Here is a 41,612-nt window from a genome sequence, read left to right as displayed (position 1 = left end):
GAAGATGCCGCCTATCACCTGGCGGCAAGCAGTGAATCAGTTCGCCATTCTGTTCGGCGAGCGGTTCACCAGCGCCATCAACTGAGATTTCTAACCGGCCTCAGCACACAAGATTTCTGACACGTCCGATACCAGAGCGCCGACCTTTGTCTGCAGACACTGCGGCGCCCCGATGATCATCATCGAGATCCTCCCGCGCACCCATCCGATTCGCGCGCCCCCGACATTCCGAGGCAGCGTATGAGCGCAAATGACCAGGATCTTCATTCGGACCGTCGGCTCTTCGGCAACGAGCGCCAACAGGAGACACTCACGTCTGCCGCTCCAGGCAGCCCCTGGCGCCGCTCGCGGCATCGTCACATCATCCCGGTCGACACCTTCGAAACCGCCTTCGACACCATCCCGACCCAGGTTCGCTTCAGCGTCCGGTGGCAAGGCTGACGGTGAGCCCGCTTTATTCCCCATAGCCGATCAAGGTTTCGGCCGCGTCGGTTCACTCCGCGGTTTCCTCCCTCGAGCCTTGTCCAACGCCTGCCCGCATGCGTCGCCGTGCACTCATGGGCTGCGGACAAGGGCAGGCATCGAACAACGCTTAACGGGCTGCGTCAGTCCGCTCTTCAACCTCATCGCTCGAAAGCGGCCAGTGGAATTCCGCTGCCTAGAAGCGGCCAGTCGGCAGTGCGCACTCACGACCCATAGGCGACCTTTACACGTCCGTCGGCCGAATGTCGGCTATGCGAAGTGAAGCCGCCCACCAATACCGACGTCTGCCTGTCGGGCTGTAAGATTCCCTGACGTATATAGTCATCCGAAGTCGCCGCTAAAGCCGGCGACCGACTCAATGCACGTCATCATCCATGGCTTCCATGCATCGACCAGTTGCTGTAGCGCGGCCCCATTCGCAAGAGCCGAATACCGAAGCGAACCGTACCGGCAACCCGTTCGGTGAGGTAGTGTGCGGGCATATGTGCAAGACGGCTGGGGCGCAGGAGCCTCAGCCACCAGCGACGGCGCGCCGTACCCCTCCCCGGTGGCTTGCGTGGACTTAGCTCATTGCGCAATCGCGCGACCAATCACTATTCGCTGGATGTCGTTTGCGCCTTCGTAGATTTGGCATACTCGAACGTCGCGATAAATGCGCTCGACCGGGAAGTCCGACACATAGCCGCAGCCGCCGTGAATCTGAATTGCATCGGAACAAACCTTCTCAGCCATCTCGGACGCGAACATTTTCGCCATTGACGCCTCAGTCAGACATGCCTTGCCGGCATCCGTTAGAGTCGCGGCCCGCCACACCATCATCCGCGCAGCTTCAATTTGTGTTGCCATGTCGGCCAATCGGAAGGTGACCGACTGATGCTCAATCAACAATTTTCCGAAGGTTTCACGCTCTTTGGCGTGTTCACGGCCGCTTCGAATGCTGCACGTGCCATACCTACCGCTTGCGTTGCGATGCCGATGCGCCCCGCCTCCAAGTTTGAAAGAGCAATCCTGTATCCGTCTCCCTCTTGTCCCATCATCGCGGACAAGTCCTGCAATTCTAGATTTCATATCGCCAGATCGCCCTGCGCATGGCTGTCCCGGAGGCGGCAATCCGTCAGTCGTCATCTCGTGCGCCGGCGCAGTAAGACGCCGTGTAGGCAGGTGCTTCGGCCGACGCTTTACTTTTACTGCGCGATGTGCGGTGTCACCAGATTCAACGCCATGCGTGCAGCCGTGGTACGGGTTTCCACACCCAACTTTTCGAAGACGTGTTCCAGGTGTTTGTTGGCCGTGCGCGGGCTCATACCGAGGATATCGGCGATATCGCGATTTGTCTTGCCCGCAGCGACCCAATACAGCACATCGGCTTCGCGAGGGGTCAGCCGGAACGCCTGCATCAAGGCAGCAGGCTCGGGCGAACCGACCTTGCACTGGATCATCAGCAGTTCCTCGCCGTGAGCGCCACGACGCAGCCGGCTGACGATCAGTTCTTCGCTTGCGGTCAGCAACTCGAACGGTCGGTCCTCGGATGCCCGCAACGCGCCGTGGAGCCAGTCGCACAATGCCGCCGGCAGGCGACCTTCCACATCGAGCGAGCCGCGTAGCCGCGACTGGGCAAGCGGCGTCAGCCACAGCACCTCGCCGTTGGGGGCAACGGCGACTACCGCCTGACCGGCAGCGTCGATCGCCGCACGCGTCTGCACGATCAGGCGTGAATTGCGCAGGTGCGAAGCTATGCGCACTATCACTTCGGCGGGACGGATCGGCTTCGGGATGTAATCGACACCACCGGCTTGGAAGCCCTGCAGAACATGTTCGGTCTCCGCGAGCCCGGTCATGAACAGCACCGGAATGGGACGCGTCCGGAAGTCTTCCTTGAGCCGCCGGCAGGTCTCGAAGCCGTCCATGCCGGGCATCACCGCATCAAGCAAGATTAGATCCGGCGGCAAGCGGTGTGCGCAGTCCAGTGCGCGGGCGCCGTCAGTTGCCACCAGCACCATGTAGCCCGATTTGTCGAGCAGGCTATGCAGGATAGAAAGGTTTTCGGGCGCGTCGTCAACAATCAGAACGACATCGCGAAGCGGATGGGGGCGTAGCATCGGAGTTGGCCTGCAGGGTTCGGTCAAGGTGTCGCAAATATTCAGCCAGATCGAAGCGCTCGACGTGCGTGCGCAACACGCTGGTGAAAACGCCATAGGACGGGTGGAGCAGATCGATTTCGCCAAGCTTGTCGAGGATGCCGCGCACGTACCCCAGGGTGCCCAGCTCATGCAGGCTGCGCAACAGCTCTGGGCCGGGTAGCACTGCCTCTGCCGGCGCCGCGGAGGGCGCGGCGGCGGGTGACGGATCAACCGGCGGTGTCTGCGCCGCAACGGCGGCGATCGCCGGGGTCCATCGCAGATCAAGGCGCTTGCGGATCAATTCGAGCAGTTCAATAACATTGACAGGCTTCACGAGAAAATCCTCAATGTGAATGCCTGCCGCGTTTTCACGGCCCTTGTCGAAGGCGTTGGCCGAGACCACGATGATTGGCGCATCGCTCATCAAGTTGGCGCGAAGCAGGCGTGCGGTTTCCCAGCCATCGAGCAGCGGCATGCCGATATCGAGCAGAATCAGGTCGGGCGCGAACGACGAGACGGCTTTAAGTGCTTCGAGCCCGGAGCTTGCTGCCTGAACCTCGAAGCCTAGCGGTTGGAGCAACTTGACGTGCAGTTCGCGGTCCACCCGTTCGTTGTCTACCACCAGCACCCGGCGCGTGGGACCGCCGTAGCCGCCTATTGGCAGTTTCGGAACGGCTCGAACCGGCTGCGGCTCACGTACTTCGGGTAAGAACAGCTGGACGCGAAACGTACTTCCGCGGCCGATTTCGCTGTCGACAGTGAGGGTGCCTCCCATTACGTCAGCCAGCATCTTGGCTATGGTGAGGCCTAGCCCCGTACCATTTTCTGAACCGCCCGAGACATTGCCGCCGCGCTGGAATGGCAAGAAGATGTGAGTCAGGTCATTCACATCAATGCCTCTGCCGGAATCGATGATTTCGAACACAGCCATCTCCCGGCGGTATTGCAACCGCAGGGTAACGGTGCCGTGATCGGTGAACTTCACCGCGTTGCCCAGAATGTTGATGAGGATCTGGCCCACCCGTCTTTTGTCGGCGCGGACCGCGCAGGGCAAATTAGGGGGAGCCTCGTAATGGAAGGCGATGCCCTTTGCGCTTGCCTGCAAGCTAACCATGTCGGCTAACTGCGCGACGAATTCTGGAAAGCGGACTTCCTCGAAGTCGAGCGTCATTTTGCCAGTCTCGATTTTGGCGATATCGAGCAGCCCATCGATCAACGATACAAGGTGCTCGCCGCTGCGGCGGATCACCGCCAGCGCGAGATGGTGGCGTGGAGCAATGGACGTGTCCTGCTCGAGCATCTGCGCATAGCCGAGAATGCTGTTTAGCGGCGTGCGCAGTTCGTGGCTGATGCCGGTAACGTAGCGGCTCTTCGCCAAATTGGCTTTTTCCGCGGTCTGCTTTGCACGCTGCAACTGCGCATCAGTGCGCTGATGGGCGTCGATTTCCTCAAGCAGCAGATGCGTCTGCCGATTCGATTCCTCTTGCGCAACGCGCCGGCTTTCGGAAGTCAGCACGCTCCACCAGCAACCAATCCCGCCCGCGAGCGCCAGCACCGCGAACAGTTTCAGGAATGCGGTGCGCAGCAGCACATCAACGGCTGGCGAGAGTTCGGCGACAAGCACCGACTCCTGCGTATAGATCAGGCTGAGAATGGCGGCCATGATCATGGTCACGAGCAGGAACAGCAGCAGGTATTGGCCGATGCGAGTATTGAATCGGGTAGACAGGGCCTTAGGCAAAAGCCAGCGTATCGCCGCATTCGTTTGTTCGGATAGCCGGGCACCCGGTTTGCACAGGTCATGACAGCGCGCGTCCACCGTGCAGCATAAAGAGCAGATCGGACCTTCATAAGCCGGGCAGTGCGCCATGTCTTCGGTTTCGTACGCCTTGTCGCAAATGCAGCAACGAATCGACTGATAGCCCTTGCCCAGCGGAATCCCGGCTAACGCGACCGGCTGACGTGCGATGTAGTACTTGCCACTGGTCGCCCAGGCAATGGCCGGCGCGGCGATCAGAGCGGCGGCGAGCGCGATCAGCGCCGAAAACGCGTGGGCGGTGTCCCCCAGGACGTGAATAAACGCCAGCACCGACAGCGACGAGGCAATCAGTGTCGCACCGACGCCGACCGGATTGATATCGTATAAGTGAGCGCGCTTGAATTCGATGCCCTGCGGGCTCAGGCCGAGCGGTTTGTTGATGACCAGATCCGCCACTACCGCACCGACCCAACTGATCGCGATATTCGCATAAAGCCCAAGTACTTGTTCGAGCGCGCGGAATACTCCCAGCTCCATGAGCATGAATGCGATCAGCACATTGAACACAAGCCACACCACGCGACCCGGATGGCTATGTGTCAGCCGCGCGAAGAAGTTCGACCACGCGAGCGATCCCGCATAGGCGTTAGTCACATTGATCTTGAGTTGCGACAGGACAATGAAGAACGTAGTGGCCAGCAGCGCCCATTCCGGCGAACCGAACAGATACTTGTATGCGACCAGGTACATCTGGGTCGGCTCGACCGCGTGGCTGGGCAACACGCCATGCTCAATCGCGAGGACGGCGAGGAAAGAACCCCCGAGCAACTTGGCTACGCCAAGAACGATCCAGCCTGGGCCGGCGCTCAGCATGCTTAAAGTCCAGCGGCGCTTGTTGAGCGCGGTCCGCTCGGGCAGAAAGCGAAGGAAGTCAACCTGTTCTCCTACCTGCGCGATCATGGAAGTGAGCACCGTCGTCGCGGCGCCGAACATCAGCAGGTCGAAGTGTCCATGCCCGCCGGCGTTGCCGGCGAAGTTAGGCAGATCCCGCAGCGAGCCGGGCTCTTTCCAGATCACGGCCGCATAAGGCAGCAGAAGCATCACGAGCCACAGCGGCTGGGTGAGCGCCTGAAGGCGGCTGATCAGCGTAATGCCGTGTGTGACGAGCGGGATCACGATTACGGCGCAGATCAGATAGCTCAATGAAAGGGGAATTCCAAAGTACAACTGCAACGCCATCGCCATGATGGCGGCTTCCAGCGCGAAAAAAATGAAAGTAAACGACGCGTAGATGAGCGACGTGATGGTCGAACCGATGTACCCGAATCCGGCGCCACGGGTCAGCAGGTCCATGTCGACGCCGAACTTCGCGGCGTAATAGCTGATCGGCAGGCTCGTCAAAAAGATGATCGCGCCGACAAGCACGATCGCCCAGAGTGCGTTGGTGAACCCGTAACTGATGGTGATCGAGCCGCCCACTGCTTCGAGCGCCAGGAAGGAGATCGCGCCAAACGCCGTGTTGGCTACCCGAAACTCGGACCACTTGCGAAACGTGCGTGGCGTGAAACGCAGTGCATAGTCCTCGATGGTTTCGTCGGCGACCCATGTGTTGTAGTCGCGCCGCACCTTGATGATGCGTTGCACGGGTATGGCACGGGGGACCGCTGGTTCGGGAGACTGGTTCACCAAAATTGTCCGATTCGGGCTGTGGTTGGAGCGACCCGGCGAATAGAGGCAAGGCGCATGCCACACGTACACAGTACGCATGGCGCAGTCATGAGGGTCCAGAGAACTCAGCCAGCGGGCACGTGCCGCGCTGGCTCAAAGCGGTGCGCGACGCGCCGCAAATGTGGCATTGCCGCACCGTCACGGCGCCAGGCTGATCGATAGGCGATGGCCTGCGCCCCACCGGTCCGCGTGGAGCATAGCGAGGTGCTTCTAACCTGCCGATACGTCATTTGACGTAGACCCGTCACAGCGCAGATAAGTCAAATGACGTATTCCGATCGGGAATTCGGATGCCTATTCTGCGTCAGCCGCTCGACGACAAATGAGCCGCCGTATCGGCGCTATCCACGTTGCCCGGCCCGCCAGCCAGACCTGAAACCTACGCAGACAAGGACCTTGAACATGACACAACGCTTCGACGACAACGGCGGCGACGATGCTTGCGAAGCATCCGCCCGCGCCGCCCAACTTGCCTCTCCTGGCCGGCGGAAAGTCGCACTGACACTTGCTTCGCTGCCGCTCGCGATGATGATCAAGCCATCGTTCGCTGCTGCTCCGCCGACTTCGCAAGTCAACACGACGGGCAGGGCGATCACGGATACCACGGTGACGGTCGGTCAGCTGCACTCGTCAACCGGCACGATGGCAATCAGCGAGACCGGATCGATCCGCGCCGAACGCCTCGCGATCGAACAGATCAACGCGATGGGCGGAGTCCTCGGCCGCCAGATCAAGGTAATCCAGGAAGACGGCGCAAGTGACTGGCCTACCTTTGCGGAAAAGGCGACCAAGCTGCTCGAAAGCGATAAGGTTGCCACGGTATTCGGCTGCTGGACGTCTGCGTCACGTAAAGCCGTGCTGCCGGTCTTTGAAAAAGACAATGGCCTGCTGTACTACCCGACGTTCTATGAAGGCCTGGAACAGTCGAAGAACGTGTTCTATACCGGTCAGGAAGCGACTCAGCAAGTGCTGGCCAGTCTGAGCTGGTTCGCCAAAGAGAAAAAAGCCAAGACTTTCTATCTCGTCGGCTCGGACTATATCTGGCCGCGCACCTCCAACAAGATCGCCCGCAAGCACATTGAAAACGTGCTGCACGGCGAGGTGGTCGGCGAAGAGTACTACCCGCTCGGCAACACCGAGTTCGGTTCGCTCATCAACAAGATGAAGTTCAAGAAGCCGGACGTGATTTTCGCGGACGTGGTGGGCGGCAGCAATGTCGCGTTCTACAAACAACTGAAGGCTGCCGGCGTGACAGGCGACAAGCAGCTGTTGCTGACCATCTCGGTGACCGAAGACGAGTTGCTGGGTATCGGTGGCGAAAACTTCCAGGGCTTCTATTCGTGCATGAAATATTTCCAGAGCCTGGACAACCCTGCCAACAACAAGTTCGTTGCGGCATTCAAAGCGGAATATGGCAAGGACGCGGTGATCGGTGACGTGACCCAGGCCGCATACCTGGGCCCGTGGCTGTGGAAGATGGCCTGCGAGAAAGCGGGCAGTTTCGACGTCAACAAGGTAGTGGCGGCCTCGCCGGGTCTGGAGTTCAAGGACGCGCCGGAAGGCGACGTCAAAGTCCACCCGAATCACCATTTGTGGAGCAACACGTTGATTGGCCAGGGCCAGCGCGATGGTCAATTCAAGGTTGTCTACAAGTCGGACTTGATTGAACCGAATCCGTTTCCGAAGGGCTATCAATAAAAAGCTGAGAGTGATCACCGGCGGTCGCAATGGCTGCTGCCGGCGGGAATCGCAAGTCGCTGTTGCATTTTTCGATTTTTAACACAGCCTGCTCGAACGCAGGCCGCGCAGGGGATTGACCATGGCTTGGTTCTCGCAGTTTGGCGCGATCGTCGCTATGCAGGGCTTCAACGGCCTCTCGGTATTCAGCGTGTTGCTGCTGATGGCGCTCGGTCTGGCCATCATCTTCGGGCAGATGGGCGTGATCAATATGGCGCACGGCGAATTTTTGACGATCGGCGCCTACACCACTTATGTGTTATCCGCCTTGACCCACAAGTATGCGCCGACACTGCAACCTGTCTACTTCTTCGTGGCCATTGTGGTCGCGTTCGCGGTTGCCTTTGCCTTCGGCTACCTGGTGGAATGGCTGCTGATCCGCCATCTATACCGGCGCCCACTCGACACCCTGCTGGCGACCTGGGGCCTGTCTCTTGCCATGCAGCAAACCTTTCGCTCGTTGTTCGGCTCACAGGAAGTCAGTCCGGATCTTCCGCAATGGCTGATGGGTTCACTATCGCCTTATCAGGGTCTCGACATCCCGATCAACGGCCTGATGGTGATGGTTCTTGCCATGGTGCTGACGGCGGTTCTGCTGCTGTTTCTGTACAAATCGCAGTGGGGCGTGAAGGTGCGGGCTACCACCCAGAACCGGATTATGGCCGGCGCCGTCGGAATCAGCACCAGCAAGGTCGACCGCCTGACCTTTGCGCTTGGATGCGGGATTGCCGGTATAGCAGGCGCGGCCTTTACTACCATCGGCTCGACCGGGCCGACGAGCGGTTCGCTTTATATCGTGGATACCTTTCTGACCGTCGTGTTCGGCGGCGCACAAAGCCTGTTCGGCACGATTGCCTCCGCGTTCTCGATCGCCCAGACCCAGTCGACGACAGAGTTTTTTCTGTCTGGCTCGATGGCGAAAGTGCTGACCTTGTCAGCCGTGATCGTCATTCTGATGCTACGTCCGCAAGGCCTGTTCGCAACCAAAGTACGGCGCTAGCTGTTCAATCGCAGGAGAAAGCAATGAATTCTCGATATCTCAAGTGGCTGGGTGGACGCTCCGGTGCGATGGGATTCATCTGGCTGGGTCTTCTGATACTGGTGCTGCTGCCGGTGACGCTGGACATTTTCAGGCTGAACCTGGTGGGCAAATATCTTACTTACGCGTTTGTGGCGATAGGACTGACGCTGTGCTGGGGCTACGGAGGGATCCTCAGCCTGGGGCAGGGCGTGTTCTTCGGTCTGGGCGGCTATTGCATGGCGATGTTCCTGAAGCTGGAAGCATCGGATCCGGTCAGTACAAAGATCCAGTCCACGCCGGGGATTCCAGACTTTATGGACTGGAATCAGATTACGCATCTGCCGCTCATGTGGGAGCCATTCAGGCACCTCTGGTTCGCTATTGTGGCAGTGCTGGTGATACCGGCGTTGCTTGCCTTTGTCATCGGACTCGCCATGTTCAAACGGCGCGTCGGCGATGTCTATTTTGCGATCGTGACTCAGGCGATTGCAGCCATTCTGTCCATCCTCATTATCGGGCAGCAGGGGCTGACCGGTGGTGTGAACGGCATTACCGATTTGCGCACGGTTCTCGGTTGGGACATACGCACCACTTCGGCGCACTACGTCCTCTACTTTGTGAATGCCGGCCTACTGTTTTTGTGCATCGCGTTTGGCAAATTTCTTCTATCGAGCAAGCTCGGCAAGCTGCTGGTAGCGATGCGCGACAAGGAGGAGCGCGTACGTTTCTCAGGCTATGACGTTGCGGCCCTGAAGATTTTCGTGTTCTCGGTCGCAGCCGTGTTCTCCGCCATCGGTGGAGCGATGTTTGCGCTGCAGGTCGGCTTTATGTCGCCGTCGTTCGTGGGTATCGTTCCGTCGATCGAAATGGTGATCTTCTGTGCAGTAGGCGGCCGCACGTCCCTGTTCGGTGCCGTCTACGGCGCCTTGTTGGTCAATTTCGGCGAGTCATATTTTTCGGAATCGCTCCCGCAGCTCTGGCTATTCCTGATGGGGGCACTCTTCATCGGTGTGGTGATGTTCTTCCCGAATGGCCTCGCCGGTCTTTACGAAAGTCACGGCAAGAAGCTGCTTGCACGCTTACCGGTGACTGCCTATCTGCGACGTCGCGCGCTAGTGACGCTGTCGGCGTCCGATCCCGAGGCCTGACGCAGGTCTCTCCGCAAAAACAGAGAACACCATGGCTAAAAGAGATTTCGTACTATCGATCGAGGATCTGACGGTTTCGTTCGACGGTTTCAAGGCTGTGGACGGCCTGAACCTTTATGTGGACCGCAACGAAGTGCGTGTCGTAATCGGACCGAACGGAGCTGGCAAAACCACCGTGCTCGACCTGATAAGCGGGAAGACGCGAGCTACCAGCGGCAGCATCAAGTTCAAAGGACTGGAATTGACGAGGATGAGCGAGCACATGATCGTGCGCGCCGGGATAGGTCGCAAGTTCCAGACGCCTTCCATATATGAAAACCTCACTGCGTACGAAAACCTCGAAGTGTCGTTTCCCCGCGGGCGCAGTGTGTTCGGCGCCATTGCTTTCCGCCGTACCGTTGACGTGGATGAGCGAGTGCGCCAGATTGCCGAGGAAGTGTTCCTGAGTGACATGCTGCAACAAACGGCTGAGCTACTGAGTCACGGGCAGAAACAGTGGCTCGAGATCGGCATGTTGTTGATGCAGGATCCTGAACTGATGCTGCTCGACGAACCGGTTGCGGGCATGAGCGTGTCGGAGCGCGAAAAGACCGCCGAATTGCTGTCGCGGGTTGCTAAAAATCGGTCGGTCGTAGTAATCGAGCATGACATGGAGTTCGTTAAGAACATCGCACACCGCGTCACTGTGCTGCATCAGGGCAAGGTACTGGCCGAAGGAAGCATGGACATGGTGCAGTCCAACCCGAAAGTGATTGAAGTCTACCTCGGGCATTGAAGCGCGGTCGTGCAGCGCCGGAACCTAACTTTGAATTCAAAAGGAACAGTTTATGTTCAACGTTACAGGACTGGTCTCGGGCTACGGTCAGAGTGAAGTGATCCATCAACTCGATTTAAGCGCTGCCACCGGCGAAATCGTCGCCGTCATGGGGCGCAATGGCATGGGTAAAACGACTTTTTTCAAATCGTTGATGGGCATCCTGGCGTGCCGTGCGGGCAAGGTGGAAGTGGCCGGTGTCGACGTCGCAAAACTGCAACCATTCGAGCGGGTCGCGCGAGGGATTGCGTATGTGCCACAAGGCCGGATGATTTTTTCGACGCTCACGGTCCTTGAAAACATCAAGACGGGCTTGCCGAAAGCGGCACAGGGGCGGGTGCCTGCGGAAATATTCGATCTCTTCCCTGTTTTATACGATATGCGCGATCGCCGCGGCGGGAATTTGTCGGGCGGTCAGCAGCAGCAACTTGCCATCGCGCGCGCCCTGGTCACCAATCCCAAAGTACTGCTGCTCGATGAGCCGACGGAAGGAATTCAGCCCTCCATCATCAAGGACATTGCCCGCTCGCTGAAAGAGATTCGGGACCTGAAGCAACTTACCATCATCGTTTCCGAGCAGGTGCTGAGTTTCACGATGGAAGTCGCGGACCGTTTGCTGGTGATCGAGAAGGGCCGCTTCGTTCACGAAGATCGGCGCGAGGAAGTCGATATCGCGAAGATCAGCGGCTATCTCTCTGTTTGACATCCGAAATGGTTAAGGACAACGCGGGCATTTATTGCGCGCAGCTTACTGGAAAGGAGTGCAAACGATGCTCGGTTACATGTGCTACAACCGCTTCGGCCATGCTGGCTTTACTGACAGGCATAAAGGCCGCAGCACTGCCGGCGTTCAGACCTGTGCGGTTTGCCTGCTGCGCTTCGATGCACGCGGCGGCACCTTGCCTGACGGCACAGTGCTGGAAGAAGCCGAATGGATCGCCAGGGTATGCACGCAAATCAAGGACGACACCGCCAACGGCGGCTACCAGGCAGGCTGCGCTGCATGTGTCTTTCCCGCAGCGTAGGCGGAGCCTGCACGCGGTAACTGCAAACACAACCTGATAGCACGGAGAGAATACATGCAACATTTCACGATCAAGCCAGGCGTGCCGCTTGCCGAGCAAGCAGAACTTGGCCATAACCGCTGGCATCCGGATATTCCCTTCCTGTCAACTGTTAAGCCCGGTGAAGAGATCATCATCGAGTCGCTGGACTTTCTGGACGCGCAAATCAAGGACAACGACAGCACTGACGATGTGCGCGATATAGACCTGACCCGCGCACATCCGCTTACCGGTCCTTTCCATATTGAAGGAGCGGAGCCTGGCGACCTGCTGGTTGTCGATCTTCTCGATATCAAACCGATCACGCCAGTGGGCTTTTCGGGCGTGTTCGCGAAGAGCAATGGCGGCGGCTTTCTCGGCGACTATTTTCCAGATGCGGCCAAGGCGATATGGGACCTGAAAGGGCTGTACGCCACTTCGCGCCATATCCCCGGTGTGCGCATCGCCGGGCTAACACACCCGGGCCTGATGGGCTGCCTTCCGTCGACTGAATTGCTGGCCGAGTGGAATCGCCGGGAGGCGCCGCTGGCGGAACTGGGTCTTGCAAAACCGCCGGAGCCGTCGACCGCTGTGCTGCGCGGTGTACGCGGAGCCGCCTTCGACCGGATGGCGAAAGAGGCGGCCCGCACGGTTCCGCCGCGCGAGCATGGCGGCAATACCGACATCAAGGATCTCTCGAGCGGAACCCGGATTTTCTTCCCGGTATATGTCAAGGGCGCGGGCTTTTCGATGGGCGATCTGCACTTCTCTCAAGGCGACGGCGAAATCAGTTTTTGCGGCGCAATCGAAATGGACGGCGCGACCCATGTCGGCTTTGACCTCATTAAAGGTGGCATGGCCAAGTACAACCTCAGTGCACCGGTTTTCATGCCTAGTCCGATCAGGCCGCGTTACGACCAGTGGCTGACCTTTGAGGGAATTAGCGTCGAGAACGGAAAGAACTATTACATGGACGCTACGGTCGCCTATCGGCAAGCCTGCCTGAAGGCCATCGACTACCTGAAGCAGCATGGGTTTACCGGACCGCAAGCATATATGTTGCTTACCGCGGCCCCCGTTGAAGGTCGCATCGGCGGCATCGTCGATATTCCGAACTGCTCGGCCACGGTGTCATTACCGCTCGCAATATTCGAGAAAAACATCGCACCGACGGGGATGCTCAGCGAGCGTGCGTTCTGGGGTCACAGGGACTGACAAGCAGATCTGGACTCAAGCGGCGAGCCATTCGGTCCGCCGCGATACATTGGACTGATGGGAAGTATGCAACATGCCACTTTACGATATGCGTTGTCCCTCGTGCGAGGGAATCTTCGAGAAATTGCTAGCGGTATCCGTGCGCGGCGATGCCGTCGACTGTCCCTATTGTGAGCAAAGCGTTGCGGCGGAAGCAATGATTACGGCACGCAACGTGCAATTCAGCGTCACCGAACGCTGGAAGCCGCAGAGTCGGGCCGAGCAATTGACGGGGGCAGGAGTGACAGGCCCTGGAACACGCGCTGAGGCGGGGCGCTCGAGTGTGTTTCATGTCTGCAAAGGCGGCAATTGCAGCCTATGCGGCTAACGACGTAGCCCGGCGTTGCAGGAGGTTGTGTGGCAGTAAGACGCGGGCGGCGGAATCCGGCTGATAGAACGTCGCCAGTGAATGAGCCGATGAACCTGCCGAACCCGCGATTCGGCCGAGGTGCTGAAGCGCCTGCATTACCCACAGAGGTGATGCAGAGGCGCGCGCGCAGGTACGTTGCCTATCCCCTGCGTCCGCGTCATCTGGAGCAGGACCTTGAAATAGTTGCCGATTGGCATTGCCTGCATCGCACACCTCTGTAGCGACTAGCGCCGCTGCGGGTTAGTGGCGCACCGCTATAGATTTTTCGCGCTATCGCCGCCCGTAACTTCGATTTCGGAGCCGGTGACCATTGCCGCGGCATCCGAAGCGAGAAATACCGCCGCAGGCGAGACGTCTTCGGGCTGCACCCACCCGACGCCAAGCGGCATCGTTGCCGCGCGGCGGTCCCACGCTTCCTGCGGCGTGAGCAGGCCGTTCGGTTTGTGGTAGCCGGTTTCACCCACGCTTTCCGTCAGTCGCTTTTCATACAGCGTCAAAGCGGTGGCGACGAGCCCTGGTACTACGGCGTTGACTGTAATGTTGTAGCGACCGAGTTCGAGTGCCGCCGACTTCATCAGCCCAAAGATGCCCCACTTGGACGCCGCATAACTTGCTGCGTCCTTCGTTCCATGCCGTCCCTGCATCGAAGAAACGACGATGATGCGCCCATAGTTGCGTCTCACCATCATTGGTGCAAATGCACGGATAGTATTTGCGGTACCGTTCAGGTTATTGTCGATGACGTCCGTCCACTCTGTGTCCTGAAGATCCAGAAGTGGCTTCCAGTACTGAATGGCTGCGTTCGCAACGACGATATCGATTTTTCCGTAACGCTGTTCGATGCGAGTCGCAGCGGCGCGCAACGCGGCGGTGTCGCGGATGTCCGCGCGAATACCTTCGGCGCGGCGCCCATACGCCTCGATCATGCTGACTGTCTCAGCAAGCTCTTGCGGCGTGGCGGCCGCTGCATCAGAGGCGGTGCTGACCGGTCCTGAGATGTCGAGCGCAATGACGTCCGCTCCATTTGCTGCGAACTCGACCGCAATGGCGCGACCGATTCCGCGGGCCGCCCCGGTAACGACCGCCACACGCCCCTGCAGCCTGGAATCGCGGCCAGCGACGATTGGCCCCGCGGTCTTGGCCGCCGGCGGCACTGGCACGGGCATCCCGTCCATAGTTGGAGCGCCCCCGTGCGTTTTCTGGGCATGTGCGACGCCTGACAGCAATATGCCTGCGGCGGCGGCACCGCCGCCAACGAGCAACTTGCGTCGCGAGCGGTCCGGCTCAGCCTGGTCGACGTCACATCTTCCGTCATTGATTATCAATTAAATGCTCCTTTCAGATCTCGGGTTCGCTCGCCGCCGCGCATGTGACGGCGGGCGACGAGGCTGTGATATGCCGACCTGATGGGAATTCAACAGGCCGGGCGGGCGTTTGCGACTCACATTCGAAAGACCAGATTTCGAAAGATGCTTTGTCAGAAGGCGCCGCGCCAGCCGGATCAGGAGCTTGCACGGGCATCCTCGCTCCCCTTCGCGGAGGCTTGCGATGCCGACGCGCAATCGGCAACGAACTTTGCATGCAGGCGCTTCTCCGCCCGTGTGAGCTCCTCCGGATAGCGCGGATCATTTCGGGCCGGTTCATATCCAACCGATTCGAGCTCCGACAATTCGCGAATGAGGTCGCCATGTGTTATCCCGGCTTTGGCCGCTACAAAGGGATATGAGTGACATTCCTTTACCGACAGTTTCTCCGCTGCGCTAGCGGATACGCTAAGCATCATCAAGGCGATGACCGAGGTCATCTTGAATCGGCTGTTCATATGAACTCCTGCTTTTCGAGATTTGAAGAAATCACAAACCGCGGTCTCTATTGGCCACGAGAGACCAATGCGCGACGACGTGAGTGCGTGCCATCACGATATCTAGTCGATCGGCGCGTTGACGCATCCCGAACGTGAAGGATAGTTAATCAAGACTGGCTGGATTGAACGGCGTCGCGCCAGCTTTTCTGCCGGACGCAATAAGTGCGGGATATGCGGGCTGTCAAAAACGGGGGGCAGCAGGTACGACAGCTTGTGCAGCGGCAGCGCTAAACGACAGACCGAAGATGCGCGCGGTCATCCTGCCGCAGGCACTCTACAACGTGGTGCCGAGCATGGTCGCGCCTTTCGTTCCGACGATCAAGCAGAGTTCGCTTGATCATGTGATCAACGTCCGCGGAATCTCTTTTCCGCTAACGATCACGCGCGTTTCGCGAGATAGGCGTCGATTAGTTATTGGAAGTCGATCCGCAAGGAAGCAATATGTCCTCCTGAAGGTCGACTTCTCGAGATCTCGAGTATATCCGGCCCGTATCGAAGGAGTGCCGCTCAACGCCAGATGGAGATGCCGACGTTGAGCGGCGGCGCACCCCAGGTTATGTGCAACGTGAACCGGTCTGCAACGGGGCGCGCCGCTTCTGGCCGCTCGGGCACGTGCGCTCAGAAATTGTGGCGAAGACCGACACTGATCTGTGTCTGGTTGTTGCTGCCCGATTCAATGCCTGTGTCCGTTATTTCGGCGTAGGAGAGGCTTAGGCCATTACCCCCGGAGACGTGTTGATAGGCTGCCTCGGTGTACAGCAGCGTCCGCCTGCTCAAGCCGTAGTCGACCTCCATCGTGACCTGCTGATTGTGCAGCGTTGCGCTGGTCGCGCCGGAAAGGTGCTCAGTCGTCAACGTGTAGCCGGCGCCAAGGCTCAGCGCGTGCGTCAGCGGGTATTTGCCGTAAACGCTGTAGTTATCGAAGCGGAGATCATCGCCGGCGCGCACATCGAGCGAATTCCCGCTTGCGAGTGAGAGGTAACTGGAATGCGTATATAGCAAACCGACCGTTCCGGCTCCGATGTCGGCGCGGGCACCGCCGCCCCAGATGGTCTGGTCGCCTGCAGCGATGGTGTACCCCATTCCCGCATTTACGGCACCCAAACTGTTGTTTGCGCTCACCAGATTGTCTGCGTCCATATAAGCCGCCGCAAAGTGGAATGGACCATAGTCATACGCGGTGCCGGCGCTTACAAGACGGTTGTTTTGAAACTGGCCGGCGGCATTGGAAAAGGCGTACATGCTGCCGAAATGCCAACCGGCAACAACCGGACTTTCGTACGTCACCGAGTTGCTGACCGTATAGCTTCCGCCGACTGTGTCGTTGTCGTAGACGTGTGCGGAGGTGTTCCCGCCAAACGTGCAGTAGGCCGATACGGGACACAAGTAATTCGTGACCGGGCTGTACTGCTTGCCGAGTGTCAATGTGCCCCAGCGGTCATCTTTGACGCCAACCCACGACTGCCGTGAAAACATGTCGGCACTATTGGAGCTAGCGCCGTTGCCGAGGTTGAATCCGCTTTCGAGGTCGAAGATGGCATGCATGCCGCCGCCAACATCTTCGCTGCCCCTGATACCAAAAACCGTCGTGTTGTTGGCGGAATTGCCCAGTCCCCACACGGGGCCGGCTTTGCCGCCCGGGGTTTTTCCGCTGTTGGTGAACTGAACGCTTTCGTCCAGCACGCCGTACAGCGTCACGCTGCTCTGCGCATGAGCGACCGATACAAGTGCGCCCGCAACTGCTGCCGCTGCCAAATGCTTTCTTTTGATAAACATGGTTGTTTTCTAAACAGGTAGTAATCCGATATAACTGAGATCGCTGTCGTCTGGTGATTTTCAGATTGTTCGGCCCGCTATTCCACCAGGTTTCTGGTGGCGCGCGGCGTTCCCAGCGCTGGGCTTCAGCGTTCGAGCAGCTCACGTAGTGCCTTGTCGAGCACGCCGATATCGACGGGGCTCGTCCCAGGGCCGCCGGCAAAGTGCCCCCAGATAGAATCGACCACGCGGAGCTCCGCGTTCGGCATATGCCTGACTTCGAATTCGCTGTCTTCCGGCGGGAAATAAAGGTCGGTCTTGCAGGGCATGACAATCGCCTTGGCACGAATCGACGAAAGCGCCTTCACGAAGTCGCCTTGATACATTTCGTTATTGCTGATGTCGCCGTACTGCCAGGTCCACAGCATGCCGAGCAGATTATTGGCGTCCTTCGACAACAGCCAACCCTCCCAGAAACCGACCAGAAAGTCTTCAAGAGAGGAGTAGCCAAGCTTCTCGAGATCGAGCTTTTCCCGATAGAACGTTTGCGACAATCCCCATCCCGCATAAACGCGCGCGGCCGCACGCAAGCCCTTGTCGGGCTGAGCGTCGTACCAGCCGTCACTGAAAGCGGCATCGACGGTGAGCGCCGCCTTGACACCCTCCAGGAACACGAAGTTGTGACGCGAGCACTTCGAGGAGCCTTGGAACGGCAGAATTCGCTCGACCATCTCCGGATACATTGCACCCCAGTGGAATGTCTGCAATGCGCCCATCGACCAGCCCGTAACGAGAGCGATCTTCTGGATACCAAATAACTCCGTGACGAGCCGCCATTGCATGCGCACGTTGTCGTACGCGGTCACATTCGGAAAACGCGCTTTGCCGTACGGAGCAGGCGTGTTGCTCGGCGACGACGAAAGACCGTTGCAGAACATGTTCGGCACGATAATGAAGTACCTGGTGGGATCCAGCGCCTTGTCCTCGCCGATCAGCCATTCATTTTCATAGTGCTGGCCCGAATACCACGTCGGGTAGACAATCACGTTGTCTTTGGCGGCGTTGAGAGTCCCGTAGGTCTTGTAGGCCAGCCTGGCGTCGGGAACCCGCATGCCGCTTTGCAGCACGATGTCGCCGAGAGAAAAGATGTTGTAGTCGGACACGATAAAGCAATCCTCAGTGAAGATACATTGATATGGAGGCGCGGGCACGCGCGGGTGTGAACAGTGTCGGGCGTTGATCGTCAGGCGCCGTCCGCAGCGATGCTTGCTGTCTTCGAGAATTGCGCGATCAATCCATAGACAACGGCGCTGATGACGAATGCCGACACGGCAGTGGAAAATTCGGGAAAGCGTTTTTCGACAACATATGCCGCCACTGATCCGATCGCCCAGGCGGCGAAAGCCTGAGCGCGCCACTGGCGGTCTATGCCCGCGCCGGGGCGCGCGAGATACTGGTCAACCATTACGATGGCGCCGATCGGCGGAACGATAATGCCCAGCAGAGAGAGCCAGGGAATGAACAGTGCCCAAACGTTGGTTCCGGCTACGGCAATGCCGATCGCGGCAAGTATGACCGCGGCAGTGCGCATCTTGACGCCGACGATCCGGGACCAACCGACGGCGGAGTTATACAGACAGTGAGCGCAAACAGAGCCCAGGCTGCAGAAGAGGAATATGACCGCAACCGTGCTCAGCCATGTCTGGTGTTGGCTCAGCATGTAGCCGAACATGTTGTCCATGCCGAACGGTTGCGGAGCTGGCAAGGCGATGGCCGCGGTCATGATGCCGCCCATCAGCATCGCGTAGCAGTTCGCAATCGGAAAGGCGGTGAACGTGGCAATCCACGAATCACGACCGTTCTTCGCCCAGCGATTGAAGTCTGCCGAGACGGTGCCCGCATCGACGAACAGACTGATCACGATCGTCAACCCGACACCGAATGCCATCGACGATGCCGGATCAGTGCCGCTGTACTCGAACACGGTGCCCCATCCCGCGTGCCCGCCGGCATCGATCGCCACCCACGTCCCGAGCACAAGAAAGAGCGGTACAGAAACCATGCCGAGCCAGTGCAGCCCGCGGATTCCGACGAACGTCACTGCGAGATAAAGCAGACCCGCGATGAACGTCATGACGAGATAGCTTGTGCCAGAAGACGAGTGAATGAGATTGCCGGTAATGCCGGTCTGTACCGCGTACCAGCCGAGCAGCAGGCTCGAAAGCAGGCCCGAGGCCAAAGCGTAGCCTTTGCGTCCAAACACGCGGCTCGCCAGCAGCGCGAAGTTGAGACCGTGCTTCGCTCCCAGGCCGCCGAGCAAGCCAACGTAAGCGAACATCAATAGGTTGCCAATCACCATCGCGGTGAGCGCACGGCTAAAACCCATCCCTGCGACGAGAATGGACCCCGTCATTGCACTCGTAATGATCATCGGAAAACTGATCCACACGGTCGCGAGCGACATGACACTGCGTCGCGCCACATTCGGGACTGGTGTGTGTTCGTACTCTTCGCCGAACACGTGTTCAAGCGCCGTTTCGCTGCCGACGCCTGCGTATTGTGGAGGTGACATGACGTTCTTTCCAAGTGAAGCTGAGCTGCCATCAGGCGAGCCCTGGCCTTGACCAAAAAAAAACCCACCAGACGCCTTTTCGGGCTGTCTGGTGGGCTCTATTGCCCCCGCTATATCGTCGCTGTTGACGCATCGCGGATAAGAATGACGTTATTAGATTCTTTCGGAAAAAATAATCTGTCAAGCCCTTTGAGACTCGAAGAAGGCAATCAATGTGACGGCTCGATAGAACTGTTCGCTCACACGCTTGACAAGCGTATGCACGCCAACTAGCATTCGCCCGTACATTTACGGTTTCGCACTCGCCGCCAACATCGCCGGCGAGTCGCAATGGCAATAGAGCCCGACCGGACCTTCGCGTCCGTTCGGGCTTTTTTTTGTTCGTGCGTTTCATATCGAAACAGGAGAGAAGCAATGCGACACGGTGATATTTCCAGCAGCAACGACTGCGTCGGCGTGGCCGTCGTCAACTACAAGATGCCCCGGCTGCATACGAAGGCGGAAGTTCTCGACAACGCGCACAGAATCGCGGAAATGGTCGTCGGAATGAAGCAAGGACTACCGGGGATGGACCTTGTTGTCTTCCCGGAGTATTCGACGCACGGCATCATGTACGACGCGAAGGAAATGTATGAAACGGCATCTACGGTTCCCGGCGCGGAGACGGAAATCTTCAGTGCAGCGTGTCGGAAAGCCAACGTGTGGGGCGTCTTCTCGCTGACTGGCGAGCGACACGAGGAACATCCGAGCAAGGCGCCGTACAACACGCTGATACTGATGAACAACCGCGGCGAGATCGTGCAGAAGTATCGCAAGATCATGCCGTGGACGCCGATCGAAGGCTGGTATCCGGGTGATTGCACGTATGTGTCGGACGGGCCGAAGGGCATGAAGATCAGCCTAATCATTTGCGACGACGGCAACTATCCGGAGATCTGGCGCGATTGCGCAATGCGCGGCGCTGAACTGATCGTGCGCTGCCAGGGCTATATGTATCCGGCCAAGGAGCAACAGGTGATGGTGGCCAAGACCATGGCGTGGATGAACAACGTCTATGTCGCGGTGGCGAATGCGACCGGCTTCGACGGCGTGTACTCGTACTTCGGCCATTCGGCGATCGTTGGTTTCGATGGACGCTCACTCGGCGAATGCGGGACCGAGGAAATGGGCATCCAGTACGCAGAATTGTCGACGAGCTTGCTACGTGACGCCCGCAGGAACATGCAATCGCAGAACCACCTTTATAAGCTGCTGCATCGCGGCTACACGGGCAAGATCAACTCTGGCGAAGACATGCATGGCGTAGCCGCCTGCCCGTTCGAGTTCTATGGCAAATGGGTCAACGATCCGGAGGGCGCACGTCGCCAGGTCGAGCTGCTCACGCGCTCGCTGCCCGGCACGCCGGAATGCCCGATCGAAGGGATTCCGCACAGTGAGCCTGCGCACCGGTAACAGCCTTCGCGCGCCGCCGGTGCCGCACACCGGCTCACGCGCGGTGCGCAAAACTCACGAGGACGATGTCAAATGCACGAAATGCTCGCGCAGTACCGAATCGAACGCGAACCGTTCTACCATCCCGTAGGTCAGGAAATCGAACTGTTCGACGCCGCCTATTCGCAGCGCATGCCGATGATCCTGAAAGGTCCGACCGGATGCGGCAAGACTCGCTTCGTGGAGCATATGGCATGGCGCCAGGGCAAGCCGCTCGTCACCGTTGCCTGCAACGAAGACATGAGCGCCTCGGACCTCACTGGGCGCTATCTGTTGAACGGCAGCGGCACGTCGTGGCAAGACGGCCCGCTGACGATGGCCGCTCGGCATGGCGCGATCTGCTATCTCGATGAGGTTATCGAAGCGCGCTCGGACACGCTCGTCGTCATTCATCCGCTCACCGACGACAGGCGCATTCTGCCGCTGGACAAGCGCGGTGAACTCGTGCACGCCCATCCGGACTTCCAGCTCGTCGTGTCGTATAACCCCGGTTATCAGACCTTCGGGAAAGACATGAAGCCGTCGACACGTCAACGCTTTGGCGCGATCGAATTTCAATACTCCGATCAAGCGGTCGAAACCGAAATCGTCGCCCACGAAGGCAAGGTGGATCGCGAGACCGCGGCGAAGCTGGTACGGATCGCCGGACAGTCGCGCCTGCTGCGCTCGCGGGGCCTCGCCGAAGGCATCTCGACGCGCATGCTCGTCCATGCAGGGGCTCTGATACGCGGCGGTATCGCGGCACGCGCGGCCTGCGAGCTTGCGATGACATGTCCGATTACCGACGATGACGAATTGCGCGCTGCGCTAGACGGATTCGTGACCGCCCAGTTCGGTCCGTGATGACGATGCTGCACGACCTGAACGATGGCAATGGAGCGCAGGCTGCCGCGGCGGAACTGCGCGTGGAAGATCTCGCGTTGTTCGAGCGCGTGCAGCGCATGGTTGGGCATTATGCGACCGGCTTCGGGCATGCCAGCGAGGCCAGTGACGCGGCGAGCGGCTTGAAGATCGAAGTGCTTACACCGGAAGAAGCGGCGTTGCCGGTTCGGGCGTCGATTGGTGCCGGCGTGATCAGATTGCCGCCGGCCGCATTGTCGGCTGACCCCGCTGCCGCGACACGTTTGTATCAGGCGTCGGTCGCTCATGCAGTCGCACACCTGCGCTATTCGCGGCCAGCGTCGCCGGTCGGCAAACGCGGCGCGTTGTGGGTCGCTGTCGCATCGTTGATCGAAGACGCGCGCGTCGAGCGTTTGCTGATGGGCGAGTACCCCGGACTGCACCGGCTGTGGGGCGGCTTTCATACGGTCCTCGCTGACGGGGGTGTGATGAGCTTCGCCTCGCTTGCCGCTCGACTGGCGCGCGCGTTGCACTACCCCGACTTCGACGACACGAATCACTGGGTCATGAAGGGCCGCGATCTCGTCGAAGAACTTGCCGGGTGCCCCGACAACGACGATGCGTACGCGGAAGTCGCAAGCATACTGGCCGTCGATCTCGCGCAGATGCGTGTGCGCTTCGATTTCTCGACGTACTACGTCGAGCCGGCCTACCGGGACGACAACGCCTATCTCTGGCGTCTGGACGAGGACTCGGAACCAGAGAAGCCCGAGCCGACGCAAATGAAACTGGCAGACCAGTCTGCGTTGGAGCACCGGTCGAACGACCAGCCTGCGAAAAACGACGAAGCAACCAGGGAAGCCGAAGAGGTGCGCTGCCATCGATACCCAGAATGGCACGCGCGTGTGGGCGCCGAATTCGCCGAATGGACGAGCGTGTTCGATCGTTCGCCAGCGCAAGCCCCCGGTCATGCCGAGCGTAGTGCGCCGTCGCGGCGGCCACCGCCGCCCTGGTGGCAGGAACCCGTCCAGCGATTGCGCAGGCAGTTCGACGGTGACGACTTCGACTTGAGCGCGTTGATCGACGCCCAGATCGGGCTGCGCGCGCGCATTGCCAGCCACGAGCGGGTGTTCCAACGCCAGCGCCGCAGGCGTGCGACCATGTCGGTGCTCCTGCTGCTCGATTTCTCCGAGTCGACCAACGACCGGGCCAAAGCTGGCGAGCCGTCCATGCTCGACATCGAGAAAGAGGTGGCGACCACGATCGCTACGGCGCGCTCTCCGGCGGCGAATCGACTAGCACTGCACGGCTTTGCGTCGAATGGCCGGCATCAGGTGCACTATAGCCGCATCAAGGATTTCGATGAGCCTTTCGGCGCAGTGGAGCGGCAAAGGCTTCAGGCACAGCGTGGCGCGTTTTCGACACGCATGGGCGCCGCGATGCGTCACGCCGCGACGTGCCTCGAGAGTGAGACGACTGACGCCAAAGTGCTGATTCTCGTCTCGGACGGCGCGCCGTCCGACATCGACGTTCATGACACGTCGCATCTGGTCGAGGACGCGCGTCACGCGGTTGCAGAGCTGTCGTCGCGCGGCATCCTGACTTTCTGCTTTGCGCTCGATCGCGATGCCCGCCATGCGCGGACAATCTTCGGACGGCAGCGTTATATGCTCATGGAACGGGCGACGAATCTGGCCGTTCAGATCAGCCGGTTGCTCGAAAACCTGTTGAGATAGCCCGACCGCGCGGCGCGAGAGAGCTCGCCGCGTTCCGCGTTTTTTGGCGAAGTAAGATGAAGCCTCGGCCTTCAATTTCGCCCAACTCCGACATACCGAACAAGGGCGCATACGACTGTGGCACAGACAGAGCCAATCAAAGTAGGTGTGTTGTATTCTGAGACCGGCGTAACGTCGGCAATTGAAACGTCGCAGCTCTATGCAACCCTGTTCGCGATACGCGAGATTAACGACGCCGGCGGCATTGACGGACGCGAAGTGGTGCCCATCCGCTACGACCCTCAGTCCGATCCTGTGAAGTACCGCCTGCTTGCCGAGCGCCTCATTCTCGAAGACGACGTACCGGTGATCTTCGGCTGCTACATGTCGAGCACACGCAAAGCGGTGTTGCCGATCGTCGAACGCTGGAATCGCCTGCTGTTCTACGCGACGCTCTATGAGGGGTTCGAATTTTCGGAGAACCTCGTCTATACCGGTGCTGCGCCGAACCAGAACAGTGTGCAACTGGCCAACTTCATGACCTCGCATTTCGGCCCGCGTGTGTATATGGTCGGATCGAATTACATCTACCCGTATGAGTCCAACCGCATCATGTCCGACCTTGTCATGCAGCGGCCAGGTGGCGCGAAACTAGGTGAGCGCTACGTTCGTCTGGGCGCGACTGAGGACGATTTTGCCGACATCATCGAAGAGATCGGCAAGACGCGCCCGGATTTCATATTTTCGACGGTTGTCGGCAGCGCGACGCAGCACTTCTATCGGGCTTATGCACGCGCAGGCTTTGACCCGGCGACCATGCCGATCGCGAGCCTGACCACGTCCGAAGTCGAGGTCGGGCAGATGGGAGCGGAAATCGCCTGCGGCCATATTACGGCCGCGCCGTATTTCCGTTCGATCGGATCGGAGACCAATCACGCGTGCGTGGAGAAATTCGCCCGCGCGTTCGGGGCCGACGTGATGCCTAACGCCAGTTGGGAGGCAGCGTACTTTCAGGTTCATCTGATGGCTCGCGCGATGTGCGCAGCGGGCAGCGCCGACATCGAAGCGTTGATGCCCAGATTGCTTGGCAGTGAATTCGACGCGCCACAGGGGCGGGTGCGCGTCGATGCTTCGACGCACCATACGTGGCTGTATCCACGCATTGGCCGGGTCAATGGACGCGGGGAATTCGTCATCGAGCAGGAAGCCGGGACAGCGGTGGGGCCCGATCCTTATCTCGTTGATCACGCACTTGGCGACTGGTCGGCCAAATGATGTCGGGGGGCATTGCATGAGCGACGAAGTCAAGCGCTATGTCGGCGGGCACGAGCGGGTCAGGCCTATTTCTCATCTACTCAGGGATCTTCGCTCGCTGCGGGTTTGCGTTTTTCATCCCAACGATAGCGACGGCGCACAACTGACGCAGCAATTGCAACGCATAGGCTGCCAGGTGCAGGCTTTCTGGCCGCCGTTGCCGGCGCCGCCGGAAGGCAGCGATGTAGTGTTCATCGCTCTTTTTCCCGACATGCTAAATCTCGCCTACGACTGGAGCGCGGCCGAAGATGCCCCGCCGTTGATCGCGGTCATCAATTACGAGAATCCGACTGTCATCGAAGCGGTGTTGCGCATTGGCGCGAAGGCAGTGGTTGCTTCGCCGATCCGTTCGTTTGGCTTGTTGAGCGCGCTTGTTCTGGGGCGCGAAATCGCCGCCCACACGAAAAAGCTCAAGAGGCGCGTCCTGCGGCTCGAGGAAAAGCTTGGCGGTGCCCGCAGGATCGCCGACGCACAGGATATCCTCTGCCGCCAACGGGGCGTGGACAAGGCCGAGGCCTACCGTATCATTCGCGAGCAGGCTATGGCCAAACGCATGACGGTTGAAGAAATTGCGGCGGCGATTACCAATGCGAACGACATCCTGTCTTTTGGCTGTTGAGAGGATTCTGATAGTCACATAGTCGGCGCTGTTCCGCCCGCGGACTCCGATGCGATGTACGGACTCTCTCCCCAAGGCAATACAGCCTATGGCAACAAGAAGGCGTGCAATTGTAGGCAGGCAGTGGCGCCCGTGCCCAAATGCTCCCGTATTCCGCGAAGCTGGAGCCGTGTGCGGTCAACGTGGGAACGTGTTGATCGTCGCACTATCGGGGTGGGGAGATATTGCCGCGTGGGCGTTTCCGCGTTCTGCTTGATCCGGTGTCTTGAGCGATTAGTCCAGGCTAGAGAATTCTGCACGCTTACAATCGTAGAGGTTGCACCATCACCCGCCGCAATCTCCTCAAGAGCAAGCGCGAGACTCAGATAATCCAGCCCGGCGCCACCCCATTTTTCTTCAACGACCATCCCCAACGCGCCTAATTCGCCAAGCTCTTTAAGCGCGGCCGCGGGAAACGTGTGGTTTTTATCCCAGTCGGCTGCATGCGGTGCAAGGCGCTCCGACGCGAACGTCCGGATAGACTCGCGAATCATTTCATGTTCTTGCGTAAGCATCATTGTCGCTTCTCCTGATTCAGATCACCTCGATGGCCACCGCAGTTGCTTCACCGCCGCCAATGCACAAACTCGCGATGCCTCGCTTGCCGCCGGTCTTTAGAAGCGCACCCAACAGCGTCACGAGAATGCGAGCACCTGATGCGCCAATGGGGTGACCCAATGCGCATGCGCCGCCATGGATGTTGACCTTCTCCGGAGCGATGCCCAGTTCTTTGGTGCAGGCCATCGAAACGACGGCGAACGCTTCATTGATTTCCCACGAGTCCACGTCGCCTATCGACCACCCTGTTTTGTCGAGCAGCCTGCGGATTGCGCCTATCGGTGCCGTTGTGAACAAGCGAGGCTCGTCAGCGTATGCGCTATGCCCGACGACTGCAGCTAACGGCTCAAGGCCGAGGGCCTGCGCGGTCGAGCGGCGCATCAAACCAGCGCCGCGGCACCGTCGGAAATGGAGCTCGAGTTGGCTGCTGTGACGGTGCCGTCCTTCCTGAAGGCTGGTTTCAGGTTCTGAATCTTGTCGAGCCGCGCCTTCGGCGGCTGTTCGTCGGTATCTACAGTCTTTTCGCCGGCCTTGCTTGTGACTGTGACGGGTGCAAGCTCCCGATCGAACGCGCCGCTTTCAATCGCTTGCTGAGCCTTGATGGTCGAGGCTATCGCGTATGAATCCTGGTCGCCTCGGGTGAAGCAAAATTGTTCGGCGCAGTCCTCGGCAAATGTGCCCATTAAACGCCCGCGGTCGAAGTAGGCGTCCTCAAGCCCGTCGAAGAACATATGGTCGAGCGCCGGAGCGTGCCCCATGCGTAGCCCAGCGCGCGCTTTCGGCAACAGGTACGGCGCATTGCTCATGGACTCCATCCCGCCGGCGACGATTACGGAAGCACTTCCCGCCACAAGGTCGAACAGTGGACAGACAGAGGAAGTCCTCCTGCAATCGCAGCTTGCCGTGCGGGTGCTTTGCCCTAAACCAGCGGAAAGAACACAGCCGAGCGTCAGTTCGTCCACGTGGCTCCCGCTAACGCCGGCGCGCTCAAGCGCCGCCTTGATTGCTACGGCCACCGAGTTCCGGTGCAGTCAACAGGTTCAAGTCACCTTGAAAACCGCCCATCGGAGTTTGGGCCGCAGATACGATAACAACCGGGTCATTGCTCATTTGTCTCTCTCCATTGTCGGCGCGCTCAGCGCGCAGCCATACGAATAGCGCCGTCGGGGCGGATAACTTCGCCGTTCAAATATGTGTTCAGCAGGATGTGCTCGGCGAGTTGCGCGTACTCCTGTGGTTTGCCGAGACGCGAGGGGAAGGGGACCATCTTTCGGAGGGACTCCTGTACCTCCGCAGGCATTCCCAACAGCATTCGGGTTTCCATGATTCCCGGTGCAATCGTCATCACCCGGATGCCATAGCGAGAAAGCTCTCTAGCGATAGGTAACGTCATGGCCACAACTGCGCCTTTGGACGCGGCATAGCCTGCTTGTCCAACCTGGCCATCGAACGCGGCGACAGAAGCCGTGTTGATGATGACGCCACGCTCACCCATCTCATCCGGTTCGTTTTCCGACATTGCCGCCGCGCAAAGGCGCACGACGTTGAACGTGCCGATGAGATTGATATTGATTGTTCGAGCGAATGTGTCCAGTCGATGCGGACCCTCTCGGCCCACAATCTTCTCCGCGGGTGCGACCCCAGCCCAGTTGATGACGCCGCGAATTGAGCCGATTTCCTTCACGGCCGAGACCAACGCAACGACACTTTCTTCCTTCGTGACGTCTGTGGCTACAAAGTGAGCGTTGGCGCCGAGGCGGGTCGCTGTCGTTGAACCTGCTTCCTCTGTGATGTCGGCCAATACCACGTGTGCTCCACGCTCGACCAGAAGCCGCGCGGTCGCAGCTCCCAGACCCGAGCCGCCACCAGTGATGACGATGACGCTGTTGTTGATGTGCATGTATGTTTCCTTTTCACTCAGGAACGGCACAAGCCATTCGACAATTGGGTTCGGTAGGCGCTTCGGCGTTGCTGTGCCGCCTTGTAGTTGTTTTCTTTCACGAACCCGAAGCCACGAATCGCCAAAGGAAGCGTCACGAGGTCAACCGCAGTTTTGTGATTCGTCAGAGAAAGGTTGGCGAGTGCAAGCTCGACATCGTCTTCGAAGCAGGTGTCAGTCGAGCTGGCCGCTATTTGGGCCGTCCCGGGCTCCGGTGAGGTATGCAACTAACGGTCAGGCCCTCGCAGCGGCCGGCTTGGCTCCGCCACAACAGCGTTGCGCAAAAAAGGGCCGCCGGCTAGATTATTCATGCTTCGAGAAGACGTGCCCAGTTCACCCGCGCCGTTCAGGGGCGCTCGAAGTCATCGGGTGTCAGTTCCAGGCGTGCGCACGGATGCGCAAGTAGCTTCCGTTCGGCGATCGCGCGGATGCGGCTGTACCCGTCCCGGAAGATCCTCAGGATCCGAGCGTCCCCGGCCCCCGGCTCAAGCCAGAACTGGGCCTCCAGCGCCGCGATCGTGACAATGCATTCGATGGTGGTGTCTCCGCGGACGAGCCAGAACGACACGCCTTGTCGACTTGCCAGAATCTGCGGCTCGAATTCAGGTTTTTCCATGGCGGGTTCCGGGCGTTTATCTCGTAGGCGAGTGAGCAGGCTGTCGATCGCTCGGATGATGCCAGCGATGGTCGCGGGCATCAGGCCCACAGGCTGCCTGACATCACAAAAAGCCGGCGGAGCATTGCGCGCTCCGCTTGCCGGTTTGTACCGGCGATCGACCGGTTATCAGGAAACAGTCATCCACCGGGCTAGCGGTCATACAGGTCGTCCGGCTCACTTCGGGGTCCTAAACGCCTCACTGATCTGCCGCGCACGCTTCACCTCGTCGCTATGCAGGTAGATCGAGGTGGTCGACACCGAGGCGTGCCGCAGGTTGTCGCGCACCGTGGTCAGTTCGGCGCCGTGACCGAGCGCGTAGGTAGCGTGGGTGTGACGCAACCAGTGGGGGCTCGCGCGGCGCAGCTTCTCCGCGAGCGGCGGGTGATCGGCCTCGATCGCACTGGCGGCAAGGACGAGAAAACGCTCGAGGACACCCCACAGGCGCACACTGCTGATGGCTGCGCTACGGTCCGCGTCCAAGGCTGCCGATGACCGGTGTGTCCGGCCGCCAGCGCGCCGTAGACGTCGGCAGCTGGCGCCCGGCCAGATAGCGGGTCAGTGCGTCCCACGCGAGCGGCGGCAGCGCCACCCGCGCGAGCTTGCCGCCTTTGCCGGTGACGCGCAGCCAGTGTTCGCCGCGTGCGTCCGTCTCGACGTGGCCCAGCGTCGCGCCGACCAGCTCACTCGCGCGCAAACCCGTCGCAAAGCCGAAATCGAGCAGGAACCGCAAGCGCTGCGCGGCCGGAACCGTCCAGCCGTGAGACCATTCCACCCCGTCGGCCATCGTACGAACGAGTGCCCATTCGCCGTCGGTAAAGGCGCGCGACGCGTCGAGCGCCGACGCCGTCTTGCCGCCGCGCACCCTGATGCCCGCAAACGGATTGGCCAGCACGTAGCGCTGTTCGACCAGCCAGCGGAACAGGGCGCCAAGAATCGACAGCGCGTGCGCGACCGAGCGTGCCGACAGGCTGCCGTTAAACGGCCGCCAGTCCGGTGACGTGCGCGGACGCACCGGGCCAATCCAGCGTCCGCGCGGCGACGGATGACGCAGGAACGTGCGGTATGCGATCGCGTCTTCGGTCGTGAGTGACGACAGTGCGCGGCCCCGCTCGACGATGGCCCACAGGATCAGCCGCTCGGCTTCCTTGCGGTAGGTCCGCTGTGTGGCGGGCGACTCGTGCAGGGACAGCCACGTCTGCACGGCCTCGTAGTCGTTGGGCGCGTCGAGCGTGCAGGTGGCGGCCGGTGCGCGGAACGTGCCGGCGGAGCCGTCGACCTCGTGCGGCAGTTTGAGGGTTTCCCACGGCACGATGTCGCCGCGCTGGCCCGCGACCACCAGCGCACGCGCCCTGTCCGTGAGGGCGGGCCAGGCGGCGAAGAACGCCTCGATCGAACGGGCGCTCGCCATGCCGAGCCCCGGCACGGCCTTCCACCACTGGCGCCGGCGCGGAATGCGCACGGTCAGATCAGCGAGCGTCGTGATGCCGTACGCGTGCAGCACGCGCATCGCGCGCGGGGAAAACCACTGCGCGATGTCGTCGGCGATCTGCGGTTCCGGCGCGCGCGCGGTGCGCAGCGCATCGATCGCCTGCGCCACGCCTTTCGCGTACTGCTCGCGTCCCGCTGCCGGATGAGTGAGGAGTGTGACGAGATCGCCGCGATGGGCCGCGCGCGCAACCTCCAGCAGCTTGCCGCGGACGCGCCCGAGCACGCCGCGTGCGGATTTCCCGTCACCGAGTGCGGCGGGCAGGTAGCGCGCGACGGCCTGCCGCACGGGTACACCGGCGTACCACGCGCGCAGCATGGCAAGCTCGTCGGCAGCGGGAAAACCGGACCCGGAAGAGTCAGCGTCAGCAGCGGGCGCGGAGGGCAGGGTGAGGCGCGTTTTCATACCCCGGAGTTTAGCCTGAAAACCAGTGCCTTAAGGTCGGGTAGCAGCGGTGCATTACTGCACCGCCGCCCCCTAAGAACCGTGCATGCGAGTTTCCCAGCACACGGCTCAAGCCTTTCAAAGCCCCATTGCCGAGGCCGGTTTCACTACTGAGAGTCCGAGGGCACGCGCGGCCCGATGGCAATCCGGGTGAAGCATCGTCAGGTTGCTGATCGTGTCCTTACCGCCATCGATCTTTCGCTCCAGGTGGTACAGCCGCCAGCCACTGGATTTCGTGATCATTTGACGACAGACCGGACAGGACCTCTGCTGATCGAGCCACAACCGGATCAGCCGCATCCGGCCCTTGAGCGAGTCCATCATCGCGAAGCCCAACCGCTCTTCGAAATAACTTTCCCACTGCGGGTCGAACGGGTTTGCGGCACCCTTGATCTTGCGGTGCCGCCGGATCGGCGTGCCGACAATGTCGTACAGCGTCAGAAGTTCACGCTTTCCATTGCTGAGCACTTTGTCCGTCGCCGTACCAAAGACCCATTGGCGGGCGCCAACGGTTCGAAAGTACTTCCGACGTACCCAGTGCGAGTTCTTCTGCGGGTGTCGGCGCTTCGCCCAACGCCATAGACATTGCCAAATCGCATGAGCAACCTTGTTAAAGGTGCGCTTCGCCACGACATGCCGATAATAATCCGCCCAACCGCGAATCTTTGGGTTGAGCAGGCGGATCAGACGATCGTGTCTTAGCGTTGCATTGCCTTTCACGACGTCCCGAAGCTTCCGCATGAAGCGCTGAACGCTCGTTTTGGCCGGCTTGATCAACAACTTGCCGTCGTACTTGCGAACGTTCATGCCCAGGAAATCGAACCCATCGTTGATATGCGTGATCCGGGTCTTCTCCCGTGACAGCGATAATCCCCGCTGTGCAAGAAACTGCACGACCAGCGGCATGACTTCATCCTCCAGCACTTCTCGCGTCGCGCCAGTGATAACAAAGTCATCTGCATATCGAACGACGTTAACCTTCGACGGATTCCGGCCGCCTCTGCAGAACTTCGCAAGAAGTGTTCGTTCTAACCCATCGAGAGTCATGTTCATCAACGTGGGCGAGATAATACCGCCCTGAGGCGTACCCGCTTCCGTCGAGTGAAAGACACTGTTGTGAAGGTAGCCAGCCTTCAACCACTTTCGCAGTATCGCTTTGTCCGTTGGGATGTGGGCGACCAACCAATCATGCGAAATTTCATCAAAGCAGCTCCGGATGTCGGCCTCCAGAATCCACTGCGCGCGATTGCTGCTGGCCAGTGAGATAAAGCACTGTTCTATCGCGTCGGCCGTGGAGCGGGTGGCTCTGAACCCATAAGAGTTCGGATCCGCCATGGTTTCTGCAACAGGTTCGAGTGCAAGCAGATGAAGCGCCTGTTGCGCTCTGTCGACCATGCAGGGAATTCCAAGAGGTCTCAGCCGTTTCCCGTCGGCTTTCGGGATATATATTCGTCTCAGCGGCAGAGGGCGGTAGCCCCGCCGCTTTAGAGACTTCACTGCCTGGAGGCGGGACCTCGGCGTAGACCATGTGAGGCCGTCTACGCCGGGAGTCCGTCTACCCTGATTCTCAGTCACCCGTCTGACGGCGAGTGCCTTGCCGCTGAACGAGTGGGTCAGCAACCACTGCAAAGCCTTCACCTTGCCGTACTTGCCGTCCTGTGTCGCCTTCACGATGCGAGCCTGCAGCCTTCGAATCTCACGATAGCATCGGGCCCAATCGACATCGTTCCAATGCATTGCGCGATCGGAGGACGCACCGGTGCCGGCTTGCTGCACTGTCATTTGCTTCTCCTCCTTTGAAGGTTCGTCAGACTCTTTCGTGACGAAAGACCATGCGGAAGTCTGCCCGCTTTCGCGTAGGATGATGTTGCCTTGCGGCGCAATCCCTATCCGTCCGATTACAGGACGGCGTTCGCTTTCTCCGCACTCCTGTTCCCGCACCTCCAACAGCTTTCCTCACGGTCGGCTTGCCCGACTGGGCAGAGATACGGGGTTTCCGTGTTCCGCATCGTTCGCAGGAATGGTTTAGGTTCTGCTTCTCCACCGGTAGCACCATGTCCGCGCTGCCCCATCTTATAAAGGGCAGACCTGCTACGTTCCCGTTTTGGGTGGGGCCTATCAGTGTCTTTGGCCCGTCTAAGTTAACGATGTTTATCAGCAGTTCAAATGCCTTAACCCTGCCATCCAGTCTAGCGCCCCCTCCGCATTGACACTCGCAGAGGCACCGTCGTCTCACGACCACGGCTTAGCTTGCGCCGGGCTACATTGTCTCGGTGGCTTCACACGGCGCCGCTACCAGCCCCGCATGCACCAATAGACTACGGGCGACGGAACGCCCGGTTTCCTCCCGCCAGACATCGACGGTAAAACAACGAACGAAGCGACCTCACGTCGCACATAAGAAAACTTATCCTAATAGTGCGATTCACGTTGCCATTTTTCGTCGAAGTACGCTTCCGCTCACACAACTAATCTATGGTCCCTCCCATTTTTGCAACCCTGATTTTCAATGTCGTTGTTGGCTTGCACAAATCTATTCGGCGTCGTTGTGAGGATCGCTCCTCGCGCCACGATGAGATTCGCGCCTGACAGTCCTAAAAAGTTGGGCGGCTTTAAAAGGCCGATTAGTTGTCCAGGTTGTCCGTCAGGCCGTTATGCCGTTCACGTCATCAAATTTCAGTCGTCGCAAAAGCAGTTGGGTGATGCAGTGTTAGCCGTCTTCTCAAACAACAGCGGTCGGATCACTGTGGAATACAGTATGGTGCGTGGCCATTGCCCAAGCCGTTCTTGCCAATTTGTTGGCGAGTGCGCAGGCGACGACGTTCGAGTGCCGTCGCGTCAGCAGGGTTCGAACCCAATCTGCTAAGGCGCCGGTCTGCTTGTCTAGTCGCATCATGTACGAGCGCGCGCACGACACGAGCAATCGCCGAATGTTCTTGTCCCCCCGTCTGCTGATACCGAGGAGGTTGGCCCGCCCGCCTGTACTGTACTGCCGTGGCACTAACCCGACCGCAGCTGCGAAATCGCGACTGTTCTGATACTGGGTTCCATCACCCATCTCCGCCGTTAGCACGCTTGCTGTGATGGGGCCCACGCCAGGAATAGCGAGCAAACGCTGGCCGAGTTCATCGGCGGCAAGGTGACGGGATATTTCCTTGTCGTTTTCCGTGACCTGTTCGTTAAGATATTTATAGTGGGCATGCAATCGCTCAAGGATCACTACAAGAGTCGGTGGAAGAGAATGTTCAGCGAGGATAGCCGCAAGGCGCGTCATAGTGGCTTTCCCGACGGGCAAGCTGACGCCAAACTCCAGCAGAAATCCGTGGACTTGGTTTACGGTCTTCGTCCGATCTCGCACCAAAGATTCGCGAACCCGGTGCAACGCTGAAAGGACTTGCCGCGCCTCTGTTTTTGGAGTCACGAATCGCATGGCCGGCCGGGAAGCTGCTTCGCAGATGGCTTCTGCGTCGACGAAATCATTCTTGTTCGACTTGACGAAGGGCCGGACGAACTGCGGCGAGATAAGCTTAACCTGATGTCCAAACGACGCCAGCTTGCGAGCCATGTGATGTGCGCCGGCACAGGCCTCCATCACCACGGTGCAGGCATGGAACGTCGCGAAGAATTCGATCGTCTGCTTGCGGTTTAGCTTCTTGCGAAACAGGCCTTTTCCTTTCTTGTCCTGCCCATGCAAGTGGAACGTGTGTTTCCCTAAATCAATGCCAACGAGTGTCACGTCTTCCATGATGGTCTCCGATCGGGATTTAGCACCGCTAGGCTAACTCACTCGCGAGGCGGGAGGGACCATCTCATTAGTTGGTACTAAATTTCAACTAAAGTTGGTTCTACTTGCTCTCAGACGGTCGCAGCTGTCAATTCAATGGTTTGCAGCGACGGTCACGCGACTTTGCTCGACCACGCTGATGTGCTTTATCCGCCATTTTGCTCCTTTTCGTTGGGTTGCCAGGATCCGCTTTCGCGATGGAATTTGCGGGCCGCTTCAGCAAGGATTCGTGCGTGCGACCAGAAGCTTTCGGCGCACCGGGCAGCGCCCACGGAAAAGCGGTAGTGTGTCGTTGATTGCGTCGCTATCGGCTCGGGCGCGATGGTCAACGCTTGCGGAGCAATTGGCAAGGTGATTTGACAGATGCGCTGATAATCGATCGCGCAACGCCGCAGAGTAGCAATTGCCTCGCGTGGCGTGGCGCCGAGCGCCTGCAGTGGTGCGTGATCCCATCTGGCAACGAAGCGCCTTTCGGCCGACCGATAAAGCCAGCACCATGGGCGCCCGTTTTGCCAGCCTAGCAATCGACGGCGGAAAACATCAAGATCGACCGGAGCGATTGCATCGGTCACGTGCCAGCCGTCAGCGTCCGAGCAGGTCAGGCACGCGCCATTACTGGCCGCCCACATCGCGTCATGACGCGCCTGCTCACGCGCGACGTTTGCCGCCTTCCGCAGCGATTTGCTGGCACGCGGTTCCGTTGACCAGTTTGTAAAGTTTGACGTCGCGAATCGAACGCCAAAAGGCGAGACGAGCGCGAGCCATGCACTGTCCTTCCACGATGTCTCGGGCGATCCGTTGTCCCATCTGGCAAGTCCAAGGCGCGCAGCGGCAGTGGTACGCGCCTGGGCGTCGCGCCAGCGCACTCCGAGGCTCACCCGAGCTGCGTGGCATTGCAGCCAGTGCCGCGTCCTGTTGTCGGCACCATCCGCGCCGCGGAGCTGATAATCAGCCGTCACCATCGCTGCAAGCGTGCCATTAAATCCGGGTGAGGGGAGTCGGTACGGCCAGCATCGTTGTTCGACGCCGGGTTCGACCGAGCGCGCCCAAAGCATGGCAACAAATCGACGCGCCACGAGCGGCAGGTTTTGCGCGCATAACGGGCCCAACGCTTCTCGAAGTCCGGCACGTAGCGTTGGACCCAGCGCATGATGGTCGTATGTGCGACGTGCAGTCCGCGTTCCACCATCATTTCAACGAGGTCCCGATACGAGAGCTTGTAGCGGCAATACCAGCGCACACAGAGAATGATGAGTTCGCGTTCAACGTGCCGACCTTTGAACAGCTCGTCCAGATCCCGGAGCTTCTTCGCCATCCTGCATCACCGCCGCTAAAGCCTCCACTTTAGCTCACCACGAATTCGCACCAGAACCCAACGGACTTGCTCACCGAAACGGATTCGCCCGTCATGAGCGACTCGTCCACGCTCAGCTCGTGAGCTTCTGTTACGATGCCGTCGGCCGGGACGCGAGCGCCTTCATCGACGAAAACGACGCCGCCTGGCACCAGTTCGGCTGCGGAAACGAGTTGCCGCTGACCGTCCCGAAGTACCTGCGCCCGGGGCGCGGACAGTTCGCGAAGAGAGTCGAGTACCCGAGCGGTACAATGGCTTTGAAAAACGGTCATCAGGACAATCGCGCCGACAAATGCGAGAAGCGCCAGGGCCTCCGACACATCGCCAAGCAGAAAGTAGATGCCGGTCGCGCCGAGGAGCAGAAGAAACATGGGCTCGCTCAGTACTTCCTTAAGCGTCTGCCACCAGGTGCGGCGGGCTTTCGAGTCTACGAAGTTTCGGCCGAAACGGGCGCGCTGTTCTTCTACCTGCGCGTGCGACAGACCACGCCGCATGTCGACGCGCCCGACAGGCGATGCAGATTCGGCATCGCGTGCTGCCAGGTCTGGGGCGGAATCAACGGGACTTGCCTGCATCTTGGTGTCAATTCCATTAGGGACATTGTGCGAGGCGACGACGTTTGGCGTCGCTGGCGCAGCTGTGATTTGCTGTGGCCGGCACAAGAGCGCTTAAGGCGCCGCCGAAAGGCGCCCTGCACAAACCGCGAACCTATGTTGAGAATGACGCGGACCGAACAGGTGGCCGTTGACCTGAGTCAAGCGGTTCACTTTGGGGTAACCGTTTTCAGTCGGTCGATTTGACCGGTGGATGCAACACATTGAGGACTGCGCAAGCACCAGGGGTGTTGCAAATGAAGCAGACGCGGGATTAATTCAGCCAAACGCAAAGAGAATCTGCGCTTGCGCAACTATAGCCCTTGCCCATCGATGCTGTCACACTGAACGCGGTGATTTTCAGGTAGCGCTGCGAATCCGGTCAGTGTTCCCGAGCCGATGTCGGCGTTCCCTGCACGACCGAGCGTGAAGAATCGAAGGGAGAACGCGCAGCAGACGTGCGTCTCTCATGACAGACGATGATCGACGTCAAATTCACTGCGGCGTCCTGCTCATACTTTCATGTTGTGGGTACGTCGTACCGTCAATCGACGTGGGCGGAGTGGAGAGGAAGAACTGGCGGCTGGCAGCACTCGCGCTGCAGATCATCAGTTCGGGGCGGGCAATTTACCTGTCTTCATTGCAGCGATCACGCCGCCGTCGATCAACAGGTCGCTGCCTGTGATGAATCCGGCGGTGGGGCCGAGCAGATAAGACGCCGCTACAGCAATCTCGTCGGGCGGGGCCATTCGCTTCGCTGGTGACGCGTCCACCATGGCCCGATACATATCGCCGATCTCCGAGTTCAATTCGTGCAGTGCAAGTGGCGTGACGATGATGCCGGGGCTGATGGAATTAACGCGCGCACCACGCTCGCCCCACGTCATGGCCGATGCCTGAACGCGCAGATGATTAGCGCGCTTTGCAAGCATATAGGCGACGACCGAGTTTGGTATCGCATCGGGTTGAAGAAACGGAAGACGAAGCAGTTCTTCGGTCGGCGTATGGAGCAATGCGTGATCTTGCTCAGGCGGCAGCGCGGGCATCATATGACCGGCCATGCTCGAAATAATGAGTCCGGCCCCGTTGGGCGCAATGACCATGCCGAATTCATCGAACACCACAGCAGCGCCGTAAAGGTCGACCTTCAGGACGCCTTCGACGGACGCCATATTGGGGGAAACGCCTGCGGTGTTGACTACCTGCACGACGCTACCGAGTGCGGCGGCCTTCGCTGCCAACTTCTGTACCGAGTCACGAGACGTGACATCCACTAGCTGAATCTCGACCGTGTAACCCGCTTCGCGCATCGATCGTGCGGCGCTGTCCAGCGTCTTTTCATTGAAATCCGCCAGCAAGACGATTTTCCCGAAGCCTTGCTGGCGACCGATAACGACGCCAATACCACCCGCACCTATGATGACGATAACGTCTTTGCTCATGTTTTTTCTCCTACTTCATTAATCAGGTCTGCGGCCGCTCAACGTACACATTACAGCCCTGTCATCCGGAGGGCGGCTCCGGGGAGGCGTTCGCCCTGTAGCGGAATTTTTGCGGCTGCGTCGCTGATAGATTGCAAATCGTCAGTCGTCAGTTCGACGTGTACGGCGCCAAGGTTTTCTTCGAGCCGGTGCGGCTTTGTAGTGCCGGGGATCGGTATGATCCATGGCTCTTGAGCGAGCAACCAGGCAAGTGCGATTTGCGCTGGCGTACAGCCATTCTTGTCTGCGACGGCACGCACCAATTCGACTAGCGCGAGGTTCGCTTCCCGCGCTTCAGGCGCGAATCGGGGAACGCTGGCGCGGAAGTCCGTACTGTCGAATGTCGTTGATGCGTCGATCTTGCCGGTCAGAAATCCAGCGCCGAGTGGACTAAACGGCACGAAACCGATGCCGAGTTCTTCTAGCGTTGGCAGAATTTCAGTTTCCGGTCCGCGATACCAAAGCGAATATTCGCTTTGCAAGGCCGCCACAGGCTGAACAGCGTGTGCGCGTCGGATTGTCTGAGCGCTTGCTTCGGATAAACCAAAATGCTTGACCTTTCCTTCGGCAATCAGGTCTTTTACGGTGCCTGCCACGTCCTCAATCGGCACTGCGGGATCGACCCTGTGTTGATAGAAAAGGTCGATGGCTTCGACACGAAGCCGCTTTAGCGACGCTTCTGCAACCTCCCGGATATGTTCAGGGCGACTGTTCGTGCCGGAGAGGCGTTCGCCCGTATTCAAGTCGATGTCGAAGCCGAACTTCGTGGCGATCACAACATCATTGCGGAAAGGCTCAAGCGCTTCTCCGACCAGGTCTTCATTCGTGAATGGCCCGTACGCTTCCGCTGTGTCAAAAAACGTGACGCCGCGCTCGACAGCGCTGCGAATGAGCGCAATGCCCGCGTCCGTGTCCACTGCGGAGCCGTAGGCGTGGCTCAGTCCCATGCAGCCAAGCCCAAGGGCCGAGACTTCAAGACCGCTATTCCCAAGTTTTCGTTTTTGCATGTTGCGATACCTATATAAATCTGGCTCAGGCGCGACCAGCGCTGCCGTGGCGACGGCCAGCGCTGTGTCGCATCGGATTGCGCTTGACGGATCGACTTAGAGTCCCGTCGTGGCAAGGAGCTGCGCCGGATAGCGCTCACCTTCGATGTCGATGGCGGCGAGCGCGTGGCCGATGGCATCCAGATCGCCCGGCGTCAGCGCAACATCTATAGCGGCAAGGTTTTCCTCGAGCCGATGCAGCTTCGTGGTTCCGGGGATCGGTACGATCCATGGCTTTTTCGCGAGCAACCAAGCAAGTGCGATTTGCGCCGGCGTTGCTTCTTTTTCTTCGGCGATGCGGCGAAGCAGATCGATTAACGCCTGATTTTTCTCCATCGCTTCGGGCGTAAATCGCGGCAGCAGGTTGCGGAAGTCGCCTTCACCGAGTCGCGTGTCTTTGCTCATGGCACCGGTCAAAAAGCCTTTGCCGAGCGGGCTGTAGGGAACCAGACCGATACCAAGTTCTTCGCAGGCGGCGAGGATCCCATTCGTTTCGGGCCCGCGCGTCCACAGCGAGTATTCATTCTGCAACGCGGCAATCGGCTGCACGGCGTGAGCGCGACGCACTGTTTGCGCGCCAGGTTCAGATAGTCCGAAATAGCGGACCTTTCCTTCGTCGATCAGGCCTTTTACCGCGCCCGCCACGTCTTCGATGGGAACGGCAGGATCGACGCGATGCTGATAGAAGAGGTCGATAACGTCGATGCCGAGCCGCTTCAGGGACTCGTCAGCAACCTTCCTGATATTTTCAGGCCGACTGTTGAGCCCTACCTGCTTGCCATCAATGATGTTGAAGCCGAATTTCGTGGCGATCACGACCTGATCTCGAATCGGTCGAAGTGCTTCGCCTACCATTTCTTCATTGGTGAAGGGGCCATAGACTTCGGCGGTGTCGAAAAACGTGACGCCACGTTGCGCCGCCGCGCGGATGAGCGCAACGCCGTCCGCACGACTGACCTTATTGGCATAGCCGAAGTCCAGACCCATGCAGCCGAAGCCTAGCGCGGATACTTCGGGACCGATCTTTCCGAGCTTACGGGTTTTCATGTCTTCTCCTTTCCATCGCGACTGACAGCGCCGCGCGCGCGGCTTGCCGGGCAGATGCGACTTGGTAATGAGTTCACGGACTGGACAACACAGTGTAGGTTGATGTATTACACTCAACAATGGTGCTTGCGTTTCACGACCTGTTGAGGAAATCACATCAATGGCACGGGCTGGACTTCCTGAGTTATCCGCGTTTATCGCAATTGCCGAGCAGCAAAGCTTCCGTGCGGCGGCACGCCTACTGGGAATATCACCATCAGCGTTGAGCCATTCCATGCGGGGCCTTGAAGCCAAGTTGTCGGTCCGCCTGTTCAACCGCACCACGAGGTCAGTTGCGTTGACGGAAGCGGGGGAGAAGCTTTTCCGTAGAGTACGCCCCGCTGTAAGCGATCTGGAAGACGCCATCAACGAAGTCGTGTCAACGGGAGATCGACCGACTGGAACCATCAAGATCAGCGCGTCGGCAGCATCAGCGCTGCCCTTAGTGCGGCATGTCGTGCCCGCATTTGTCGAACACTACCCAGACATTCACGTCGAATTCGTAACAGACTCGAGACTCATCGACATCGTGGCGAACGGCTTCGATGCCGGCATTCGGTTGCGCGACGATGTGCCACGCGACATGATCGCAGTCCAGTTCCAGCCAGCAATGACTTTTGCTGCGATAGCATCGCCCGCGTATCTGGAACGGCACGGCCTTCCAAAGGAACCGCACGAGTTGGCGGATCATCGTTGCATCTGCTTCCGTTTTGGAAGCGGAGCACTGCTCGAGTGGGAATTGATACGTCGGGGCAGAAGTGCCCATGTCGGCGTTGATGGCGCACTGACGCTCGACGATCTTAACCTTGTCGTGCAGGCGGCGCTTGCAGGCATTGGCATAGCGTGGATGCCCGTTAATCACGTCAGCGAGCACATCGCGGCAGGGCGGCTCGTGCGTCTGTTGGCGGAATGGAGCCCATCCTTCCCAGGGTTGTGCCTCTACTATCCGGCGAATCGCCATCTACCTACTGGCCTAAGGCTGTTCTCCGATGCGGTAAGGAGTTGGGCAAAAACTGGCGGCAATTTGAATGGTGGCTGAGGCAGGCCAACAACGGACACCGCCGTTTCGGTAGCGCTAGCATGCATCGCGGCATCGATCCGCGGCTCGCTCTTCGACCAGACCGGGCGAGATGGCACCCGCCATCTGTCCGACGGTTCGCGCGTGACGGTCATCCTTCGCCTGATCGAGCGTTATTAGATCCGGTGAGCCAGGCGGGGCTGATCGGCGCCTGGACAGCGCCAACGCCGCGTTCGGCGAAAAGCGTCCCTACCGCGGTTGCTGCGGCGGTTCTGTTGCACCAGCCTCCATAGGAGCTCAGGATTACCCACATCTGCGCGGGGATAGCGCTTGTAAACAGCTTGAGGCGGTGTTAACTTGAGGCACCGCCACAGGAACTACACGTAATTGCCTTCGACCGACAATCAGGATGACCAGGACGACTGGGCCGACATCGAATTCGGCGCGGCAAATCTGGGCGATGCCCGTCTGACGAGCCG

31 protein-coding genes and 6 pseudogenes are annotated in these 41,612 nt (G+C 59.4%); 15 read left to right on the top strand and 22 right to left on the bottom strand.

Annotated features, from left to right (window positions below; genetic code table 11):
- The first annotated feature begins 240 nt into the window (after positions 1 to 240).
- Entirely contained in the window at positions 241 to 441 is a 201-nt protein-coding gene (locus C0Z16_RS37580; RefSeq protein ID WP_146014388.1) for a hypothetical protein, read from the top strand.
- Positions 442 to 1,050: 609 nt separating this feature from the next.
- On the opposite strand, the pseudogene C0Z16_RS32885 reads toward C0Z16_RS37580, so the two are convergent.
- The 3 genes and pseudogenes from C0Z16_RS32885 to C0Z16_RS32875 form a co-directional block, all read right to left on the bottom strand.
- A pseudogene (locus tag C0Z16_RS32885) lies at positions 1,051 to 1,517 on the bottom strand (acyl-CoA dehydrogenase family protein); the annotation flags it as partial.
- 150 nt (positions 1,518 to 1,667) lie between these two features.
- Entirely contained in the window at positions 1,668 to 2,609 is a 942-nt protein-coding gene (locus C0Z16_RS32880; protein WP_341867646.1) for a response regulator transcription factor, read from the bottom strand.
- Complete coding sequence (locus tag C0Z16_RS32875; protein ID WP_102636192.1) at positions 2,539 to 6,051, bottom strand: ATP-binding protein; 3,513 nt, start codon at positions 6,049 to 6,051, stop codon at positions 2,539 to 2,541. Before C0Z16_RS32875 ends, C0Z16_RS32880 begins: the two co-directional genes overlap by 71 nt.
- A gap of 435 nt (positions 6,052 to 6,486) precedes the next feature.
- On the opposite strand from C0Z16_RS32875, the gene urtA reads away from it, so the two are divergent.
- From urtA to C0Z16_RS32835, 8 genes are all read left to right on the top strand, one after another.
- Entirely contained in the window at positions 6,487 to 7,788 is a 1,302-nt protein-coding gene (gene urtA, locus C0Z16_RS32870) for an urea ABC transporter substrate-binding protein (protein WP_407070718.1), read from the top strand.
- A 121-nt stretch (positions 7,789 to 7,909) separates the two neighbouring features.
- Complete coding sequence (gene urtB, locus C0Z16_RS32865) at positions 7,910 to 8,827, top strand: urea ABC transporter permease subunit UrtB (RefSeq protein WP_102636186.1); 918 nt, start codon at positions 7,910 to 7,912, stop codon at positions 8,825 to 8,827.
- Between the two features lie 23 nt (positions 8,828 to 8,850).
- Positions 8,851 to 9,996 carry an urea ABC transporter permease subunit UrtC gene (urtC, locus tag C0Z16_RS32860; protein WP_102636185.1) on the top strand — a complete coding sequence of 382 codons (1,146 nt, stop codon included), beginning with the start codon at positions 8,851 to 8,853 and terminating at the stop codon, positions 9,994 to 9,996.
- A 31-nt stretch (positions 9,997 to 10,027) separates the two neighbouring features.
- Complete coding sequence (urtD, locus tag C0Z16_RS32855) at positions 10,028 to 10,771, top strand: urea ABC transporter ATP-binding protein UrtD (protein WP_102636184.1); 744 nt, start codon at positions 10,028 to 10,030, stop codon at positions 10,769 to 10,771.
- A gap of 52 nt (positions 10,772 to 10,823) precedes the next feature.
- Positions 10,824 to 11,513, top strand: a complete 690-nt coding sequence (gene urtE, locus C0Z16_RS32850) for an urea ABC transporter ATP-binding subunit UrtE (protein ID WP_102636183.1) — start codon at positions 10,824 to 10,826, stop codon at positions 11,511 to 11,513.
- Positions 11,514 to 11,580: 67 nt separating this feature from the next.
- Positions 11,581 to 11,835, top strand: coding sequence for a hypothetical protein (locus C0Z16_RS32845; protein WP_102636182.1), 255 nt, complete (start codon positions 11,581 to 11,583; stop codon positions 11,833 to 11,835).
- Positions 11,836 to 11,889: 54 nt separating this feature from the next.
- The gene (gene fmdA, locus C0Z16_RS32840; protein WP_102636181.1) at positions 11,890 to 13,068 is read left to right on the top strand and encodes a formamidase; all 1,179 of its coding nucleotides are present in this window, start codon (positions 11,890 to 11,892) and stop codon (positions 13,066 to 13,068) included.
- A 73-nt stretch (positions 13,069 to 13,141) separates the two neighbouring features.
- The gene (locus tag C0Z16_RS32835; protein ID WP_102636180.1) at positions 13,142 to 13,435 is read left to right on the top strand and encodes an FmdB family zinc ribbon protein; all 294 of its coding nucleotides are present in this window, start codon (positions 13,142 to 13,144) and stop codon (positions 13,433 to 13,435) included.
- A gap of 296 nt (positions 13,436 to 13,731) precedes the next feature.
- On the opposite strand, the gene C0Z16_RS32830 is transcribed toward C0Z16_RS32835, so the two are convergent.
- The 5 genes from C0Z16_RS32830 to C0Z16_RS32805 all read right to left on the bottom strand — a co-directional run bounded on the left by C0Z16_RS32830 (position 13,732) and on the right by C0Z16_RS32805 (position 19,668).
- On the bottom strand, positions 13,732 to 14,652 hold the full coding sequence (locus C0Z16_RS32830; RefSeq protein WP_208638657.1) for an SDR family NAD(P)-dependent oxidoreductase: 921 nt from the start codon (positions 14,650 to 14,652) through the stop codon (positions 13,732 to 13,734).
- Between the two features lie 326 nt (positions 14,653 to 14,978).
- Positions 14,979 to 15,299: a DUF4148 domain-containing protein gene (locus tag C0Z16_RS32825; RefSeq protein ID WP_102636179.1), complete on the bottom strand. Its 321-nt coding sequence runs from the start codon at positions 15,297 to 15,299 to the stop codon at positions 14,979 to 14,981.
- A 660-nt stretch (positions 15,300 to 15,959) separates the two neighbouring features.
- The gene (locus tag C0Z16_RS32815) at positions 15,960 to 17,117 is read right to left on the bottom strand and encodes a porin (RefSeq protein WP_102636178.1); all 1,158 of its coding nucleotides are present in this window, start codon (positions 17,115 to 17,117) and stop codon (positions 15,960 to 15,962) included.
- A 125-nt stretch (positions 17,118 to 17,242) separates the two neighbouring features.
- On the bottom strand, positions 17,243 to 18,259 hold the full coding sequence (locus C0Z16_RS32810) for an alpha/beta fold hydrolase (protein ID WP_102636177.1): 1,017 nt from the start codon (positions 18,257 to 18,259) through the stop codon (positions 17,243 to 17,245).
- 80 nt (positions 18,260 to 18,339) lie between these two features.
- The gene (locus C0Z16_RS32805) at positions 18,340 to 19,668 is read right to left on the bottom strand and encodes a purine-cytosine permease family protein (RefSeq protein ID WP_102636176.1); all 1,329 of its coding nucleotides are present in this window, start codon (positions 19,666 to 19,668) and stop codon (positions 18,340 to 18,342) included.
- A 414-nt stretch (positions 19,669 to 20,082) separates the two neighbouring features.
- Here C0Z16_RS32805 and C0Z16_RS32800 point away from each other — a divergent pair, with 414 nt between their 5' ends.
- The 5 genes from C0Z16_RS32800 (at position 20,083) to C0Z16_RS32780 (ending at position 25,647) form a co-directional block, all read left to right on the top strand.
- Positions 20,083 to 21,120: an aliphatic amidase gene (locus tag C0Z16_RS32800; RefSeq protein WP_102636175.1), complete on the top strand. Its 1,038-nt coding sequence runs from the start codon at positions 20,083 to 20,085 to the stop codon at positions 21,118 to 21,120.
- Between the two features lie 72 nt (positions 21,121 to 21,192).
- Positions 21,193 to 22,002: a CbbQ/NirQ/NorQ/GpvN family protein gene (locus tag C0Z16_RS32795; RefSeq protein ID WP_102636174.1), complete on the top strand. Its 810-nt coding sequence runs from the start codon at positions 21,193 to 21,195 to the stop codon at positions 22,000 to 22,002.
- A 5-nt stretch (positions 22,003 to 22,007) separates the two neighbouring features.
- Entirely contained in the window at positions 22,008 to 23,735 is a 1,728-nt protein-coding gene (locus C0Z16_RS32790; RefSeq protein WP_158244559.1) for a nitric oxide reductase activation protein NorD, read from the top strand.
- A 117-nt stretch (positions 23,736 to 23,852) separates the two neighbouring features.
- Positions 23,853 to 24,989 carry a transporter substrate-binding domain-containing protein gene (locus C0Z16_RS32785; RefSeq protein WP_102636172.1) on the top strand — a complete coding sequence of 379 codons (1,137 nt, stop codon included), beginning with the start codon at positions 23,853 to 23,855 and terminating at the stop codon, positions 24,987 to 24,989.
- Between the two features lie 16 nt (positions 24,990 to 25,005).
- Entirely contained in the window at positions 25,006 to 25,647 is a 642-nt protein-coding gene (locus C0Z16_RS32780; protein WP_102636171.1) for an ANTAR domain-containing response regulator, read from the top strand.
- Between the two features lie 290 nt (positions 25,648 to 25,937).
- Here C0Z16_RS32780 and C0Z16_RS32775 read toward each other — a convergent pair.
- The 14 genes and pseudogenes from C0Z16_RS32775 to C0Z16_RS32710 all read right to left on the bottom strand — a co-directional run.
- Positions 25,938 to 26,204 (bottom strand): annotated as a pseudogene (locus C0Z16_RS32775) (acyl-CoA dehydrogenase family protein); the annotation flags it as partial.
- A 16-nt stretch (positions 26,205 to 26,220) separates the two neighbouring features.
- Positions 26,221 to 27,354: pseudogene (locus C0Z16_RS32770) on the bottom strand (acetyl-CoA C-acyltransferase).
- 25 nt (positions 27,355 to 27,379) lie between these two features.
- Positions 27,380 to 28,144 (bottom strand): SDR family NAD(P)-dependent oxidoreductase, encoded by a 765-nt coding sequence (locus C0Z16_RS32765; protein WP_102636170.1) that lies wholly within the window; start codon positions 28,142 to 28,144, stop codon positions 27,380 to 27,382.
- Between the two features lie 17 nt (positions 28,145 to 28,161).
- Positions 28,162 to 28,410 carry a DUF6537 domain-containing protein gene (locus C0Z16_RS39505; RefSeq protein WP_322788918.1) on the bottom strand — a complete coding sequence of 83 codons (249 nt, stop codon included), beginning with the start codon at positions 28,408 to 28,410 and terminating at the stop codon, positions 28,162 to 28,164.
- 119 nt (positions 28,411 to 28,529) lie between these two features.
- Positions 28,530 to 28,799 (bottom strand): DUF1488 family protein, encoded by a 270-nt coding sequence (locus C0Z16_RS32755; protein WP_102636190.1) that lies wholly within the window; start codon positions 28,797 to 28,799, stop codon positions 28,530 to 28,532.
- A 216-nt stretch (positions 28,800 to 29,015) separates the two neighbouring features.
- Positions 29,016 to 30,714, bottom strand: a pseudogene (locus C0Z16_RS32750) (phage integrase family protein).
- 135 nt (positions 30,715 to 30,849) lie between these two features.
- Complete coding sequence (gene ltrA, locus C0Z16_RS32745) at positions 30,850 to 32,553, bottom strand: group II intron reverse transcriptase/maturase (RefSeq protein WP_102636169.1); 1,704 nt, start codon at positions 32,551 to 32,553, stop codon at positions 30,850 to 30,852.
- 940 nt (positions 32,554 to 33,493) lie between these two features.
- Entirely contained in the window at positions 33,494 to 34,516 is a 1,023-nt protein-coding gene (locus tag C0Z16_RS32740) for an IS110 family RNA-guided transposase (RefSeq protein WP_102636168.1), read from the bottom strand.
- 185 nt (positions 34,517 to 34,701) lie between these two features.
- Positions 34,702 to 35,517 carry a hypothetical protein gene (locus C0Z16_RS38435; RefSeq protein WP_175130787.1) on the bottom strand — a complete coding sequence of 272 codons (816 nt, stop codon included), beginning with the start codon at positions 35,515 to 35,517 and terminating at the stop codon, positions 34,702 to 34,704.
- A gap of 101 nt (positions 35,518 to 35,618) precedes the next feature.
- A pseudogene (locus C0Z16_RS32730) lies at positions 35,619 to 35,870 on the bottom strand (IS6 family transposase); the annotation flags it as partial.
- A gap of 59 nt (positions 35,871 to 35,929) precedes the next feature.
- A pseudogene (locus tag C0Z16_RS32725) lies at positions 35,930 to 36,484 on the bottom strand (P-type ATPase); the annotation flags it as partial.
- A gap of 626 nt (positions 36,485 to 37,110) precedes the next feature.
- Complete coding sequence (locus C0Z16_RS32720; protein ID WP_102636167.1) at positions 37,111 to 37,944, bottom strand: SDR family oxidoreductase; 834 nt, start codon at positions 37,942 to 37,944, stop codon at positions 37,111 to 37,113.
- 50 nt (positions 37,945 to 37,994) lie between these two features.
- Entirely contained in the window at positions 37,995 to 38,990 is a 996-nt protein-coding gene (locus C0Z16_RS32715) for an aldo/keto reductase (protein ID WP_102636166.1), read from the bottom strand.
- Between the two features lie 96 nt (positions 38,991 to 39,086).
- The gene (locus tag C0Z16_RS32710) at positions 39,087 to 40,076 is read right to left on the bottom strand and encodes an aldo/keto reductase (protein WP_102636165.1); all 990 of its coding nucleotides are present in this window, start codon (positions 40,074 to 40,076) and stop codon (positions 39,087 to 39,089) included.
- 160 nt (positions 40,077 to 40,236) lie between these two features.
- On the opposite strand from C0Z16_RS32710, the gene C0Z16_RS32705 reads away from it, so the two are divergent.
- Complete coding sequence (locus C0Z16_RS32705) at positions 40,237 to 41,154, top strand: LysR family transcriptional regulator (RefSeq protein WP_102636164.1); 918 nt, start codon at positions 40,237 to 40,239, stop codon at positions 41,152 to 41,154.
- Positions 41,155 to 41,612 lie beyond the last annotated feature (458 nt).

It is taken from the genome of Paraburkholderia rhynchosiae, assembly GCF_002879865.1.
Classification (GTDB): domain Bacteria; phylum Pseudomonadota; class Gammaproteobacteria; order Burkholderiales; family Burkholderiaceae; genus Paraburkholderia; species Paraburkholderia rhynchosiae.
The sequence above is the reverse complement of the archived record's forward strand: the minus strand, read 5'-3'. Positions and strand labels throughout refer to the sequence as shown.

Coding starts and splice junctions, on each gene's coding strand:
- C0Z16_RS37580 (WP_146014388.1), top strand. CDS start 241: ATGAGCGCAAATGACCAGGATCTTCATTCGGACCGTCGGCTCTTCGGC.
- urtB (WP_102636186.1), top strand. CDS start 7,910: ATGGCTTGGTTCTCGCAGTTTGGCGCGATCGTCGCTATGCAGGGCTTC.
- urtC (WP_102636185.1), top strand. CDS start 8,851: ATGAATTCTCGATATCTCAAGTGGCTGGGTGGACGCTCCGGTGCGATG.
- urtD (WP_102636184.1), top strand. CDS start 10,028: ATGGCTAAAAGAGATTTCGTACTATCGATCGAGGATCTGACGGTTTCG.
- urtE (WP_102636183.1), top strand. CDS start 10,824: ATGTTCAACGTTACAGGACTGGTCTCGGGCTACGGTCAGAGTGAAGTG.
- C0Z16_RS32845 (WP_102636182.1), top strand. CDS start 11,581: ATGCTCGGTTACATGTGCTACAACCGCTTCGGCCATGCTGGCTTTACT.
- fmdA (WP_102636181.1), top strand. CDS start 11,890: ATGCAACATTTCACGATCAAGCCAGGCGTGCCGCTTGCCGAGCAAGCA.
- C0Z16_RS32835 (WP_102636180.1), top strand. CDS start 13,142: ATGCCACTTTACGATATGCGTTGTCCCTCGTGCGAGGGAATCTTCGAG.
- C0Z16_RS32830 (WP_208638657.1), bottom strand. CDS start 14,652: ATGGACGGGATGCCCGTGCCAGTGCCGCCGGCGGCCAAGACCGCGGGG.
- C0Z16_RS32825 (WP_102636179.1), bottom strand. CDS start 15,299: ATGAACAGCCGATTCAAGATGACCTCGGTCATCGCCTTGATGATGCTT.
- C0Z16_RS32815 (WP_102636178.1), bottom strand. CDS start 17,117: ATGTTTATCAAAAGAAAGCATTTGGCAGCGGCAGCAGTTGCGGGCGCA.
- C0Z16_RS32805 (WP_102636176.1), bottom strand. CDS start 19,668: ATGTCACCTCCACAATACGCAGGCGTCGGCAGCGAAACGGCGCTTGAA.
- C0Z16_RS32800 (WP_102636175.1), top strand. CDS start 20,083: ATGCGACACGGTGATATTTCCAGCAGCAACGACTGCGTCGGCGTGGCC.
- C0Z16_RS32795 (WP_102636174.1), top strand. CDS start 21,193: ATGCACGAAATGCTCGCGCAGTACCGAATCGAACGCGAACCGTTCTAC.
- C0Z16_RS32790 (WP_158244559.1), top strand. CDS start 22,008: ATGCTGCACGACCTGAACGATGGCAATGGAGCGCAGGCTGCCGCGGCG.
- C0Z16_RS32780 (WP_102636171.1), top strand. CDS start 25,006: ATGAGCGACGAAGTCAAGCGCTATGTCGGCGGGCACGAGCGGGTCAGG.
- C0Z16_RS32765 (WP_102636170.1), bottom strand. CDS start 28,144: ATGCACATCAACAACAGCGTCATCGTCATCACTGGTGGCGGCTCGGGT.
- C0Z16_RS32755 (WP_102636190.1), bottom strand. CDS start 28,799: ATGGAAAAACCTGAATTCGAGCCGCAGATTCTGGCAAGTCGACAAGGC.
- ltrA (WP_102636169.1), bottom strand. CDS start 32,553: ATGACAGTGCAGCAAGCCGGCACCGGTGCGTCCTCCGATCGCGCAATG.
- C0Z16_RS32740 (WP_102636168.1), bottom strand. CDS start 34,516: ATGGAAGACGTGACACTCGTTGGCATTGATTTAGGGAAACACACGTTC.
- C0Z16_RS38435 (WP_175130787.1), bottom strand. CDS start 35,517: ATGGTGACGGCTGATTATCAGCTCCGCGGCGCGGATGGTGCCGACAAC.
- C0Z16_RS32720 (WP_102636167.1), bottom strand. CDS start 37,944: ATGAGCAAAGACGTTATCGTCATCATAGGTGCGGGTGGTATTGGCGTC.
- C0Z16_RS32715 (WP_102636166.1), bottom strand. CDS start 38,990: ATGCAAAAACGAAAACTTGGGAATAGCGGTCTTGAAGTCTCGGCCCTT.
- C0Z16_RS32710 (WP_102636165.1), bottom strand. CDS start 40,076: ATGAAAACCCGTAAGCTCGGAAAGATCGGTCCCGAAGTATCCGCGCTA.
- C0Z16_RS32705 (WP_102636164.1), top strand. CDS start 40,237: ATGGCACGGGCTGGACTTCCTGAGTTATCCGCGTTTATCGCAATTGCC.